Consider the following 55946-nt stretch of genomic DNA (forward strand, 5'->3'; position numbering starts at 1 on the left):
GCGATTTGGTACTTCATTCATGGCTACAATGCAGAGTTAGACAGGATTTGAGCTTCACCACTACTTCCATATCACTACCCGGTCGCCCCATGCCAACTGGCATCGGTTGATACTCAATCAGCTGCTCATTCTGCAAATTTTTCAGATGCCGTTGTGTTGCTTGCCGACTAATTGATAAAGCTTTCGCCAACTGCTGTGCTGTTGCTTGTCCTTGTTTCAGTAAATAAGCCAAAATCTCCTGTTTGGTAGAATAAGACTCAGTGGTTGTCATAGTTCTATCTCCTAACCTATTCAGTAATAGGTCAAGGGCAGTTGGAACTGTTTGCCAATCCTTCTCTCAATAATCTGCATTACTGAGCAAAGCAATTGTTCGGCTTGAGTAGCGCTTTTGTTGTTGAGCTAGCCTTATCAAAATTATGTAACAAAATTAGGCAACAAAGTAGTTGTTTAACTCCAGAGGGTAGCCAATTGCAAGCAATCCTAGCTATGGTGGGAAAAGTCAGATTTTATATGCAGACTATATAAAGAACGATCGAATTGATACTCTTCGCGAGAGATAGCATAATACAGCACGTCTAATCCTTCTTTATTAGCGCGCTGGACAAATCTCATACCAATTCTTTCCATTACTCGCACCGAAGCAATATTTTCAACATCAGTATTAGTAATAATCTGCTGAAATTTATGTTCTGTAAATCCATATTGAATCATGGCTGTTGCAGCTTCTGTTGCTAGTCCTTGACCCCAATATTGCGGTGATAAACCATAGATTAGTTGTAATTCTGGTGGCTTTTCGTAAAAGAATCGGAAACCACAGAAGCCAATTAATTCTGAATTTTCTTTAGAAAAAATACTCCACTGACCAAAACCGTGTTGTTCAAAACACTTGGTATTATTTTCAATTTCTGTGGCAACCCACTCTCGCGGCATAATTTTATCGTCGCATAAGTATCTTCTGACTTGAGGATCGATGAAAATGCGGTGCAGATCATCTAAATCTGCTACTGCATAGGGACGGAATTTGAGGCGAGATGTATGAATTTCTATAAAAGGAAACATACTTTCTATTAGTCCGCGTAGGCAGACTTGGTTTGTGTAGTCGCGAATTTTATTCACCCAATACTCAATTACTTACTACACTTATGTCGAACAAACTTCGATAATAGTTTAAGATATGTATCGCTAAACGAAAATTCAAACCTCAGTATCTTGCCTCAACCACTTTTCAACGGTTATTGGCTGATAGTTAGCTAACAAATCAAGTAAATCTTCAGATGACGACGATTCTAATACCAAAGAACGTAATTCCGATCTTAAAAAATCTTCTGTAACGGCGCGATCGAATAACTGTAATAGCGGATCGTAATAACCCTCAACATTTAATAAACCTTGGGGTTTTTGATGCAATCCTAACTGCGCCCAGGTAAGAATCTCGCAAAATTCTTCCAACGTGCCATATCCTCCAGGTAAGGCAATAAATGCGTCGGCTAATTCTGTCATCAATGCTTTGCGATCGTGCATGGAATCGACGACATGTAGTTGCGTCAGTCCGTTGTGGGCAATTTCCTTGTCAACTAAAAACTTGGGAATAACCCCAATTGCCTCACCACCTGCGGCTAAAGCGGCATCGGCTACCATACCCATCAAACCTACATTACCACCACCGTAAATTAAGCTTAATCCCCGACGCGCGATCGCCTCGCCCATTGCTTGGGCAGCTTCTTGGTAGATAGAACGATTACCCGTACTGGAACCGCAGAATATGCAAATAGATTCCATAAAAGTTCCTCAAATTCATCAAACGTAATCCAGAGGCGCAAACTTCTTCATTGCTTATTAAACCAGAGATGTTAAGATCCAGCGTTAGGGTTCTGGGGTAAATACCATGCCAGGAATTGGCAATAAAATCAAGTTTGGTACGGATGGTTGGCGCGGTATCATTGCTGATGAGTTTACATTTGAACGCTTAGCGTTAGTTGCACCGATCGCCGCTCAAGTTTTAGCACGAACGTACGGTAATACTACAGGTAGCAATACGATTATTGTGGGCTACGATCGCCGCTTCATGTCAGAGGATTTTGCCCGTGCAACAGCCCAAGCCGTTACAGCGGTAGGGTTTGACGTACTTTTATCAGAAACTTACGCTCCCACTCCTGCTTTTAGTCTAGCGGCAAAACAGCACAACGCTCTGGGTGCTTTAGTCATTACTGCTAGCCACAACCCAGGTAGCTATTCAGGATTGAAAGTTAAAGGCGCTTTTGGCGGTTCTGTCCCGCCAGAGGTGACAAAGAATATTGAATCTTTATTAGATCGTCCATCCTCTACCAGTGCCAATCCTGGGAAAATGACAACATTCAATCCTTGGTCTAGCTACTGCGACACTCTACGGGCAAAAGTCGATCTCGATCGCATTCGCTCGTATATTACTCAAGGTAAACTAACAGTCTTTGCTGATGTGATGCACGGTGCAGCCGCAGGGGGACTAGCACAGATATTAGAAGTACCAGTCAACGAACTTAACAGCGATCGCGATCCGTTATTTGGTGGCGGCGCGCCAGAACCATTACCAAAATACCTTTCTCGTTTATTTGAAACCATCCGTACCCATAGTGCTGAAAAAGGCAATTTGGCTGTAGGTTTAGTATTTGATGGCGATAGCGATCGGATTGCAGCTGTAGACGGACAAGGTAATTTTCTTAGTTCCCAAGTCCTGATTCCCATTTTGATCGAACACTTAGCCGTAAATCGCGGTATGAAAGGCGAACTCGTCAAAACTGTCAGCGGTTCTGACTTAATGCCCCGCGTTGCAGCTTTACATCAGATCCCAGTTTCCGAAACTCCGGTGGGATACAAATATATTGCCGATCGCATGTTGGAAACCCAAGTTTTGCTTGGGGGTGAAGAGTCAGGCGGGATCGGTTATGGAACGCATATTCCCGAACGAGATGCTTTACTTTCTGCCTTATATGTGCTAGAAGCCGTCGTGCAATCTGGACTAGATTTAAGCGCCCTCTACCAGCAACTCCAGTCAAAAACTAACTTTCACTCTGCCTACGATCGCATCGATCTACCCTTAGCAAGTATGGAAGTGCGATCGCGTCTCTTGGATCAGTTGCAAACTCAGCCCCTCAAAGAAATTGCTGGAAAAGCTGTAGTCAACTGTCAGACGATTGATGGCTACAAATTCCGCTTGGATGATGATAGCTGGCTGATGATTCGCTTTAGCGGCACTGAACCTGTCTTGCGCTTATACTGCGAAGCATCAACAATTGAACAGGTGCATCAAACCCTCAATTGGGCAAAGGATTGGGCGGAAAGCTAGGGCAGGGGGACAAGGGGGATTTTAGATTGAATTTGAAATCTAATATCCAAAATTGATTCACCAGATACTCTTGACGGTTCGCCCGTCAATTTAAAATTCCCTCGGTGGCTATTCTCTACTTTCCATGAAAGCGATCGCAGGATATTTACGCAGTTTGTTCGATCGAAAATTTGTCTTTACGGGGTTGAAGACCGCTCTATTTGTAGGCACGATCTTGTTTACGATTAATCATGGTGGAGCATTGCTGCGTGGAGACATGGATCGGGAACGCTGGATATCTGGAATGCTGACTTACCTCATGCCTTATTGCGTCAACGTCCACGGTCAGTACATAGCTCGCCGTAGACTATAGACGGATACAAGTAAATGAACTCAAAATCCGAAATCCAAAATCCAAAGTTTCTGGTTGTTGCGACTGGCAATCCAGGTAAGTTAAAGGAAATGCAAGCCTACCTGACCGATCTAAACTGGGAATTGACCCTCAAACCGTCAGATCTGGAAGTTGAGGAGACAGGCAATACTTTTGTTGCCAACGCTTGCTTGAAAGCTTCTCAGGTAGCAAAAGCAACTGGACAATGGGCGATCGCTGACGATTCTGGTTTACAAGTCGATGCTTTAGGTGGCGCTCCTGGGATCTACTCTGCCCGTTATGCTAAAACCGATGCAGAGCGGATCGAACGGGTTTTACAGGAACTAGGAGACGCGGCAAATAGACAGGCGCAATTTGTCTGCGCGATCGCGATCGCCCGTCCTGATGGGGCGATCGTCCTGCAAGCCGAAGGCATTTGTCGCGGTGAAATTTTGACTGCACCACGGGGCATAGGAGGCTTTGGCTACGATCCGATTTTCTACGTTCCCGATCGGCAAATGTCATTTGCCGAAATGCCACCCCAACTGAAACACGAAATTAGCCATCGCGGACGAGCCTTTCAAGCCCTGATTCCCCAGTTGCAAGTGATGCATGGATAGTGACTAGCGGCTAGACTCAATTCTTGTCACTAGCCACTAGTTACTAGTCACTGATAACTGATAACTGAGAACTAGCCTAAACTGCCTCCAGATTCTTTTCACCTGTCCGAATGCGGACGACTTCTTCCACAGGACTGATAAAGATCTTGCCATCGCCAATCTCTCCAGTACGGGCGGCGGCGATGATTTTGTCTACTACCATGTCTACCTGTGCGTCTTCGATGACGATCTCTACTTTGAGTTTTTGCAGAAACTCTACCGTATACTCGGAACCGCGATAGCGTTCTGTCTGTCCTTTTTGTCGTCCAAAGCCTCGGACTTCTGAAACTGTCATGCCCACAATGCCAGCGTTGACGAGGGCAATTTTCACTTCATCGAGTTTAAAGGGTCGGATAATTGCTTCTACCTTTTTCAATTTTCTCACTCCCGTTTGTTTATCGTTTTATATTGGTGTGTTTTACTGCTGTGATTCACCAAAGGAAAATTATCTCTTAGTTTGAGTGCGATCGCACTGTTTGAATTACTGCGTAGATTGCCTCCATCCTGTTTTTCTACACTCGATCGATCCCAAATGCAATAGCTGGAACTTATTTGTAGTATCATCCTCTAGTGTGAAGTATCGTATTAATTAATACATTTTTTAGAAGAAGGCAGTCAGTGCGATCGCTTAACGATTGGATGTTAGAGGGCGAACCAGGAGAAATCCAGTACTAAATGCTGTCACGACTACGATTGAAACTGCGATCGCCAATCCCCAGCCATTCATTCGAGTAGCGTCCGATGGGGAACGGTGATGGTGATTATCTGCTTCCACTTCTTCAACTGCTACAAATTCTGAAGCATGTCCGCCGCCAGTTTTCATTGTCACACCGCCTTGGTGTCCGGCACGACCAGCCGGCGGGCGCTTTGGTTTAACTCGATCCTCTCGTTCGGGGCGATCGTTTTCTATTTGGTTCGCCACAGTCGTATCAACCACTTGTTGTAGATAGGAAACATGCTGTACGACTTTTTCAATTTCTTGGCGGAGGTGTTGATTTTGTCTGGCTAGCTGCTGATTTTGCGACTTGAGAGCGTCAATTATCTCCTGGGTAGCTTGCAACTCCAATGCCAATTCCCGATAGACCGAAAGTGGCACAGAGGGCATATAGTGATGAGATGTTGGATGATGATGAGCAGAGCTGGAGCTAGATCGCATGGTTAGCGCCGTCAAAAGAAATATTCGCCACCAGTTTAGCCAGATTTTGCTACTTTCACAGCTAAGTTGTAATATTTATCAGTTATTAGGAGTCAGGAGCCAGAAGTCAGGAGGGGAAAGAAATGCCCGACAGGTCCTTGTCCTTTGCCAATGTTGAGGGCGTGTTTCAAGGCTGTGGTAACGTATTCTTTCGCTTGCCGTACAGCAGTTAATGGCTCTTTCCCCAAAGCGAGATTGGCTGCGATCGCGGCGGCTAGGGTACAACCCGTACCGTGGGTATTTTTTGTATCGACTTGGGTTGTCGTTATTATCTCCAGGCGATCGCCATCAAACCAAACATCAACGCCGCGCACCTCTCCTAACATTCCTCCACCCTTGACTAACACAGCCTTTGCTCCCGTCCGGCGAAAAATGTCCTCAGCCGCAGCTTTCATGTCATCTAAGCTATGAATTTCTTTCCCACTTAAGATCTGCGCTTCGTAGCGGTTAGGGGTGACTATGGTTGCTAGAGGGATGAGTTGCGATCGCAAGCTTGTTACTGCTGCATCATCAATTAACTGCGCTCCCGTGCGCGACACCATCACGGGATCGACAACCAATTTATCTATACTTAAGCTCTCAACTTGCTGGGATACGGCTGTAATAATTTCCCGGTTGAGCAACATCCCAGTTTTTACACCTTGAACCCCGATATCCTCAACCACCGCTTGAATTTGAGCAACAACAGCAGCAGCAGGTAAAGCATCAACTCGCGTAACACCCAAAGTATTTTGAGCCGTGATACAAGTAATCGCACTCGTACCGTGTACGCAATGGAAGGCGAAAGTTTTCAGATCTGCTTGAATTCCAGCCCCGCCGCCGCTATCCGATCCCGCAATTGTCATTGCGACTGGTACTGTCGCTGGTAGCGAGTTATGAGTATTGTGTAATTGGTCACTGGTCACTGGTCACTGGTCACTGATAACTGATTCTTCTCTTTTCATCCTATAGACTTCTGGTAATTTCCACCAAGGAACTTGGGGATATTCGTGATGTTCTTCGTGATATCCAAAGTGGTAGCAAGCAAGAAACGACCAGAAAGACACTATGTGAGTTGATTGGGCGCGATGAATATTTTCGTAGCCTGCTCTTGGTTCTCTGTGAGTTAAGAACGTACCAAAGTAAAACAACTGTACCGAACTGAGAATTGCTGGTAACGCCCAAAATAAAATGAGGTGGGCTCTAGATATATTTAATAATACATTTGCGCTATGAAAAAGGAGTGTTAAGCCAATGATTTGTCGCCAACTCCAATAGTTTCCAATAAAATATAAGTACCAGGCAAAAAAGTTTTTCTGCTTGCCGTTGTGAAAATCGGGATCGAGTTGACTGGCTGGATGTCGGTGATGCGCCCAGTGCTTTTGCAGCAATCGATTGTAAGGAAATAAAGCATATAAACTTACAGCGACTCTACCAAACCAGCGATTTATTTGGAGATGATTTGGAGCGACTAGTCCATGCATGGCATCATGGGCTGTAATAAATAAGCCTGTATACAAAAATGTTTGCCAAACTATTGCTAATAGAATTCCCCAGATTCCCAGTTTTTCTAGTTGACTTGAGAGGAGAAAGCATAAACTAGCTATCCAAGTCACAATAATCGTTAAGGCAATTATAATCCCCTTATATGTATATGAATAACCAATATTCAATCGCGTTTCACTTTGGTTTAAAGCACTTTGTTGTAAAGGGTTCGGAATCGATGCAACCATGTCAGAGTAGAATCCTTAGCAAACGTAGAAGTAGACAAGCCAAACTTGAAGGCATTTGATGCAAGCCTTCCTTATCATATACGAATTTGTTAATTTTTGTTAATCTACCAAAGATAGATATGTTTTTAGTAGATATAAAATAGTTCTAGAGTTAGATTTGAAATAGTTATTCATGCAGCAAGGTTTGTCTGAGATTAGCTTTAATTCAGATGACAAAAGGTTTTTACTATTGCAATTTAAATAAGAAGGGGAAAAATTCTCATCTAACTCGCGACAGATTGCTTGTTGGTAAAAAGCTTTACGATCAAAGACTTAGGGAGTAGAGAGCAGAGCCAAACAAATCTACGAAAAACTTTATTTGTTGTCGGAGTGAAACTTTAAAGATATTTGTTGCGATCGCGCCGAGGAAAATAAAATTAGTTGATTAATTATTAACTTTATTTTTAGTTATAAATATTTTCTATAGTAGGGAGCGTTACTAACGCCCCCTACGTTGTTCTAACTTGCTATCAATCCCACCGGACAGGCTACATTCGTACCCCCTAAACCACAATACCCGCCAGGATTCTTTGCCAGATATTGCTGATGATATTCCTCTGCCCAATAAAATTCGGGAGCATCAATAATTTCAGTGGTTATCTTGCCATATCCTGCCTGAGTCAAGGCTTGCTGATAGGTATCTCGCGTTGCTATTGCTAATTGTTTCTGTTCTTCAGAGTAGACGTAGATTCCCGAACGGTATTGGGTTCCGACATCGTTTCCTTGCCGCATACCCTGAGTTGGGTCGTGGTTTTCCCAGAAAACTTTCAGCAATTGTTCGTAACTAATGACTTTGGGATCGTAGACGACAAACACAACTTCATTATGACCCGTCATCCCCGAACAAACTTCTTTATAAGTGGGGTTGGGCGTAAAACCAGCCGCGTAGCCAACAGCAGTGATAAAAACGCCATCTAACTGCCAAAACTTGCGTTCTGCACCCCAGAAACAGCCCATACCAAACATAGCTGGCTCCATACCGGTAGGATATGGCGGCTTGAGAGGATTTCCATTTGTGTAGTGAGTCTGAGGTACGGGCATTGCTTGCGATCGTCCGGGTAAAGCCTCCTGAGGAGAAGGCATAGCGATTTTTTTACCAAATCCGAATATCATTATTGTTTTCCTAACTCTCAATCTCTAAACAACAGCTTTACCTTACTTAACATTGTAGAGATTTTAGTGAGTAACAACACGATCGCCGAGAAAAGCAAACAGCAAAAAAGCAAGAAGAATGAAACAACAAAGTGGTTTAGGTAAATCGACTTTGTTGCAATAGTCTTGATAAGATCGTTCCAATCCGGTTGGTCGAAAACAATCACAGGTAATGCAGCAAGAACAAAGCGATCGCGTATTAACAGCCTTGCAAGAGTTTTTCACTACACCTCTAGCAACGAAACTAAGCAAGCATCAACAAGTTTCTCCTCAAGCTGCTGCCTTAGAGTTATTTCGCGATGTGGCTGCAACTGTACCAGCATACAAAACTTTTTTGACGGCACGGGGAATCGAGCCAACAGCAATTCAAACTTTGGCAGACTTTCAACAACTGCCGCTACTGACAAAAGACAACTACCTACGTTGTCATTCCCTGCCAAATTTTTGTCGGCACGGACAACTAGAAAGATGCGATATGGTAGCAGCATCATCGGGTTCTACGGGGAAACCAACGTATTGGTTGCGCTACCTGACCGACGAACTGCAAATTGCCACCCGCTTTGAACAAATATTTCACGATAGCTTTTTTGCTGACACCCGCCCCACTCTAGCAGTTGTCTGTTTTACGTTGGGAACTTGGGTAGGTGGGATGTTTACAACTGATTGCTGTCGCCACTTGGCAAGTAAGGGTTATCCCATCACTGTTGTAACTCCAGGGAATAACAAAACAGAAATCTGCCGTGTCGTGCAAGAACTGGGTAGTTTATTCGAGCAAGTAGTATTGCTGGGATATCCGCCCTTTCTCAAAGATGTCATTGACACTGGTAGAGCTAACGGCATAGAGTGGCAGCGCTACCAAATCAAATTAGTCCTAGCAGGAGAAGTCTTCAGCGAAGAGTGGCGGAGTTTAGTAGGGGAACGAGTGGGAGCAAACAATCCCTACTATGATTCTGCTTCACTCTACGGCACGGCTGATGCTGGCGTGTTAGGCAATGAAACACCTTTGAGTATCTGCATCCGACGTTTTTTAGCAGAGAATCCAGAAGTAGCCCGTAGCTTATTTGGGGAATCGCGCTTACCCACCTTAGTACAATACGATCCGCTCAGCCGCTTTTTTGAAGTGCAAGACGGCACGCTACTATTTTCGGGCGATAATGGCATTCCCCTCGTGCGATATCACATTGCCGATACAGGTGGAATCATTGCTTACGATGCCATGCTGGAATTTTTGCGATCGCACGGATTCGACCCAATCGTCACTTTACAGCAACAAGGAACGAGAGGCATCCATGCTCTACCTTTCGTCTACGTGTTTGGGCGTGCTAATTTTACTATTTCTTACTTTGGCGCAAATATCTATCCCGAAAATGTCATCGTTGGCTTAGAACAACCGCAGATTCGAGAATGGGTGACGGGTAAATTTGTAATGGAAGTGAAGGAAGATGCCGATCGAAACCGTTTCTTCTCTATAGTGGTAGAGTTAGCACCAGGGGTAGAGGGAAATGAAGCAAAAAGAAATGCGATCGCCACCTCAATTCACGCGCAATTGCTCCGACTCAATAGCGAATTTGCCAATTACGTCCCCCCCGAATATCAAATTCCTCACGTATCCCTCGCCCCCACCGGAGATCCAGAGTACTTCCCCGTAGGAGTCAAGCATCGATATACAAGATGAAGTCGCAAGTAGAGACGTTACATGTAACGTCTCTACATTGATAACTGACAACTGACAACTGACCTTACAATGAGTGTAGAGAGAAAACCCTCATATATGCCTAACAACCGTTCAGGAGTCTTTATCGGCGGTTTTTTATTAGGTGCTGCCGTCGGCACTTTAACTGGAATGTTAATCGCCCCACGTAGCGGACGAGAAGCGCGACAGTTGTTGAAAAAATCTGCTAATGCTATCCCAGAACTAGCAGAAGATTTATCGACTAGCGTGCAACTCCAGGCAGACCGTCTTTCAGGATCGGCATTACGTAGTTGGGATGATACATTAGAACGATTGCGAGAGGCGATCGCGGCTGGGGTTGAAGCCAGTCAGCAAGAGCGTCAAGCCATCAAACGGCAAAATAATGAGATTACTTCCGATTCCCGTACTGCTTATACAGATCGCCCGTAGTGCCACTGCGATCGATCCGCTGTTTTGGCTCGGACTGTCACTACTGCTAGTTGCTATTAGCCTCACAGCAGTTTTAGTGGCAGCCGTGCCAGCTTTTCACGAATTAGCACGGGCATCTCGCAGTGCCGAAAAACTCTTCGATACGCTCAAACGAGATTTGCCTCCAACTTTAGAAGCAATTCGCTTGACAGGGTTAGAAATTAGCGATTTGACCGATGATGTGAGCGATGGGGTAAAAAGTGCGGCACAAATTGCCAAGCAAGTCGATCGCAATTTAGATCGAGCCAAGGAACAAGCAAGAAGCGTCGAGGTGAATACTCGCAGCGTCTTCACAGGTGTAAAAGCAGCCTGGAAAACTTTCACCCGTAGCACCCCTAACCGCCATAGTCGCGATCGCCTTCCAGCAGAATCAAGGCAACCCTTACCCACATACTTCAATAAAAATTCAGATAGTGACTTCGACAAGGATACAGTCATCCCAGAAGAAAATCGTCTCAAATCGCCTCCTTTCTACTTTGATGACGAAGAGGAATGAATTGTAAATCGTAAGTCGAGAATTCACTGGTCACTGGTCACTGGTCACTGGTCACTGCTCATGCGCTCCCTGCTCTTGATAGAGTCATAATGATATCTGGAGAGTTTGTGAATTGAAGCAAAATAATTAACTATGGCGAAAGCAATTTGGAATGGAGCTGTCTTAGCTGAAAGCTCCAAAACAGAGATCGTTGAGGGCAACCACTACTTCCCTCCCGATGCGATCGACAAGCAGTATTTTCAAGAATCTTCCACTCATACGACTTGCCCTTGGAAAGGAACTGCCAGCTACTACAATGTTGTCGTTGATGGACAAGTCAACAAAGATGCTGCTTGGTACTATCCCACAGCCAAAGAGAAGGCAAAAAATATTGAGGGTTACATTGCCTTCTGGCGTGGAGTAAAAGTCGAATCATAGTCAGTCATTGGTCACTGGACATCAGAGGTGAAAGGTGAGAGGTGAGAGGTGAGAAAAATTAGTTATCAATTACTAAGTTCTTTTACTCTTACCTTCTGTCTCCTATCTGCGGACGATCGCCGATCCTATCAGGATTTCTCGATCGTCTAGTAGCACCAGTTCTCTATCAGTACAAATGACCAATGACGTAGGCGTAGACACCCGAAGGGTGTCTTCTCGAAGAATAGCCCTTCCCGAAGGGTATGACAAATGACTACCTAGCCCGAGCTTTTTTTGCCTGCTTAACCAGTACGGGTCTGGGTTTTTTCTTTTTGTATTTCGGGTCTTCCACCATACGAGACATGGGAGGACGGCAAGTTTCACAATACAGAGGTCTAGGACCATAACTCTCCCGTTCCGTGGGTTGACTGCATTGCTGGCAGATGAATTTATATAACCGAGTATGGATTGTACGTTCGTGGGCGCGGACTGTGTACTCTCGAACAAAAACCTTTTTGGATGGCATGACAAACAAAACCTAGCTATGGTGTATCCAATATGCTAACTAGAAAGGAGTTTAATACTGAAAAAAATGCCTCTTCATAGACAACTTCAACACTTAATCGAAAACTTAATTGCTCTGAAAGAGCTTTACCACACCCAGCTCGTAGAGTCTGAGAAACAGGTAGCTCGCTTCAAAGAGCAATTGTCGCATGTCAACGGGTTACTAGTAGCACAGTTGGTAGAAAATCAACAGTTTGTACAAAGCCTAGTCGATATGCGATCGCAATGTCATGCTCAACTAGAAGCGAACCAACGCCAAGCAGCCCATGCTAGAGAACAAATAACTCACGTTAATGCTCTCCTCGCAGACCAAGTGAGCTTACCTCCAATGCAACATGCATTTGAGCTGCCAACGACTGCTTTTGAAGAACAGCCACGGCAAACCCTATCTGGTATAACTGCACCCGAACCCGAATCATTCTCTCAGCCTCTATCCGACCTTACTCAACCACAGCCCCAAGCAGAAGCTGAACTTACCCAACCACAGTTCCAAGCAGAAGCTGAACTTACCCAACCACAGCCCCAAACAGAAGCTGAACTTACCCAACCACAGTTCCAAGCAGAAGCTGAACTTGCCCAACCACAGCCCCAAGCAGAAGCTGAACTTGCCCAACCACAACTCCAAACAGAAGTTGCCGAAACACCTCTGGAGGTAGGAGAGACGAGCGGGGACACTGCCAGATCTCCTTCGGCTATTAAAACTCCAATGAAGGCAGAATATCAGAATCTGACGAAAATTCAAGCAGTGGAAAAGCTATTGCAGGAAAACCAGGGCAAGATTTTAACTGTGGAGTATATCATCTGGTCATTGTATGGTGACATGGATGCAGAAGCGGTCAAAGCAGAAAAACCCAGGATCTATGATACCCTCGGACAAGGTACGGATAAAGGGATTTGGGAAAAAGTCCCAGATCAACCAGCTTGCTATACTTACAAGTTGAGCCTAGTGGAACCTACAGCAGATTCGGAATCTGCCACGGCTAACACCTCCCGCTTACCCGTAAGTTCTCGTCGGCGACCGTCGCGGCGTGGTAAAAGCGATGATATGCTGCCTCGCTACAATCATCTCAGTCTGACTGCGGCTGTGGAAGTGGTGGTGAACGAGCATCCTGGTGAAGTGATTACCACTGAGAAAGTTGCCAAAGTGCTATACGGCGATGACATTGACGGACGTGCCTTAGTCAAAGCTAAAGACCGGATTGGTAAAACCCTCTGGGGAGGAGCTACCCAAGGACGATGGCAGCGGATTCCAGGTAGACTGGGCTGTTATACGCTGAATTTGAAAACTTTGAAAAAGAGTTAGTTGTTAGTTGACGGTTAATAGTTGATGGCTATTGGTTGCTATTCTCCCTTGTCCCCCTTCCTGGCTCTTGTAGGGGCGCACTGCTGTGCGCCCCTACCGACTCTCGAAAAATTCTGGGTTAAGATGTATTGTCCATCTGCGATCGCCTAGCAATTGACTCTATCCTCACCTATGAAAACTCAACTCATCGTCATCACTACTGTTTTGACTGCTTTGCACTTCGCACCTCCAGCTCGTGCGGGAGATCTGGAACATACTAGACAACTTCTGGCAACAAAACAGTGCGAAGGATGCGATCTTAGTGGTGAGGGTCTGGTCTTAGCTAATTTAAGTCAGGCGAATCTGCGGGGGGCGAATTTAAGTGGTGCTAATTTGAGTCGGGCGAATTTGAGCGAGGCTGACCTAAGCGGTGCAAACCTTAGTGGTGCTTCTCTGTATGGCGCAAATCTGAGTGGTGCTAAGTTGGAGCAAACAGATTTGAGTGGAGCCGATCTGCGCGATGCCTATTTAGCTAATGTAGACTTGAAGACAACTAATCTTAGCGGTACTAGTTTGCAGGGGGCGATCGCTATTCCTACCCAAGCAGCAAAGCCTGAAGAATTTTATCGTTGGGGCATTGCTCAAGGACAAAAAGGCGACCCTAAAGGCGCAATTGGCTATTTCAATCAAGCTCTTAGCTTAAACGACAAATACGCCCCAGCTTACATGGCGCGAGGTATTGCCCGCTACCAACTGCTAGACCGACCGGGAGCGATGCAGGATGCTCAACGCGCCAAATGGTTATTTTTACGGCAGAGAAATAATGAAGGCTATGACACTGCCCAAGCCTTTGTAAACCAACTGCAAGCACCGCAAACAGAAACACCTAAGAGCAAACCCAATTTCTTTAACTTCCTTGGTGGCGTAACTTCAGTTTTATTAAGGTTTTTGTTGTAACCTAACTAGTGATCAGTGACCAGTGACCAGTGACCAGTGACCATCACCGCTGACTTACGACTTACTTATATGTCTCTATCCAGCGAATTGTGGCAAACTAACCAAGATTTAGCTCAAGCTTGTCTGAATCATCCATTTGTTCGGGGTATAGCCGATGGAACCTTGGAGCGAGAAAAGTTTGCTTACTATGTCGGGCAAGATGCATTTTTCCTTGAAGCCTTTGCCCGTGCCTACAGTATTGCCGCTGCTAAAGCACCTGATTGGGAAGGATTTAATTTGTTTCATGGCTTAGCTGGGGGCGTACTGCAAGAACTTCAGCTTCATGCCGGGTATGCAGCCACATGGGGAGTCAATATTAGTTCTGTCGAACCAGGTACAGCCACTCGTCGCTATATCGATTTTTTGTCGGCTACTGCTTGGAGTCAAGATGTGGGTTTAACCGCTGTGGCAATGTCACCTTGTATGAGACTTTATGCTTATTTGGGACAGAAGTTGGCAACTAAGGGTATTCTCACACATCAGTACAGCGATTGGATTCGTACCTACAACAGCCCAGAATTCGAGCAGCTAGCGCAACAACTCGAAAAATTGAGCGATCGCTACACTAGCAACTCCGATACCGTACAAAAAACTTATCGCTATGCTATGTTGTGCGAACGAGATTTCTTTCAAGCGGCTTGGGAATCGGGCGATCGACCATAACAATCGTTCGCTAGGTTTTCTTGCCACTGCTAGAGTGATATGCTGTGCGATGAAGTTCTTACTTTGACTGAATGAGTAAGTTCAACCTGCGTCCGTGGCATAGTATTCGAGCTGTTATCCAATGGCAACGCAGATGTAGGAAAGCAGGAAAACAGAGCGCGGCAAAGATTTTTATTTTGTCAGCACTAGCTTTAATAGTAGTGTTGGGTACTGTATTCAGCTTCATACTAGGTGAACCAAACGCTCAAGGCAACCCCACACGAGCAGAGCAATCGCCCAGTTTTGCAATTGCCGATGCAACTAGCACAAAATTAGTGAGAGAACCAGCACAATCGCAAGTGTTGTATCGAGATATTTATCTACGCCAGCAACCCAACCGAATTATTTTCGGTAATGACAAGCTCAAACTAGAATTCGATCGCGCCACTGGACAATGGCTGATCTTGGCTGCCGATGGAATTGCTGGTAATCTGATTGCGGCAGCAGACATTGCTCAGAACATTGATTTTCAGATTGATGGCAATTGGGCGATCGCGCAACATGGTGCTAAATTACTGCATTATGAGACGGCGATCGATCGCTTCAGAAAGGGCGTGACGCTGAATTTATCTTTTGGCGTTGTACCGCGTCCGCATCAAACAGATTCTCCTTATGAATTTGAATTAACTGTTGCTTACACGCTTTTTCCTGACCGAGGAAGTTTAGCGCGATCGGCAACACTACGCCGAAATTTTAGCAGCGCTCGCGCTTCGGCAAAGCAGGTCAGAAAGCTAGAAGGTTTTCGCTTTGGACTCCCTGGAGTAGGAATTGAAAATCCCGATCTCTGTGTCGTGGATGTTCCCGGTCCCTTTTTGCCTCAAACTTATGTCGCACCCCAAACTCCATACAAAAATCTAGTTAACCAATCCATTCAGTTGCATCGCGCCCCTGATGCTGGACTGGGAATTCTGACGATGACCAACAAACAGCGACAGATGACCTTAGCAAGTTGGATGGAGACATCGGGCGAAGTGGCGTATAACTCAACTATTCGTGGTGACGGACGCAAATTGAGTTTCTGGCATGAAAACTTACGTGCCTATCGCTTGCCAGAACAGTATACTGTCACATCTGACATTCACCATGTCGAATTAACGACTCAAGCATTACCTGCGGCACTTGCTCAATATCGACAAATGCTTGCCCGCACGCTACCGTTAGCTACCAATACTCCACAATGGGCGCGGGAAATGGTGCTGTTAGAAGTTTATCCTCCCTACTTTCCAGAGGGTTTCAAAGGCATTACTAAAAAATTATCCTTTTATCGTAATATCGGCTTTAACACCATCTACCTCATGCCGCACTGGGTTGGCGGCTACGCACCAATCGATCTTTACCAAGTCGAGCCGTCTTATGGCACGTCAGACGATCTGCGGGAGCTAGTACGCACAGCTCATTCTCTCGGCATGAAAGTATTATTTGACATGGTAATTCACGGCTTCGATCCGAAATCGTCAGTCCCGCAGGAGCGTCCAGATCTGTTCGTGCGTGACGAGCAAGGAAACCTGGCGCGCCATCGCGAGTGGGGAAGTATTTCAACGGATTGGGCAAGTCCTGCATACCAGCAATATATGGTCGATTTAGCGCTACACGATCTCAAAACTTATAACATTGATGGTTATCGGGTCGATGCCGCAGGCTATAAAGGAGCGAGCTGGGATGCAAAAATTCCTTATCCAGCTTATCGCAGTGGTTCGGCTTCGCCGGAGTTAATGCAGCGAATGTTGTCTGCTATGCAGGCAATTAAGCCCGAAACAGTCTTGTTGAGCGAAATATTTGGTCCCGTTTTTTATTCTGTCTCTAACTTAGTTCACGACAATCAAACTGAAGCCGGACAGTTTTTGCTCGATCGCATGGCAGCAGGCAAGGTTAATGCTCAACATTACAAGGCACATATTGCCAACGTATTGAGCGCTCTGCCAGCAGGAGCCAACCGCGTTTATTTCACGCGCAATCACGATACTTCCTGGTTCTATCACTTCAACGGCTACACGCCACGGTTGATGGCAATGGAGGCTGTTCATGCTTTATTTGGGATTCCCGAAGTATTTGCTGGCGATCCCAAATATAGTCCTAATCCAGACGATAATCCAGATGTTTACGAGTTTTATCGACGGTTGTTTTTAACCCGACAGCAGTTTCCCGAACTGGTGCGTGGTGAAGTATTATTGCGTGAGATAGAGTGCGATAATCCTTGGGTATTTACTGGTTTGCGGCGTAGCAACGGTCGGTTGACCCTAGTTGCAATCTCGTTTAGTAGCGATCGCGAAGCTGCAAACTTAACGCTTAGTATTAATACATCTACTACTCAGGCACGGCAAAAGATCCAACTCATCGATCCAATCCAGGGAGACAATATCGAATTTGCTAGAACCGGAGATGCCATGAATAGCGTTCGCATCAAACTAAAGCCATTTCAAATATTAATGGGACGACTATGAAATTAGACAACTATAAATAGGCGTTCATGACTTCCGAATTTTGTAGCTTGCTGCTCCAAAGGGATATGCCGAATTCCGAAACCTAATCCAAGTTTGCCATCCGATCGCCGAGAGTGACATCAATTGTCTGAGTTGTTGTAGTTGTATTTGCAGTGGTTCGCCACTCTGCCTCAAGCGATAAATACTGTCTTGTCCGCAATAAATTATTTCTGGTGCGTCGCGCAGTACGGTACGAGTGCAACGCTCGATCGCAATTAGTGTATCAGCCGTCCGTGCTAATTTGCGGCGAATTTGCCAAATTCGTCGCGCTACATAGCAAAGCAGCACAGATAAAATTAAATTTATGGCAACAACAATCGTAACCATGAGGCTCAAAGCTGTATGGGTTGATGACAAAATAAGTTTATGTTCTGCAAAATAATTTATTTTGATTTTTGATTATTTGCATGTTCTACGTAGTGGGAAAAAATATTAACAATTGCGATAACTTCGTTAAGCTTTGCTACCGCGATTGGCTACACTTTTAATTTGTTTTTATAGCTTTTTTTACATTCATTGAGCAAAGGCAATTTCTTAAAAGTGGAATTTGAGAGTTAACAGTCGATCTCAATAACTTTGTATTTGATAATACTAGCAGCGATCTCAGCCAAGGGAGAGAAGTTTTTTCGCCAAGGCATTGATATTTTGTTTTTACCAATGCTAATGCATAAATTACCTTTAAGTAAAGATTTTTTACAGTAAGTTATGCATGAGTAAAATTACTCATTAAGCTATCATTTTGTTTGCCATCATGAAAGAAACAAACGTTGAAGCCAAGTACAACCAGAAAGACCGCGATCGTGCAGCAAACTCAGCGATCGCCAATGGAGAAGATTTTAACTTTGACTTGTGGGCAAGAGCCGTCAGACAACAAATGCTAGCTGTGTTGCGCGAAAGAGAATAGCATATAGTCAGACGTATAATTTCAATAAAATTTGATGCAAGTTTCTTTCTCAGTCACCTCCGACGCGATCGCATCTGGTTTTCATGCCTTGTCTGAGCCGTTACGCATTCGGATACTAGAACTTTTACGCTCCTCAGAGCTTTGCGTGTGCGAATTGTCGGAGGAACTGGGAATTGCTCAATCTAAGCTATCTTTTCACCTCAAAACCTTAAAGGAAGCTAATTTAGTGCGATCGCGTCAGGAAGGACGCTGGATTTACTACAGCTTGAATTTATCGCAGTTCGTTGCATTAGAACAATATTTATCGGAATATCGCCGCTTCAGTCAATTGCTTCCTGCCCGTCCCTGCGAGGATACGCCCTCATCTTGAGCCAAACATCCCCTCTTGACAAATCAATTTTTTTTGAAATGATAGAAAGGTAGATTCCCCGATCGCAAATTGATTTCAAGTGTAGGGGTGAGGCATATGAAAACGATAGCCAGTATTTCTATTTTCCTGGCGGGATTTGGTGTTGCGATCGCAACTGCTATGGCAATGCCAAACGCAGTTAGTCCAACCAAGCAACCGTTAAGGTTCGCTCAAGCGAATAATTCAGAACCCGCAGCTACAGTTAAGACGGACGGTTCTAGCACAGTTTACCCCATCACCAAAGCAATAGCAGAAGAGTTTCAAACCACAGCGTCGGGCAAGAACGCACAGTTGCTCGTGAATTTTTCTGGTACGAGTGCTGGGTTTAAAAAGTTTTGTGCCGGAGAAACAGACATTAGCGATGCTTCCAGACCGATCCGCACTGACGAGATGGAAGCTTGCAACAACAACAAAATTAGATATATCGAACTACCCGTTGCCTACGACGCGCTGACAATCGCCGTTAATCCTCAAAATACCTGGGCTAAAGATATTACTGTAGCCGAACTGAAAAAGATGTGGGAGCCAGCGGCAGAGGGAAAAATTACGAATTGGCAGCAAATCAGGTCTGCGTGGAGCGATCGCCCCTTAAAATTATACGGTGCTGGTAAAGATTCGGGTACGTTTGATTATTTTACTGAAGCAGTAGTCGGTAAAGCCAGAGCTAGCCGCCAGGACTACACGGCAAGCGAAGATGATGATGAATTGGTAGAGGGAGTGAGCAAAGACCTGAATGCGTTGGGGTATTTTGGCTTTGCTTATTACGAGGCAAATCAAAACAAGCTGAAGGCTCTGGCAGTAGATAGCGGTAGAGGTGCAGTTTTACCATCGCGACAGACAGTAGAAAAAGCACAGTACGAGCCAGGGCAAACGCATCTAAATTCGCGCCTAGAATATTCGTCGTGTTTTCAACTTCACCAGACCTTATGCCTACACTGGTTCTTCTCAATAAAATAGAGATTGTTGCAAATGATTTCAACCCATTTTCTTCTCAATAAGCTTTAGTTTATTGCAATTAATGTCAATAAGCTTAGAATTTTCTACCTTATTGACATGATGCGTTTGCCCTACAGTACGAGCCTCTGTCTCGACCATTATTTATCTACGTTAATGCCAGATCGGTTCAGCTCAAACCTGCCGTGCGAAGATTTGTCGATTTCTATATTCAGCGTGCGCCAACTTTAGTTAGCTCCGTGGGTTACATCCCTTTACCTGCGGAAGGCTATCGCCTGAGTTATATCTACTTCAATCGAGGCAAAGTGGGAACCGTCTTTGAAGGCAAATCCCAAATTGGTCTGACAATTGGGCAGTTATTACGCAGACAAGCAAAATTTTAACTACAACCAGGTAAAGTAATGAGAATTCGAGTTGGTATCAACGGTTTTGGTAGGATCGGACGATTAGCATTAAGGGCTGCCTGGGGATGGTCGGAACTAGACTTCGTACATATTAATGAAATTAAAGGTGGTGCAGTCGCCGCCGCCCATTTACTCAAATTTGATTCCGTCCACGGTCGCTGGACACCAGAAGTAGCAGCGGAGGGCGATCGCATTTCTATTGACGGCAAGTATTTGAGTTTCAGCGAGCATCCTACACCAGGAGAAGTTCCGTGGGATGAGTTGGGAGTCGATCTCGTATTGGAGTGTTCTGGTAAATTCCACACCCCAACTTTACTCGAACCCTATTTTAAGCGGGGAGTGCAAAAAGTCATTGTGGCTGCACCCGTTAAGGAAGAGGCGTTAAATATCGTTATGGGAGTCAACGATCGCCTCTACGAACATGACAAGCACCACTTACTCACAGCGGCTTCCTGTACCACAAACTGTCTGGCTCCAGTTGTAAAAGTTATCCATGAAGGATTGGGAATTCGACATGGAGTCATTACCACAGTCCACGACCACACCAACACGCAGACAATCGTAGACGCGCCGCATAAAGACTTGCGACGGGCGCGAGCGACGGGTTTATCTTTAATTCCAACGACAACGGGTTCCGCTACAGCAATCGGGTTAATTTATCCCGAACTGCAAGGTAAGCTCAACGGTTTGGCAGTGCGAGTGCCGTTATTAAATGCCTCCCTCACCGATTGCGTGTTTGAAGTCGTGCGTCCTACCACAGTAGAGGAAATTAACGGTTTGCTCAAAACTGCGGCAGAAGGAGAACTCAAAGGCATTCTCGGTTACGAAGAACGTCCCTTAGTTTCTGTAGACTACAAAGACGATCCGCGATCGGCTGTTGTAGATGCACTATCAACAATGGTCATCGATGAAACACAAGTCAAAGTTTTAGCCTGGTATGACAACGAATGGGGCTATGCAAATCGCATGGTTGAACTTGCCCGCAAGATTGCCCGTTGTTACTAATCTCCTTCTTGCAAACTTGAGATCCCCCAACCCCCTTAAAAAGGGGGCTACGTACTCCCCCCTTGTCAAGGGGGGCAGGGGGGATCGAGATCTCTGACATAAGTGCTTAATTTCTGTCTCGCCCCACCCAACAACCATGACTTCCACTGCTGGAAATAAAGCCAATTTGCGTAACTATGCCCTCGTTACTGCTGCCTACTGGGGCTTCACAATTACCGATGGAGCGTTGCGGATGTTGGTGCTACTGCACTTTCATCTGCTGGGCTACACTCCTTTGCAAATCGCCATGTTGTTTCTGTTTTACGAAATTTTTGGCGTTGTCACCAATTTTCTTGGAGGTTGGATCGGCTCTCAATTTGGTCTAAAGCTGACTCTTTATGGTGGCATCGGACTACAAGTTTTTGCTTTAGCTATGCTGGCGTTGCTCAATCCAGAATGGGCTGTGTGGTTGCAAGTCACCTACGTGATGGTCGCGCAAGCCTTTTCTGGGATTGCCAAAGACTTGACCAAGATGAGTTCTAAGAGTGCGATTCGCTTGGTCGTACCCCAGTCAGCGCAGTCGTCACTGTTTAAATGGGTAGCTATATTAACTGGCTCCAAAAATGCTCTGAAGGGAGTTGGCTTTTTTGTGGGTAGCGTTTTGCTAGCTCAATTTGGCTTTGTGAATGCCCTGCTAATTATGGCAGCAGGACTGTGCTTAATCTTGGGTACGGGAGTACTGCTACCGTCAGGTATGGGCAAAATTAAGGCGAAAGTTAAATTTACCCAACTCTTTTCTAAAAGTAGGGAGATTAATATTCTCTCTGCGGCTCGTTTCTTTCTCTTCGGTGCGAGAGATGTTTGGTTTGTAGTTGCCCTCCCCGTGTTTCTCTACAGCACGCTTGGCTGGACGTTCGAGCAGGTCGGGGGATTCATGGCTTGCTGGGTGATTGGCTACGGGACAGTACAGTTTTTAGCGCCCAATCTGCTGCGCTGGTTGGGTTCGGGAGCGGCTCCCCAAGGGAGAACGATTCAAATTTGGACGTTTGTGCTGAGTGCAATTCCCGCCGCGATCGCTCTTTCGCTCCAACTTAGGGTGTCTCCAGCTTTAACAATTGTGGCAGGATTAGCAATTTTTGGGATTATTTTTGCCTTTAATTCAGCAATTCATTCCTATCTCGTCCTTGCCTACACCGATGATGACAAGGTGGCATTAAATGTTGGCTTCTACTATATGGCTAACTCTGGTGGACGCTTAGCGGGTACAGTGCTATCTGGTTTGATCTTTCAGCTATTTGGCTTAGTGGGTTGTTTGTGGGTATCGATGGTATTCGTACTTGCGGCGGCTGCAATTTCTTTGAAATTACCCGATCCGCAACCCCAAAAAGCGATCGCCTGGAAAGCTGGAGATGAATAATTATTGGTAGTTGGTAATGGGTAATGGGTAATGGGTACGATCGCACACCGGGGGCGGGTTCACCAACAAACTTTACTTCCATACCAAGATCTCAATAAACCCGCCCTTACAGGAATTTCGGTTTTTACCCAAGAAGCAGTGATTTTGTTAAAGCAACAATGAGTATTAACAGTTCTGCATCAAAGCCAATTGTCAACCGTCTGAGTTTTTTTGAGAAATACCTGACTGTCTGGGTTTTCTTGTGTATTGTTGCTGGAATTTTATTAGGTAGGTTGTTTCCGGGCATAGCAGTGGCTCTTGATGCCATGAGCATTTATCAGGTGTCAATTCCGATCGCTATTTGCCTCTTTTTCATGATGTATCCAATTATGGTGAAGATCGACTTCACTCAGGCAACAAACGCAATTCGATCGCCCAAACCTGTCATTCTCACCTTAGTTGTGAATTGGTTAATTAAGCCGTTCACGATGGTTGTATTCGCTCAATTTTTTCTGGGGTGGTTATTTCGTCCTTTGCTATCTGGTACGGAAATTATCCGAGGTAGCGAAATTGTGTTGGCGAATTCCTACATTGCTGGGGCAATCTTACTAGGCATAGCCCCTTGTACGGCAATGGTATTGATGTGGGGTTATCTCTCTTATGGCAATCAAGGACATACACTGGTGATGGTAGCAGTAAATTCTCTAGCCATGCTGTTTTTGTATGCGCCGTTGGGAAGATGGTTGTTAGCAGCAAACGATCTCAGCGTACCTTGGGAAACTATCGTCCTATCAGTGCTGATTTATGTTGGCTTGCCCTTAGCTGCGGGAATGTACAGTCGTTACTGGATACTGAAACATAAGGGTAGAGAGTGGTTTGAACGGCGATTTTTAAAATATCTCAGTCCCGTTGCGATCGCTGCACTTTTATTGACTCTCGTGCTTTTATTTGCTTTCAAAGGTGAGCTAATTGTCAACAATCCTATACATATCGTTTTAATTGCCGTACCGCTGTTTATTCAGACGAATTTTATTTTTCTAATTTCCTACGTAGCAGCATTAAAACTCAAACTTGCTTATGAAGATGCTGCACCTGCGGCATTGATTGGAGCCAGCAATCATTTTGAAGTGGCGATCGCTACAGCGGTGATGTTATTCGGTTTAAATTCTGGCGCTGCTTTGGCTACTGTGGTGGGAGTCTTAATCGAAGTCCCAGTCATGCTGATGCTAGTAGAAATTTGCAAGCGTACAGCAGCTTGGTTTCCTCGCGAACCAGAAAAAGCTTCTCTGCGCGATCCGCGTTGTGTCAGTGCTTTTAAGTGAAATAAATCCGAGCGAGTCTCTCCGAATTGACTTATTCTTTTTGACTTTTAACTTTTAACTTTTGACTTATGAAAAGAGTCATGTTTGTGTGTAAAAATAACTCTCGTCGTTCTCAAATGGCGGAGGGTTTTGCCCGACAATTAGGAAGAAAAAATATTTCAGTTACTAGTGCTGGTTTAGAAGCTAGCTACATCGATCCATTAACAGTAGAAGTGATGTCAGAAGTTGGCGTAGATATTAGCAGCCAGAAATCGAAACCTTTAAGCGATTTTCATCCAGAAGATTATGATGCAGTTATTTCTTTATGTGGCTGTGGTGTCAATTTACCTGAGTCTTGGATATTAAGAGAAGTCTTCCAGGATTGGCAATTGGAAGATCCTCAAGGGCAATCAATAGAAACTTTTCGACAGGTGCGATCGCAAATTAAAAAAAGAGTAGAGCAACTTATTCAATCTCTTAAAAATGAAAAAAACAATGTTTAAATCATAAAATCTACATTCAAAACTTCAACTTAATGTATCTTCGCGCTGAGGAATAAGCAAAGCATTTCTCAGTGCGTCGAGCTGTTGGGGAACCAGACTATAGTAAATCCAGTTGCCGCGCCTTTCTTTCTGCAACAAGCCAGTTTCATATAACACTTTGAGATGGTGGCTGACAGTGGGTTGCGATAACCCCAAGGGTTCAGTTAACTCGCAAACACAGACTTCACCGTTAGGATGAGAAGCAATTATACTCAGAATTTGCAATCGTGCAGGTTCCCCAAGAACGCGAAACATAGCCGCGAGTTGAGCCGCCGCTTCAGCTTTGATGAAACCTGAAAGTAGGGGTGGACAGCAATTAGTAAGTAGTTTAGATAATTTCATATTTCTATATTGACATCCATCAATGTCGTATGCCAGTATATTGATATAAATCAATATTGATGTAAATCAATGTTGCTTGGAAGATATCACTTTAAGTTTCTAGCAATGGATGAGATAAAAACTATGGATAGCAATGCAGTAAAACAAAACGTGAGAACGGCTTACGGTAAAATTGCTCAACAACAGACAGGTTGTGGCTGTGGTACTCCTACCACTGACACAACAGAATTTGCTGTTGCTTTAGGTTATGCAGAAGCGGAACTCAATACAATTCCAGCCGAGGCAAATTTAGGATTGAGTTGTGGTAATCCTACTGATTTAGCGCAACTCAAGCCAGGTGAGATTGTTCTCGATTTAGGTTCGGGTGCGGGTTTTGATTGTTTTATTGCTGCGACGAAAGTTGGTGCTACAGGCAAAGCGATCGGTGTAGATATGACACCAGAGATGATCGCCAAAGCAACAGAAAACGCTCAAAAATCGAATGTACAAAATGTAGAATTTAGATTGGGAGAAATTGAAAACTTACCCGTAGCAGACGAGACTATAGACGTAGTTATTAGTAATTGTGTCATCAACCTATCTCCCGATAAACCAAAAGTCTTCCAAGAAATTTATCGAGTTTTAAAACCAAATGGCAGAATTGCCATTTCCGATACAGCACTCAAACAGCAACTTTCTGAGTCAGTGCGACAAGATATTGGTGCTTATGTTGGTTGTGTAGCTGGTGCTTTATTAGTAGATGAATACCAAAAGATTGTTGAAACTGCTGGATTTCAAAATGTCAAGGTAACAGTCAGACAATCATCTTCTTGTTGTGGAGATGCAGAAACAAAAGATCCAATTGGGCAAGCAATTGTGGCTGCGTCAGGAGTTGATGCAGCTTGGCAAAATGATGCGGTCAGCGTCTACGTAGAAGGATTTAAGTAATTCAAAAGTCAAAAACTAAAAGTCAAAAGATGAGTATTTCAACAAAAAGGATTCAGCTAAATTAGCTTTCTATCTAAGTAGAAAAGTTTTCCCAAGCCAAAATCTCAAATCATAGATTATCTCAGATTTAACTGATTTTATGGTAGTAGCTAAAAGCGGTATCTGTGCTAAAACTTACTTTTTTGACTTTTGACTTTTGACTTTCAACTTTTACCTTTCTTCGCTGGTGACGCAATTTCTCTAAGCGAATGCGCAGAGCTGAGATTGCTTCCTGAATCGGCACGAGTTGCCAGCGCTGCCTCCAGAATCCCTCTGTTTGCTGACGCTGTTCTACCTTTTCCCAAAGTAAGCCGAAGGTCTGAGGTTGAGCTAACTCTGACATTAACCACAACCAGTTCACACCTAAAGCATTTGCTAATAAAGCGATCGCATTATGAGTTGGCTGATAGTCACAAAGATAACTCCACCACAAAACTCTTAACTGATGTCGCCACTCAAATCGAGCTTCGACTTCAGCAGCCGACTCTACCAGAAATTGTTGCTGCGATCGCCCCATTTCAACCCATTTACTCAGTTGGTTTGCCAATCCTACATCTGTGCGTCCTGTAGTTCGAGCTGACGTGAAGACACGCACGCGGGTACTATGACGAAAACGGGCATTGACTCGCAATAGTGCTTGGTAGAACGCTACATCTTCAGGAGTACGGACTGGTTGCATTCCTCCTGCTTGAGCGTACATCTCCACTGTGACGGCAAGGCTTGCCCCGTAGTGTTGAAAGTGGCGGGGTAAAATATCGATTGGATCGGGTTCTAAATAAGTTTCTAACTCGGCAATCAGAAAGCGATAACCGACTTCGCGCAAATGACAAGCTCTTGTATAAGGATCTAAAGCCGTGCGACCCTCACGATCTGTAATAATTCGTCCTCCTACAGCGTCAGCACCGCTGGCGATTTCGTCTAAAATAGCAGCGATCCAAGTCGGCGTAACCCGCGAATCTCCATCTGTAGAGGCGATAACTCGTCTTTCACCACCAATAGAACTCAGACGACGATAGGCTTCATCCATCAGGACTTGACGCACTCGACCGATATAAGCCTCAGCCGCAGGGAAGGTTTTTTCAACTACGTGTAGAACCAGATCTGGATGAGTAGTAGCAAAATTACGGGCGATCGCGGCTGATTCATCACTGCAATTATTTGCTAGCAGCACGATCTCATAACGATTGCGATCCAGCAACTTTCCAGTTAAATCGAGCTGATCGTACAAAGCCAAGAGCGTACTCTCTAAATTCTCGGCTTCGTTGCGCACGGGAACGATAACGCAAACTTGACACTGAGGTAGTGGCGGAGTTGTAACTAAAGGCTGATGAAATCGCTCGAACAACCAACTTTGATAGGATGATGCTTCGCGATCGCGCCAATTCTTTTTGCCATGCCAAAGAACACGCCGAGGCGTGTCAGTCCTATTCATTACGATTTGTAAAACTTTGTTACGTGTTAATTCTGCTACTTAAATTAGGAGAATGAAATCTGTCCAATGGTTGATTATCGCTATTAAAGTAACTCCTAAACTAGGTATGACCTTAAAGTCACGTAAGCTATTCAGTCAAAATCCGCTTGGAAAATGACGTAAAAGGAGATAGAAGACAGAAAATATTAAATGTAAGAACTTAAAGTTTATGTAACATTAAATACATAACTCAATCTGTCCAATTGAGGATAGATAGGGTGTTTTTCGCACTGATAAATTGCTAGATAAATATTTAAAGTAAATTAGGGCGTATCAATGGCATTATTGAGGAAAGAGTTACCACCCGACCGGAAAACCTCTGAAGAAGAACGTTTTCAAGATGACTATTATTCTTACTTTGAGGCTCCTGAAAATGCTACGCGGTATGCCCCTTCAGTTTGGTTTCTCAATGAAGCTTTTCAGCAACAGTCATTTTCCGTATTAGATTTGGGATGTGGCAACGCAGCTTTGAGTCAATATTTACCAGAGCGTTGTGAATATGTTGGAGTCGATCATAGTGAAGCAGCGATCGAACAATGTTTAAGCCTATATCCTAACAAGCAATTCATTGCCAAAGATTTATCAATATTACTACCGGAACTTGCTTCAGAAAATAAGAAGTTTGATGCAGTAGTACTAGCTGGGCTACTATTCCACAATGTTGATAAAGAAACTTTAGAGAAAAAAGACGATCGAGAACTGATTCAATTTTGTTTGAGTCAGTTGACAAGCGAAAAGGGATATTTGGTTATTATTGTGCCTTTTGCTTATGGCAACCATCCATCGCACAATCTGTTTGTTCGAGCTGAATGGTTGCAAAAGTTAGTAGAAGATATGCTGAATGCGGCAAAGGCAAAAATTGTCTACGAAAATATCTCTCTCCAAATCGGGTTGGATGAACGAGTTCGGCAGCAGAAGCAAATCCCTGACTGGTTTGTGGCAGATAGCAATGCAGATTATGCCAACAATTATGCTGGAACGTATATGGCGGCTTGGACGTTTATTGCTTCAGCTAATGGGTAATTGCTGATTTCACTACTCTTGTACGGGCGCATAGATGTGCGCCCCTACTACTCATTAAATAACCAACGGTAGATGTATCGTGCAGTAACGATGACTGAAGATTATTAGTAGTTATCTCAAGGATGAAGCAGATAAATGCACAGCGACATCGTAACCTCAAGCGCTGAGCCAAAGATTACGCCAACGCTAACAGCCACTCAATACTACGAACAGGCACAGCAGTTTATTCAACTGCTAGAAATGGAAGATCTAGATCGAAAGCTGACTGCACAGCCTCAAATCGCGACTGAGTTTGAAAAAGCGATCGCCACGGCAATTGAGGCGGCTTATTCGCAAGGATCTAGCGATGATGCAGCACATCTGTTTCTCCAGCGCGTACTTTATCGCATCAATCGGCTAAAACTATTTTGGTACGACGATTTGCGACGCTACACTAACGAGCGATCGCCTTACTTAAGCCAGATCCGCGATCGAATTGAGGAAGTTTGGCAGCAGTGGGAATTAAGCCAATTCGATCTCGTTGCGTTTCAAGGCATAGATATCAGACAAGCACTGCTCGATCGCGTCGCTGTCGATCTCGAACCACCATTGTCTGACGATGCTCGGTACTTTCGCGATCGCGTCGGTGAAGCAGGCTACCGTCGTCTGTTGGCGATCGCTTCTCTAGATGGATTAGTAGAAGCAAGCCAGCTATCCCGCACTCTGGGAGGCGTTGCGAATGAAGTGCATTCTGTATTGACAAGATTGCTTGTAGAAGAATACGGTGGTGGTCGGTTGGCACGCAAGCACTCTTCCCACTTCACGACAATGCTGGAAGCAGTGGAAATGCAAACTCAACCAGAGGCATATTTCGATCTCGTACCTTGGGAGGTGCTAGCAAACATCAATCATAGTTTCTTGCTTACCGAACGCAAGCGTTACTTCCTGCGTTACATTGGTGGATTGCTCTATGGAGAGCTTTCCGTGCCAGCTGGGTTTCGCAACTACCGAGCTGCTGGCGAACGGCTGGGACTATCAGCAAACGCCATGAGCTATTGGGATTTGCATATCAAGGTAGATGAATTGCACGGTCGCTGGATGTTAGATGACGTTGCCTTACCACTCATATCTCAATATCCTGATGATGCATGGGAAATGGTATTAGGCTACGACCAGCAGAAGTTTTTGAGCGATCGCGCAGGTGCGGCTGTAACGCGATCGGTGCGGGAAGCAGAGCAAATGGGATGATAAAAAAGCCCCCCTTTTTAAGGGGGGTTAGGGGGATCTCCGAAATATCTTGCAATTACAAACAAGTCATCAACTGAGAAAATTCTGTAGATAAATCGACTTTGCAACCACGTTTTTTGGTAAATAAAACACCTGCTAAAAGATAGATATTTTCCGAACAAAACGCTCTGTTATCCTTTTGTAGCTCTTGAATTCTGTTTTTAACTTTTTGCTCGGAGCTATAATAGCCAAACTTTAGAGGCGAAATCATGAAATTGCTAACAGAGTATCCTTGGGCGATCGCGTAGTTAATTAATCCGACTGGATTAGAATAACTAGAAACCATAACCAGGACATTTTCGTAATTTAACGTTAACAGCTTTTGAGTAATTGTAATTCCTTCTAACCCGCCATGTAATAAAGGCTGCAAAAGCTTATTGTCTATTGCTGGTAAATAAGGCGGGTTTGAAATCAGATATTTAGCCTGTGGTTTAGTAGCATCAAAAAAGCAGCGATTATCTACTTTATACTTGTCGCTAAGTTCGTATGCTTCAACCTTTAAATTCGCCTCTTGACAAGCTAAATTATTTAACTCAAATCCATGTACAACTCCGTTGAAATTTGTTCTTAGTAGTGACTGAATTATAGGACTACCATCGCCAGAGCCAAATTCTATTATAGATTCTGAGTTAGAACAATTATTTAAAACCAAAGTTTCTACACAATGTGAATAAAAATTAGATTCTTCTGGACAAAAGAAAATATTTTGTAAGGCTTGGGGTGAGGTAAGCATGTAACTCTATACGACGATGACTATAAAAACAGTAATGTACGAACATTTTTATCAGCATCCATCTCAAGAGTTATAGCCCAACTCGCTAGTTTATTTTTAGATTGATTTTTTTTAGTATTATTTATCACACTTTTCTAAATTTAGAGGAATAAAATAAAGGGTGAATATTCCTGGGATTGCTAAAAAACATATCAAAATAAAAAACATGGGATAGCCTAAAACCTGCTGAAGATAGCCGCTGATGAATCCAGGGATCATCATTCCCAAAGCCATAATGCCTGTAGAAATAGCAAAATGAGAGGTTTTGTATTCTTCCTTGGCAATATAAATTAAATAAACGCTATAAGCTGCCATCCCCAATCCATAACCGAATTGTTCTATAGCTACTAATACATAAACTAATGTAATCGCAGGCTGAGTGTAAGCCATATAAACATAAAATAAGTTAGGTAAATTCAGAGCGATCGCCATCCACCAAATTATTTTTCTAAGCTCAAATTCAGCAATTAATATGCCACCAATTACTCCACCTAACACCAAGGCAAAAGTTCCGATAGTTCCGTAAGCTAATCCGACATCTGAAGTAGAAAGCCCTAGTCCTCCAACTGCGGTTTCATCCAACAAAAAAGGAGCAGATATTTTTACTAACATTCCCTCTCCAAATCTGTAAAAGAGAATAAAAGCCAGAACTGCCAGAATTTTTGATTGATTAAAGTAAGACCGAACAGTTTGAGTGTAAAAGCTAAAAATTGTCTTAACTGAGACTTTTTGCTCTATATCATTAGTAGGGATAGGTAAAAGAAACCAGTGAAAAATAACGATCGCAGCAAAAATGATAGACGATAGCGCGATCGCGATCGTCCAACTTAAAGCAATATCTTCCAATTCTAGCTCTAATTGTCCTGCCAAAAAGACAACAATTCCAGAAGCAAAAATTGTGGCGAATCTGTAAAATGTCGAGCGAATACCAACAAAAAATGCTTGTGCATCTCGTTCAAGAGCTAACATATAAAAACCGTCAGCAGCAATATCATGTGTGGCTGAAATGAATGCTCCAATTCCTAAAATTAGTAGAGAAACTAAAAAGAAGTTGGAAACTTGAAACGAGTAAGCTAAACTTAATAAACAGATAGTCATACCCAATTGAGTGTAGATCGTCCACTTTCTTTTAGTGGCGTAACCATCTACAATTGGTCCCCAAAACATCTTTAATACCCAAGGCAAATATAAAAAACTCGTCCAAAAAGCAATCTGGGTATTATCTACACCTAATTGCTTGTAGAAAATTACAGAAACATTGTTGATGATGACGTAAGGAACACCCTCGGCAAAATATAGCGTTGGGACAAACAGCCAAGGGGAAGACACTCGGCTGAATAAATTATCTGCATTCATTTGTATTGAAATATTAAAATCGTCAAAAATTACGTAAATCAAGGGCGGGTTTATTCAGATATCGGTGTTGAAGTAAAATCTTCGGGTGAACCCGCCCCTACGATCGCAACAATTCCACCAAATCTAAATCGGGACGACGCAATTCATCTGGCGCAGGCATTCGATCCAAGCGCATTAATTCTACAATTGCAGCAGCCTCCGTATCCCTTTGACTTGCCGCAGCAGCTAAAACGCGATCGCCCTGGACGTAAAATGCCATAAACTCTCGCTGTTGTAAGTCACCCTGAAAGATAATTTCATCCCATTGTTCCGCGTGTCCGACATATCGTAAGGGAAACTGAAATTGCATCGTCCAAAAAATCGGTACGCCACGATACTTCACCTGCTGTCCCGCCATATTGTAAGCAGCAATGCGCCCGTGTTGTGCCGCAACCCGCCAATGTTCGATCCGCGTGGGTTCTCCCGTCCGCCAGTTTGGATATCTGGCAATGTCACCCGCAGCATAAACGCCATCAGCAGCTTGTAAATACTCATTGACTTGGACGCTTCCAGCCTTCGGGTGTAACTCCAACCCTTGCAAAAATTCAGTTGCAGGTTGAACCCCAATTCCGACTACGACTAAATCGGCATCCAAGCGATCGCCATTATCTAACACTACAGCTTCAACTTTACCGTCGCCCTCAATCTGAGTCGCTTTTCTCCCCAGATGGAACTTCACACCGTTTTCCTCATGAACTTGTTGAAATAGCTTGCCAATTTCCGCCCCTAGAATCTTTTCAAAAGGTAAGGTAGAGGGGGATACTACCGTCACCTCTAAACCCCGTTGAGTTAATCCAGAAGCGGCTTCCATGCCAATAAAACTAGACCCGATAACGACAGCCCGTTTTGCATTACCTGCTGCCGCTAAAATGCGATCGGTATCGGCAAAGCTACGAACGGTAAAGATATTTTGCAAGTCGCTACCAGGAACGTTAAGTTGGCGTGGCTTACCACCTGTGGCTAACAGTAAGGCATCATATTGCAGCGACTCGCCATCGGCAAATGAGATCGATTTACTACTAACATCAACTTGCACTACCTGTTTATTCAACCAGACTTCAATGTGGCAATCTTGGTAAAATTGAGCCGATCGCAGTGGCATATCATCTTGAGTCACTTTACCCGTCAAGTAATCCTTACTCAACCAAGTGCGATCGTATGGTAATCGGTCATCCTGCGTCACCATCACGATCCGTCCCTGATAACCCGCCACTCTTAACGTCTCGGCGGCGTGCGCCCCTGCTGCCCCTGCGCCTAAAATGACAAACGTGCGTTTATCTTCAGGGTTATACTCAGCCAGATTCGGCTGCCTGCGCCCAGCAGCATTTTCTGGAATACTAACAATAATGCGATCGCCTTCTATTTTGACTTCATATTTTTGTAGAGAATCTAAGCCTGGAGGTTCTTGCTGTTCGCCTGTCGTCAAATCGAAGTATGCATTGTGCCAGGGACAAACAACATGGTTGTCGCACAATACCCCTTCTGCTAGCGGTGCTTGGTAGTGGGTACAATATGCCCCCAGAGCGTAATACTTATCTGCTAGACGTACCAATAATACATCAGTCTCACCTACAGAGACTTGTCGCATTTCCCCATTTTGCAAATCGTTGATATTCGCAACGACGGCTTCCAACTGCGGCATAATTACACAGAAATTGAATTTATTCAGGAGGGGGTTGGGGGATCTTCAAGATCTTTGAATCGATAACCGAGGTGTATTGAATCGCATCCCTACCGTAGACTATCTGGCGATCGCTCCACATTTACACCCTCTAGGGAAAGAAATCATGTAGAAACGTTAAATGTGTAGAGAGGTTACGTGCAATGTCTCTACACATTTAATTCCTTTTCCGTGCTTTCCAAGTGCCACCATAGCGGTAAAAAGGATTATCCTGACTCACGATAGTCCAACAACTCTCACATACGAAAACCCAAGTTGCCGACTCGTCGTATTGTACCCGAAACAAAATCGGTGCGGGTTGCCCACACCGATCGCAGAATTTTGTCCGAAGCTTGCGCCCCATATTCCCTGTTTTACTTCCTGTAACCATTAAGCATAAGCTGATGCTTGTGGTTTGGCGAAGATCATTCTTCCCGCCGAGGTTTGTAAAGCACTCGTAACAACAACGCGCAGTTCGCCACCAATATAGCTACTACCGTCCTCGACGACTACCATCGTCCCGTCCTCTAGGTAGCCTATGCCTTGACTAGGTTCTTTGCCTTCCTTGAGGATCTTCAGATCGATGTTGTCTCCTGGCAAATAACTCGGACGCAGGGATTGTACCAGATCGTTGAGATTCAACACGGGTATTTTCTGTAAACTCGCTACCTGAGACAAGTTGTAGTCGTTGGTCAAAAGAGTACCGTTGATCTCCTGCACGAACCGTACTAACTTAGCATCTACTGTAGGCACATCTTCGTAGTCAGTCGAATGGATGGCAATGCGTTCTGGATAACTTGCTTGGATGCGGTTGAGAATCTCTAACCCCCTCCTACCCCGCAATCGTTTGAGGTCTTTTGCCCCATCTGCTAGTTGTTGCAATTCTTGAATGACGAACTGTGGAACGAGAATTTGTCCTTCTAGAAATCCGGTAGCTAGCAGCGTTTCGATTCGACCGTCGATAATACAACTCGTATCCAAAACCTTAGTTGCCGCAGGTTTTAGCGTTCCCTCTGCGACTAACATCGTCTCAACTGAATTGGGATTGATCAACCGTAAGAACGTCCGTCCGTGGATGTCAGCCAGATTGATCCCTGTAAAAGCGAAAAGGACGCTACCCAAAACCGCTACTAGGGGCTTGATAAAGCTAAAATCTTGGGGAATCGGTAGCAGAAAGAGGGGGGCTAGCATTAAGTTGGCGATTAATAGCCCCAGCACCATGCCAATTGCGCGTGTTAATAAAACGTCAACTGGCATCTCTCGAACTTTGGTTTCGAGACGGCGATAGGTTGTTTGAAAACTCAGTCCGACTCCACCACCAATCATCGCCGCAAAAACAGCGATGACTAATCGTAGCGCATCGAGATTGGTAACTTGCCGCTGCACGGTTTCTGGCAGCAGCTCTATGCTGTAGAAGCCGATTCCGGCTCCTGCTATGATGAATGTAATAATTATGATTGCGTCCAGCATTGGTTAAGTCCAATTGAATTGGGGTTATACTCCATTGCTTGGATTCCCCTGTCTGGGTTGGTATGAGAATCAGCAATTTATCGATACTGGCTCTATGATATAACCTTGAGGTTATGAGGTGCTGTCCGATCGCGACGGTTAATACTACTCTTAACAAGAAGATTGTTAAAAAATAGTTTGTTAAGCAGGAGACAGGAGACAAGGAAGACAGGAGACACAATGGAGCGAAAATGTAGTTCAAGTCTATTTTTTCTTTCCCAATATCTGTGGTTCTCTTCCTTTTGGCATAATTCTTTTTAGATTACCGAGCTTTAAATCTACAACTATAATTTTTAAATTCATTCTTCATGTCTCCCTTCTCTCCTATTTTCTATTCTCTTTTGTAAATATTTATTGACAAATCTCAAGTTATCGATTCCCACTTTCAGTCTCAAGCGTAAACTTACCGATATTTTGGGTCAATCTGAGTAACAGAAACAGGAATTCTTAGATATCTCTAAAGACAAGATTCTAGCTGCGATTCGAGTTCTTTTGCCCTAAAAACTATAGAGATTTAGTATATGGAGCTACCCATTTTTGGTATGATTCTTACTAGCGAAGTCAACTAGTAAAGCAAAAAGACACTATCAAAATCAAAAGAATTTATTCATTCCTGTTGTTTTGCGATCGCAACTTTTTACCGTGACTACCAGATTAAATCTGACTCCACGAAACTTAACTTTAGAATTAGCGCATTCAGGTATTCCCAGTGCAGCCTACATACATATCCCATTCTGTCGGCGGCGCTGCTACTATTGCGATTTTCCAATTTCCGTTGTGGGGGATCGTTTGCGGGGTGAGACATCTGGTACGATTTCTCATTACGTGCAGATTTTGTCTCAAGAGATTGCTGCTACACCAGCTTTAGGCAAACCTTTAGAAACAATTTTTTTTGGCGGTGGAACGCCTTCATTATTATCTAGCAGTCAGCTAGCTCAAATTTTAGCAAGGCTCGAACGTCAATTTGGGATCTCTGCTCAAGCAGAAATTTCGATGGAGATCGATCCAGGTACGTTTACCCTCGCCCAACTCCAAGCATACTTATCGGCTGGGGTAAATCGCTTCAGTCTGGGCGTACAAGCATTTCAGTCAGAATTGTTGCAAGCTTGCGGGCGATCGCACGATCTGAATGACATTTGGCAAGCTGTAGAATTATTTCGTCAGGCTAAAGTGCAAAATTTCAGCCTCGATCTGATTTCTGGATTACCGCGCCAAACTCTAGAACAGTGGCAAGAATCGCTCTTAAAAGCAGTTGCGATCGCACCCAATCATATTTCAATTTACGACTTAACCATTGAGCCGGGAACAGTTTTCGGACGCTACTATCAATCGGGGGCAAGTCCATTGCCTTCAGACGAACTGACAGTGCAAATGTATTGTCTTGCTCAGCAAACTCTGACAAAGGCTGGATACGATCACTACGAAATTTCCAACTACGCCCAGCCAAACTATCAATGTCGTCACAATCGAACTTATTGGGAAAACCGCCCCTACTACGGTTTTGGTATGGGTGCAGCCAGCTACACCAACAATCAAAGATTTACCCGTCCTCGCAAAACTAAAGAATACTCTGACTGGGTAGAAAATTTTATCGCTGCTGGAGGAGTGTTAGATTGTCCTCAAACTCCACCGGAGGAAGTTTTACTAGACATTTTGATGTTGGGCTTAAGGTTGAAAGAGGGAGTCAGTTTATCTGCATTATCTCAATTTGGAGATGACAAGATACAACAAATTTGGACTTGCTTGCAACCATATCAGCATCAGGGCTGGATAGCAATGACAGGGGCGATTGCCCAACCTTTTTATGCAAAAGGCTGGAACAAAGTCATTGGCAACATGTTTTACGGCGAGAACCTCGTAGGCGATTGGCGATTACGGTTAACCGATCCGCAAGGATTTCTATTTTCCAACGTTGTTTTAGCAGATTTATTTGAAAAGTTGGAATAGAGAAGTGAGCTTTGTAGAGACGTTACATGTAACGTCTCTACAAAGCGTTTTTACCAGTCACTCCTTTGCGGCGCGGGACGACGACTGGGTTTTTTTTCTGGTAAGACAACACTCACATCTCTAGCCGGACAGCCAACCGCTACAGCTAAGTTGATTTTTTGATTGGCAGCTTCGTTATCTACAAAAATATATGCCAAGTCAACATTCGCGCCGTTGACTCTCACCTCCCAGTAATCCTGACTGCCTGTCGTTGCAGCTGCTAAATCTTGGATCGCGATTTGGTTGGGAATGCGATCGCCACAAGGTTCGCATAACTGATATATAGTTTGACCGACTTGCAATCTAGAAACTGCTGCTAAAGCTTGTTCTTTACTAACGTAAGCGCATTGATCTGCCCATGCTTCGGTAGCAAATCCCAAACAAACGCACAAAGATACAAAAATTGGATGCGATCGCCACTTTTTTCTCACTGTCTTGCTCTAAATAGAGGTAGCTTATTTTAACTATTGCGGGGAATTTTTAGAGCGAATTAGGTGTGAAATTACGATTTCCTCTCTACCCACAATTGCTGTGAGGTAGACATACAGATGATCCCGTGGATAGATGGCTCTACACGTTAGTAAGACTTAAATTAGAATCCTAGACTTGTAGTGAACTTTACCAAAAAAACAAGCCCAGTTTGGTTGTTCGCATTCCGTTTTTCATGGTATGTAAAAATTAACCATGCTAAGTACTAATACTTGCGCTGGCTGGAAAATTCATCATTTCATACCACTTTTTTCTATCTTACTACTCAGCGATCGCAATTAACTATGAAAATTGCTCAAGTTGCGCCTTTGTGGGAGAGAGTACCACCGCTTACCTACGGGGGTACAGAATTAGTTGTGAGTCAGTTGACTGACGAATTAGTACGTCGCGGTCATGAGGTAACATTATTTGCTTCTGGCGACTCTCAAACTTTGGCTTGCTTAGAAGCAGTATGTCCTCGTGCTATCCGTTTAGATCCAGACATCAAAGACTATGCAGTCTATGAGATGTTGGAAATCAGTCAAGTTTATGAAAGAGCGGCAGAATTCGATCTGATCCACTCTCACATAGGCTTGGCAGTATTGGCAATTGCTTCCCGAGTCAAAACACCAACTATCCACACGCTACACGGTAACTTTACGCCAGAAAATAGCAAACTCTTTCAGCTATATCACAAACAACCATATATCAGTATTAGTAATGCCCAAAGGCAATTAGATCTCAATTATTTGCGAACTGTATATAACGGGATCGATGTCGAAAAGTATTCTTTCTTTGCCCAACCCCAAGAACCATCTTATCTTGCTTTTCTAGGGCGACTGTCACCAGAAAAAGGACCGCACCACGCGATCGCAGTTGCTAAGCAGACAGGTTTACCGCTGAAGATTGCAGGCAAAATTGATGCTAGCGATCGCTCCTTCTTTGAACGAGAAATTGCGCCACAAATTGATGGTAAGCATATTGAATATATTGGAGAAGTCAATCGCGCTCAAAAAATCGAATTACTTGGCAATGCATCTGTAACTCTATTTCCGATTACCTGGGACGAACCATTTGGCTTAGTCATGGTAGAGTCGATGGCAACAGGCACGCCAGTCATTGGTTTGAATAGAGGTTCCGTACCAGAGGTCATTTCTCCTGGGAAGTCTGGATTTATTTGTAACACTATTGAAGAAATGGTTGCTGCCATACCTCAAGCTTTAGAACTCAACCGCCAGACTTGCCGAGAATATGTAGAGCAGCACTTTGGGATCGCCCAAATGGTAGATGGTTACGAAGCAGCTTATCAAGAATTACTCACTAACCGCATTGCTCAAAATGGGCGCATTCTCTCTCAGAATCTTGCTCTTTCATAAATATTTTTCTTTTTGATCCGGAGATAACCAAGTATGAATAGGAAAACTCAAGCTTGTCCATGTTGCGATAATACTTTACTACGGCACATCCGATATGGAAAAGTTTACTGGTTTTGCACTCACTGTCGGCAAGAAATCCCCATTTTGGGGATCGAACGAACTCCCGTAGAAACTAATATTTCTGAGAAGGTAGAAGTGATGAGTTAGAGTCAGAAGACGAGGCGGACAAGGAAGCAGGGGAGTAGAGGGGCAACTACCAACTACCAATTACTAATTACCCACTCCCGACTCCCGTACGGGCGGGTTGCCAAACCCGCTCCTACCGATTCCCGACTCTTTGATACAATCAACCGCAGAAGTTAAACACTAGAAAAAATGCTAGCTGCGGTGCTATACGGTCGAGAAGACTTGCGTTTAGAACAAGTCGCCGAACCTAACCCAGGAACGGGAGAGGTCATATTAGAAGTCACAGCAGCAACAACCTGCGGGACAGACCTCAAGGTATGGCGACGGGGCGGACATGCCAAAATGCTCAAACCACCAACTTTGTTCGGACATGAGGCAGCTGGACGAATTGTCGAGGTGGGTGCAGAGGTCAAGAATTGGCAAGTGGGCGATCGCGTTGTTGCGAATAATTCCGCCCCATGCATGAAATGCTTTTTCTGTCAACGACAAGAATATTCCCTGTGTCTCAACTTAACTTGGAATAACGGTACATTTGCGCAATACCTGAAAATTCCCGCCCCAATTGTCCAACACAATCTTCTAGCAATTCCTCCTACCTTACCGGATGAATTAGCGGCGCTGACAGAACCTTTGGCTTGCGTGCTGCACGGAATTGCTAGGTCGAACGTAAAAACAGGCGATCGCGTCGTCGTGTTGGGTGATGGGGCGATTGGGTTAATGTTTGTTGCAGTCTTAGCCCAGCAATCGGTACAGGTAATGTTGTTTGGCGGACGCGATCGCCGATTGCAAATCGGGGAAAAATTCGGTGCAGCCCAAACTTACAACTACCGTCAACTAGCAGATGTTCCCGCCGTAGTCAAAGCACAAACAGATGGATGGGGCGCAGATGTCGTTATAGAAGCTACCGGAATCCCCAGCGTTTGGGAAACTGCGATCGCCTGCGCGAGACCTGGGGCGACAGTCAATCTTTTCGGGGGTTGTCCCAGAGATACCACAATTACCGTAGATACGGAACAACTGCACTACAGCGAACTTACACTTAAAGGCGTATTTCACAACACGCCAAAATATGTCCGCGCCGCCTTAGCCCTACTCGCCAGTCGAGAAATTCCCTTCGAGTTACTCATTAGCGATCGCCGTCCGCTACAAGATCTAGAACAAGTATTTCACGATATGCAGCAACGGCAAGTTATCAAAGTTGCTATTTATCCTAAGTGAGTCGTGAGCGGCTAGTGGCTGATGGAACCATTGGCTTGACTCCTTTCTAGCCACCAGCCACGAGTCACTAGTCACTGATAACTAACAACTGATTTTGGGCATCTTAAGAAATAGGAATCAAGTTCTTGCGATCGCCTAAAATGTCACTCCCACTGCTTTTCGCTCAAGCATCAGTTAAGCCAAAATCTATAAAAACTCAAGCTATATCACCTCCACCTGCTGAGTTTCCCGTTCTTTGGGCATCTGCTTCTGGCGGACTTTTCATCTTACTAGTTGGTCTTGCTGTTTTTGGCAAGCTGAAATTCCAGCAGCTAGAAAAAAAAGTGAGAATAGAACAATTCCGCACTCAAGAGACACAAAAACAATTAAAGCTAGCTCTAGAAACTATTCGGAGAATTGAGGAAAACCCAGATTTAATTAATTCTCGCGAACTCAATCTCGATTATTTACGAATGCGGATGGCGGAAGAGGTGTTCCATTTTGCCATCATCAGTCAAATTAAAGCCAAGATCAAAGAGAAAATCTCTCAAGCCCTGCGTCCTGCTAATAACAATGCAGGAGTTGTAGGAATTGCTGGTAGTAGTGGGGGAAAGCAAGTCGATGAGATTGTCGAAGTGGAATATGAAACTGGAGCCACAATTCAAAAAAATAAATGCGTTCTATTTCGCGTGCAAATTCGCTTAGCAAAATTACCAATTCAAACAACTTCTGCCACAGTTAAAGATATTATTGATTGTATTGAAACTTATCTCAGCCCTGCTGAAGACCACGACAACTGGCAACCGACCATTCAAGGAAGATTGGTATATATCCACTGGGATCAAAAAGCAAAACCTACGCCTTTACTATTAATGGAGCAATCTAACGAAGGAGTTAACGTAAGTTTTCGCACCCAGCGATCGACCAAGAGTAAAGATTTATTCACCCATCGAATCTAAAAACTGTAGGGCGGGCAACGCCCACCTTATTTGTATTGCCACGAATTCAATTCGCCCTAACACAAAAGGCAACAGATAGACTCTGTTGCCTTTTTTACTCACAAACTATAGCTAAATCCAACTAACGCATAGCAGGAACTTTATCTAATTCCGACTTCTTACCATCTGCTTGCAGTGCTTCACCTTCAATGAAGGAACGTAGCATCCAAGCCATTTCTTCGTGACCTTCCATCAAACCAGTCAAGAAGTCAGCCGTACCTTCGTCATGAAACTCTTCAGAACATTTGTCGATATGTTCGCGCAGGTTACGAATGATTAGCTCATGATCGTCTACCAACTGAGCTACCATTTCAGTTGCTAGGGGCACATTATCAGCTTGCTCTTGGATAGAAGCATACTCTACAAAGCCTTTTGCTGTACCTACAGGAAAACCACCTAAGGCACGAACTCGTTCAGCCACAGAATCAATGGTTTCTGTCAAGGTTTGATATTGTTCTTCCCATAACTCATGCAGAGAACGGAACTGGGGACCAACAACATCCCAATGGAATTTTTTAGTTTTGATCAGTAGCAGATAGGAATTCGCTAGATCTTTGTTCAACAATTCGATTACGCCTGTGCGTTGTTCTTCAGATAAACCGATGTTTAGCTTACGCATAATGTATTATTGTCTGCTCTCTTACTCCTCTTCTAGTGCAACAAATTAACCCCAGTCTGGGCATCAGCCATAGGGGAGATTATGTAATCGTCCTTCTGATAAGGCTTTGAGCTACTTAGGAACAGTTATCAGTTATCAGTTGTCAGTAAGAGCGTGAAGAAAGGGTGTAGAAGTGGCTAGTGACTAGTGGCTAGTGGCTATAGTTTCTCCCTTGTCTCCCTTGTCTCCCCCCTCTCCCTTGTCTCCCTTGTCTCCCCCCTCTCCCTTGTCTCCCTTGTCTCCCTTGTCCCCCTTGCCCCCCTTGCCCCTCACTCACTCCTTACATTGGGTTGACCTTGGCTCGATAGAGCAGCTTTTCACCTTGGCGATAGCCCGTGTAACGCACGATGACTGTTTCACCTGACTGGGCGCTACCTGATAGTAGTTGATGTAGTTGGGGATCGTATTTTACTTCAGCCCCAACAGGCGCGATCGCTTCTACATCCCATTGTTGCAATAATTGCTCGATTGGTTTTACCAATGGTAACAGTTTGACTGCTGCTAAATCTGGGTTTTCCTTAGCTTTTTGGGCGGCTGTGGGCCATTGCAACAACCAAGATTCGATCGCCTGTAAACTGGCTAATTGAAATTCTTTTCTAAGTTCCTGTTTTTGTTTGGCTAGTTCTGCTTGCAAGCGATCGTATTCTCTTTTTAATTCGGCAATTGGTGGTGAATTCTCATGGGGTGCTACTTTAACATTAGGCGCGATCGCCGAGAAAGTAGCAATTAGCTCCCACAATGATACCCCTAACGCTTGACTGAGCTTGAGTAAAACATCTACCCGCATTTGCTCGATCTCTCCCCGCCGCAGCTTGCGAATTTGTTTTTCAGATACCCTTGCTTGTTGGGAAAGTGTCTTATAACTGGAAACACCCACCCGCTGCATCATTTGCTGCAACGCATGGGTGTAATCTTGACTTGACGAGAGTTGATGTTGAATCAATTTTGAGCAATGGGTAGGCGATCGGCTATATGCGATTATGCCACTCATGGCTCCCGTACGGGCGGATTTAATTGCAGAATTATTGACTCTAGTACAGGGGTCTCCAAAAAAAACCGCCCCTACAAATTATTTAACGGCAACTGGTTGTTTCATAGCAGCTCCATCTTGTTCTGTCAACCGTCCAGTTGGTTGCAAATGTGCTTCTAGGAACCACAACCGCATATCGATAGTACGGGAGACTTCTACGTACATATCGTTGGTGTCTGCGTCGTTGACTTCCCCAGTTTTATCGATCGCTTCTCGTAGGTGCTTGCCATAGATTGCTAAGCGGTCTGCTAAAGCTGCAACGTGATCTTCTCCACTGTTGATCTCGTAAGGATACTCTGGCAATATCGAAAACTGGGCAGCAGCGCGAGTTGTTCCTACTGCATAGCCACCAAGAGCTGTAATCCTTTCGGCGAACAGGTCAATATATCCTTCAACCTCAGTAGCAATCTCATCAAATAATTCGTGCAGTTGAAAGAAATCTGTCCCCTTCACGTTCCAGTGTGCCTGCTTCAACTGAGTTTTCAAATCGGTGGTAGCAGCCAGGGTTTGATTAAGTAGCTCTACCACTTGCAAGCGAGTGTCGGTCGGAAGATCGATGCGAGTGGGGTATAAGCGACGTTGATGTTGTTGATAATTGGTACTCATATGCCTCTACTCAGTGGTTTACTCGATTTTCTTAGCTTAGAGCGATATTGCTCTAGGAAGGTACTTCACAATTCAATTTTTAATTTCTCGTTCAGCATTTAGCGATCGGGAGTATTTCACTAACTACTCTTCACTGATAACTGGTTACTAGTCACTGGTCACTGATTAAGCCATGTGCATCTTCAGAACTGCACGGGGAGCCTTGCGCACTCTGGCAAGGATTGTTTCTTTCCCCAAACGCTGACAAGCTTCGTAGCGATGGCAGCCAGAGAAACCGTAGTATTGTCCTTCCACTTCCAGTACGTCAATTGGCTCTTGCTGTCCGATCTCTTGAATTGACTCCATCAGTGCTTTAACCTTCTGCTGGTCGTTCTCCCGTGGCAAAGGTCGCCGAATCTGATTCAAGGGAATCTCTTGTACTTTTGTCATGTCTATCGCTTTGCATCACCTCTTCCTAAATCATACTCGTTATGACTTTATTATGCAACATATATTTGCACTTCTGCTGCAACTCAACTAAAGAGAGATAAATTTGATGGAGAAACTAGGTTAGACCTATCAGACATCGCACCTACACGTTTATACCAATGGAAAGAAATATTTTTAAGTCAAAAGTTAAAAGTCAAAGGTCAAAAGTCAAAGGTCAAAAGTTGAAAGTTAAAAGAATATATTCAAGTTCTCCCTCAGCTCCCTCAGCTCTCTTCTACGGCGTACTGACGATCGCCTGCTGGATGGGATTGGCTACTGCAACTTTGGCAGCGCGGGGTGAAGAGACACAACTCAAAGTTGGCGTGGTGCAGCGCTTTGGAGATGAACTGACAGATGAATTGACGCTGCAAGCAACACCAGGCGATCGCCTCCAGCTCAAATTTAGCAGCCGAACTCAAACTCAAAATAAAACAGTGCGACCGCAGGAAACTCAGCTCAGCGCTAACAATGTCAAATTAGTAGTGCAGATGCAAACTTTAGTGACACCCGTATTGCAAGAGCGGGTAGTTCTTAGCACTCATCGTAGCTTTGAGACTGCGGAAGACGCGGCAAAGCAATGGCGTGCCTTAGGGATTGAGACAGAAATTGCTCAGCCGGAACAATGGCAAGTGTGGGCAAAACGCCAAGTTTACAACACACCGTTTCTGCGTCGCATGTTGCTCAGTAGCGTTCAACTTCAAGGTAAGAAAACTGCACATTTAGACAGCCGCATTTTGCAGCAAGTGCCGATTGTAAGTTGGGAAGTCAACGGTAATCGTTATAGTAGCGATCGCCTGGAAGTGAGTACAAATAAAAATTTAATCCAAGTTCGCCAAGGCAAAGAAGACAAATATGGAATTCCCTTTGCCGGAAAATTGCAACTGCAACCGAATGCCTACGGGACTTATACCTTAGTCAACGACGTGCCTCTTGAAACCTATTTACGGGGAGTCGTACCCCACGAAATTGGCAGAAATGTACCTTACGCCGCGATCGAAGCGCAAACCATTATTGCTCGAACGTATGCCTTACGGAATTTGCGCCGTTTTGCGATCGACGGGTACGAACTGAGCGCCGATACTCATTGTCAAGTTTATGTGGGCTTAAAAGATACCGATCGTAATGCAGACAGAGCAATTTTAGCAACTAGAAATAAGGTGCTAACTTATAACAACGAGTTAGTTGACGCACTCTATTCTTCTACAACAGGTGGAGTAACGGCTGTTTTTAGCGATGTTTGGAATGGCTCAGATAAACCTTATCTAAAATCTTTGGTAGATTCCGCGTACAGCGTTTGGAATTTATCGCGTCAGAGCCTTGCCGATGAAAACAACTTTCAACGTTTTATCAACATGCAGCGAGGATTCAACGAAGCGGGAACGCGGCTGTTTCGCTGGCGTAGAGAAAGCAGTATCGAGCAACTTACCCAAGACTTGCAGAAATTTTTAACCAAGAATCGCAGTCCGCTGGCTAACTTCAGCAGCATTCAACAAATACAAGTGGCGCAGCGATCGCCTGGAGGTAGAATTATCAAACTCGCCGTCCAAACCGATCGCGGTAATATTTTTCTAGAAAAAGATGAAATTCGCAGTGCTTTTTCTGCACCGAGAAGCACTCTATTTTATTTAGAACCCTTACACGACCAAACCAAAGGAGAAAATGCCCTCCAAGGCTATGCTTTTGTCGGTGGTGGCTTAGGACATGGAGTTGGTCTTAGCCAAACAGGTGCAAGTGGTTTGGCTAAACAGGGGTGGAAGAGCGATCGCATCCTCAACTTTTACTATCCTGGGACGCAAATTAGGAAGTGGAGAATAGAGTAAGGGCAAGGCAATGCCTTGCCCTTACAAACTTAGTAAAGTTCTTCTTCTTTGTGTGTTTCAATCGTACAGTCAGAAGTAGGATATGCTACGCAGGTTAGTACGTAGCCGCCTTCGATCTGATCGTCATCCAAGAAAGATTGGTCGGACTGGTCTACAGTTCCAGAGACCATTTTGCCCGCACAGGTAGAGCAAGCACCAGCACGACAGGAATATGGTAAATCTAACCCAGCTTCTTCAGCTGCGTCCAGAATATAGGTATCGTCATCCACATCAATCGTGGTATTTAGCCCTTCTGCCTCGTTGATTAATGTGACTTTGTAAGTTGCCATTTAGTTGTCCTCTTTATAGACGGCAGGATAAAATAAGGTATCCCTGTCCTCTCAACGAGTCGCCCTCCAAATTGGCGATCGCGGGAGGAAGATCGCAGCTCTTTAGTCTGAGCGTGGGCGGACAGAAAGTCGAGACGAAACGCCTCTTTCTATCACTTTTCAGCAACCATGCGTTGGTCGCTCCCATACCCTAAGAGATCGCGTTCGCGACCTGAAATTTGGCACGACCGCACCTGCTCCTCACCAAGGCAAGGAACTCGTTGAATATCCCAAAATCTAGCTTTGGGATGCGTCAAACAGTACGGGTTGCTGCTAAACAGCTTTACCGCGTTTATTCGATCACATCTCTGATACTACGAGAAAAATTCTCGCTTGTAACGCCGATCCAAGCCTGATTAGTAAAGGAATTTAGTTGTTGCAAACTAATAAGTAATGCTTATAAATAAAGACGACTCATTCCTAAATATATAAAGCACTCTTATAGTTAATATTTTTTTAATAATCAATTCTGTATCAGTTAACAGGGAGCAGGGAGTAGGGAGTAGGGAGTAGGGGAAAGAGAGCAGAGGGGCTTTAGATGTATAGGGGCAGAGGAGAAATTACTAATAACTGGTCGCTGATAACTGACTCACCACTCACTACTGACTAATAAGTGTCAGAAAACGTGTATGTTGATGTTAGGTGAAGTAAAGAAATCGTAATGATAGTTCATGGGTAGCATTTGGGAGATAGATTTCTACTCCCGTCCAATCTTGGATGAGAACCAAAAGAAAGTTTGGGAGGTTGTGGTGTGCGAGAGTCCTTTGGATACGCGCACCGATCCCACTCGCCTGTTTCGGTATGCCCAGTATTGTCCCAGCACCCAAGTGAATTCTGCTTGGTTGCGGACGGCATTACAAGAGGCAATGGCAAAAGCTGGAACTGCACCTACGAAGTTTCGCTTTTTCCGTCGCCAGATGAATAATATGATTACCAAAGCTTGTAAAGATTTGGGCATTCCAGCCCAACCAAGTCGCCGCACTCTGGCGCTACTACAATTGCTAAAAGAACGGATGGATGAAGTTTATCCGCAAGAGCCGGGATATCAACCTACACCAAATCCATCTGTCAAGATGGAATCATCTCCACCACAGCGCTTACCAGATGCGCTAACCGGACAGCAGTGGGCGTTTGTGAATCTGGAAGCAACGGCTTTGGCTGATATGGATGAGTGGGAAATTGCTTTTGGAGAGGCATTTCCTTTACAGATGGTGGGTTTATCACCAGAAACAACAATTCCAGGGCTGTTGATTTTCTCAGAAAGAGCCTTACCGCTAGCGGGATGGATGTCTGGACTCGAATTAGCTTTTATCAGGGTGGAAACTAGTCCAGTAGCACGATTGCTGCTAGAAACTGGTGCTAGCGAGAGTTGGATCTTGGCTAATCTTAAGAATCCGCAAACTGTAGCAGAAGCTCAAGCTTTTGTCAGCGCTAAGCAACAAGCTAATGGCGTACATTTTATTGCCGTGCAGTCTAACCCACAAACCGAGTCGTTCGCCGGTTTTTGGCTGTTACAAGAAGTCTCTATACCGTAATTGAGGGGACAAGGGAGACAAGGGAGACAAGGGAGACAAGGGAGACAAGGGAGACAAGGGAGACAAGGGAGAGAATACCACCAACTCCACACCCTACACCCTACACCCCACACCCCTTCCAGAGCGCACCACTCACCACGTACCACTCTCTTTCCCGACTCCCGACTCCCGACTCCCGACTCCCTAGAATTATGAATTACGAATTACAAAAAGATAACTTAGCAGAACGACTGTTGGAGCTAGCTGCTAAATGTGGGGCAGAGGCAGCGGAAGTGTATCAGGCGCGATCTCAATCTCGACCTGTCTTTTTTGAAGCTAACCGCCTCAAGCAACTAGAAAGCGCCCAGACAGAGGGGACAGCTTTGCGCTTGTGGCGCGATGGTCGTCCAGGGCTAGCAGTTGCTTACGGTTCTGTATCACCTGAGGCGCTAGTCGGTTCAGCCCTTGCTCTGAGCGAACTCAACGAACCCGAACCGATCGAACTTGGTAGTCACTCCCAGACGATCTATCCCAATGTAGGGCAACCGATCGGAGTCGAACAGCTGATCGATTGGGGAAAAGAGGCGATCGCCCAAATCCGCGATGATTTTCCTGAAGTCATGGTGAGTGCTGAGTGGGATTGTGAAATGGAGACAACCCGCTTGGTCAATTCCCTGGGGCTAGATTGCCACTACACCGATACGACACTCAGTTGTTACTTATCAGCAGAGTGGGTACGAGGTGACGATTTTTTAAGCGTATCTGACGGACAAACTCAGCGTGATCGCCTCCAACCAGAGGAAGTAGTCCGACAAATCTTACAACGGCTGGCTTGGGCAAAGGCAAATGTTGCGCCCTCCACAGGGCGTATTCCAGTTTTATTTACCTCCAAGGCGGCTGATATGTTATGGGGAACGATACAAGCGGCTTTGAATGGTAAGCGAGTTTTAGAAACAGCTTCCCCTTGGGCAGAACGCCTTGGTCAGTCCGTGATGGCTAAAGCTTTGACGATATATCAAGACCCAGAAGCAGGACCATTTAGCTGTCCGTTTGACGATGAAGGGACTCCTACCCAACACCGCGTATTCGTTCAAAATGGAGTTCTACAAAATTTTTATTGCGATCGCACCACAGGTAGACAGTTAGGCACTACTACCACCGGAAACGGTTTTCGCCCAGGCTTAGGTAGCTATCCGACACCTGGGTTATTTAATTTATTAATAGAACCTGGAACGAAATCTTTGTCAGATTTGATTAACTTATTAGATAACGGACTGATTGTGGATCAAATGTTAGGTGGTGGCGGTAGTATTTCGGGTGATTTTTCGATCAATATCGATCTCGGCTATCGAGTCAAAAACGGTCAAATTATCGGTCGCGTCAAAGACACGATGGTTGCAGGTAACATCTACAGCGCCGTCAAACAGCTAGTTGCCCTCGGTAGCGATGCCGATTGGAACGGTTCGTGTTACACTCCATCCCTGATTTTAGAAGGGTTGTCAGTGACGGGAAGGGGTTGACAGTGACCAGTGACCAGTGACCAGTGACCAGTGACCAGATCGGCTAATATTCACAAATGACAAATGACCGCTTATGCGTATCTGTTTTATTGGTGACTCTTTTGTTAATGGCACAGGAGATCCTGAGTGTCTCGGTTGGACGGGAAGAATTTGTGTTGCTGCCCAAAAACAAGGATATGACGTTACTTATTACAATTTAGGAGTTAGAAGAGAAACTAGTGCTGATATTAAAGCGCGGTGGTTGCAGGAAGTTTCTTGCCGCTTAAGTCCAGCAGATGATGGTAGAGTTGTGTTTTCTTTTGGAACAAATGATACGACTATAGAAACTGATAAAACTCGTATAGATTTTGTTGAATCTACAGAAAATACTCGCCAAATTTTACAGGTAGCTAGACAAAAATTTCCGGTTTTGATGGTTGGAGCGCCTCCCATAATCGATGCAGAGCAAAATGCTAGAACTGCTCGTTTGTGGAACAATTCGAGCAAATTTGTTTAGCAACGAATATTCATTATTTAGATATTTTCGCACCTCTGCAAAAATCGCAGACTTGGTTACAAGAAGTAGCAGATTATGACGGCGCTCATCCCCGTGCTGCTGGTTATCAAGAGATTGCTAATTTAGTTCAAAATTGGTCGGGATGGCAGTCTTGGCTTACTTGATGGATTGCCGATCGCGCAACTATTTAGAAAACCTTTAAAGATTTTGTCTCAAATTATGACGAATTGTGGCATCCTGTAGCAAATGATGTGTGGCTAATAGATAGCGAGCAATACTTGCCCTACAGTTACATATTTCCTAGCCTTCTGCCTCTAGACTCTAGCCCCTGATGCCTGCCCTCCGCCAATACTTGCGCCACTGGATGCGTCCCCGCCGCACCAGCGCGATCGCCGAAGCTTGTTTAATTGGTTTAGTCGCCGCTTTATCTGCGGTATTGCTAAAAGCCGGTTCTGGCTGGTTTGGAGCAATGCGAGTCCATCAATCTAACCTGTTTCCAGCCTGGATTTTGCTGCCATCTTTTGGTCTGACTTTTGGGTATTTGTCTGGTTTGCTGGTGGAACGGTTAGCCCCAGAAGCAAGCGGTAGCGGTATTCCTCACGTTAAGGCAGTACTTGCCAACGCTGCGACAGACATATCATGGCGGACTGCTGGGGTCAAGTTACTCGCTTCAACATTAGCAATTGGTTCGGGGTTGACCATAGGCAGACAAGGACCAACCGTGCATATAGGTGCAGCCTTAGCCGCCCAATTTAGCCGTTGGGTTCCCACATCTCCCGACCATCGCCGCCAGATGATTGCCGCAGGTGCAGGTGCGGGATTAGCTGCTGCTTTTAATGCCCCCATCACGGGGGTTTTGTTTGTGGTTGAAGAATTACTCCGCGATTTGTCTAGTTTGACTTTAGGAACGGCGATCCTCGCCTCGTTTATCGGTGCGGTCGTGTCGCGGATTTTAGGTGGTCGCAGCCTGGATTTGAGTTTGGTATTGACTGCCCACTCAACTTCATTCTCGTTAATTGAACTGCCATTTTTCTTGTTACTGGGGATCTTGGCAGGGTTACTAGGTTCTCTGTTTCATCGTGGCATCATTGCGAGTTTAAAATTTTATCGCCAGTTGCACGTTAGCTTATCCCTACGGATTGCCTTAGCTGGGTTAATTTCCGGTATTGCGATCGCCCTTTTACCTCCTACCTTTCGCGATAATAGTGGTTTGAGGGAATTTCTGATTACTGGAGATGCCAGTTTAGAATTAGCCGCGATCGCCTTTGTCGCGCAGTTTATCCTCACTTTAGTTGCTTTTGGTTCGGGTGCGCCAGGAGGATTATTTGCCCCTAGTCTGATTATCGGTTCGGCTTTGGGTTATTTAGTCGGGTTGACAGAAACTCAATTATTAGGTATCGGTTCTCCCGCCACATATGCTTTAGCGGGGATGGGGGCATTTTTTAGCGTCGTCTCTAAAGTCCCGATTACGGCGATCGCGATCGTATTTGAGATGACGACCGATTTTAACTTAGTCTTACCGTTAATGATCGGCTCAGTAACGGCGTACCTCATTGCCGAACGATTAGCACCTGGATCGCTCTACGATAAGATTTTGCAACTCAACGGGATTAACTTAGAATCAGCAGCCACACCCAAGGGCTTTCTGGCTGAGTTAACAGCAGAAGACGTGATGCAGCGCCGGGTAGAAACTTTAGGAGCGCAGATGACGCTAGATGAGGCAGTACAGGCGTTTTCTCGCTCCCACCATCGCGGCTTTCCCGTCGTCGATAATAGTAAGTTAGTCGGAATTATCACCCAAACCGATTTAGCCAAAATTCGCGATCGCCCCTTACCTGGAGATACTCCAATTAGCGAGGTGATGACTCCCCAACCCGTCACTGTCAGTCCTCACGCAACTCTCGCCCATGTCTTGTATTTGCTCGATCGCTACCAACTCAGCCGCTTACCCGTAGTGGAAAATCGGCGAATGGTGGGCATTATTACCCGTGCCGATATTATCCGCGTTGAAGCCGACAAACTCAACGGCGAGACAGAACAGACAGGTCCCCGTCCTGAACCATCTTATATAGTCTATCAAACGCAATCGCCCAGTACTGGACGTGGCAGAATTTTAGTGCCGATCGCTAACCCCCAAACGGCAGAATTATTGTTACAAATGGCTGCGGCAATTGCCCGCGATCGCGATTACGAATTAGAGTGCATTCAAGTTATTCTCGTCTCTCGCCGCAGTTCCCCCGCTGAAACTTCCGTGCAGACGGGAAAAAGCCGCAAGTTACTCCGTCAAGCCGAGGTGATAGCGAAAAAGCAAAAAATCCCCGTTCATACTCAAATTCGGGTAGCTCACGACACTGCTCAAGCAATATTAGAGACAATTAAAGAACAACACATCGATATTTTGTTGATGGGATGGAAAGGTAACACCATCACTCCTGGGCGAATTTTTGGCAATGTTGTAGACACCCTGATCCGTCAAGCACCCTGCGATGTTGTATTGGTGAAATTTGGTGAAGAGTCAGGAGTCGGTAGGGGCGGGTTTCCAAACCCGCCCGTACGGGAGTCGGAATTCCGAATTCCAAATTACGATCGTTGGCTAGTCCCGATGGCGGGTGGTCCCAATGCGAAAGTAGCGATTAAACTTTTACCACCGCTAGTTTCTTTGGGAGAAGAACCAGAGATTCATCTGTGTCAGGTGTTTGAATCCAAAGAAGCAAAACCCGATTTGAGCGTTTTGCAACAAGCAATTCGTTACTTAGTTAAATATCGACAATTATCAGGCAAAGTCACCGCTGTACCAGTCGTATCGAGTTCTGTTGCAGATGGCTTAATTAATTTAGTTAAGTCTGAAGATTTTGATGTTGTGGTGTTGGGTGCAAGCCGAGAAGGAATGTTGCAAAATGCGATTAAAGGTAATATTCCTGCTCAAATTGCTAATCGGGTAGATAGTACGGTGATTTTGGTACGCGGGGAGATTGATAGTAAGTAGGTTGAATTTACCTAATATGTCAATTCATCATGACTAAGACGGAGAAGATCCCCCCAACCCCCCTTATTAAGGGGGGCTAGCAGAGATTGAATCTATGCAAAAATAAATAGAATTGGTATTTCTAAATATTCATACAAAAATTTGAATGATAGGTAATTTACAGCGCTTCAAAAAATTTACTCTTTCTCATACTTGGGATACCACATGGTATATCGAAACAATGGCTCTCAGTCCTGATGGCACAATTTTGGCTTATAGCGAATTTGATGACTGGACTTTTGATGATTCAGGTGTTAGCGTATATGACTTAAAAACAGGAAGATCAATTTGCTACTTCGATACTGGAGATGGCTTGTCATATGTTTGTCCGATCGCTATCAGTCCAAATAAAAGAAACATTTTTTGGAATACGGATTATGAAATTGTAGTAGGAGACATAATCACAAAAAAAGAGATACACGTATTCCAAGATAGCGCTGGTTCAATCACCGTTAGTCCTGATGGACAAACTCTTGTTTGTTTCTCACCCGAAATTGCCAAGATGTTTGATGTAGAAACGGGACAAACAATCTCTATTATTACATCTCCTTCAGAAGCAGAAAAATTTATTGCTACTAGCTCAGATGGAGAAATTATTATCAGTCAGTTAAATAACACGATCGCATTGTATAATTTACGTTCTAGACAGCAAATTTCTCGTCTTACGATAACGCTACGAGATTTAAAAACAGGCAAAGAACTACGTAGTTTTAAAGCGCTGACAAAACCATTTAAAGCTCTAACTCTTACTCCTGATAAGCAAACTCTTATTACTATTAATTCCAACGATACAATTACGCATTGGAACGCTAATACAGGAAAGGAAATTAATACATTTGAATGGCGCTGGCATTCAGTAAGAGCTATAAGCTCAGATAGCTCAGTAATGGTTACTTCTGGTAAAAATGGTATTATTATCTGGGATTTATCTAGCGGAAAGAAGCTGCACGTCCTTCCAAAAGATGAAGTACATTCTCTAGTTATCAGCGCTAACAATCAAACGATCGCTTATATTAAACCTCGCGGCGGATATGGCGGTTATTTTGTCAAAGTTTGGCAAGCGCTTTAGAGGTCTTGAGCTGACTTTACAAAGTCAAATTATGAAACTGTAGAATGTTCTGTAGTAGCTAGCTCAGATTCGCTTTGATTTATAGACCAACGAAACTCATAATCTACATGAGCTTGCTGACAACTGGCTTCTAGTTGCTTTTGTTGAGCCGCAGCTTTACGTAAAGAAATAATCAATTGTTGCACTTGCTCTGCTAAAAGAGGATCTTGCCTAACAATAGGTAATGTTTGCTGTTCTAATAACTGCAATACGGCTTCGTAGTGAATTGGAGAAGGAAGGGGAATCATAAGCTAATTCGTAATTCGTAATTCGTAATTCGTAACTTGGAAAGAGGAGAAAGATAAAAGGAATCCAATACTTCTTGGTTAAGAGTCGATCCCCCCAACCCCCCTTTTTAAAGGGGGAACTCTTGCCCCCTTTTTAAGGGGGTTGGGGGATCTTCAAGGGCTATGCATCCTAACCGAGAAGTATTGAAAAGGAATCCTCTTTTACTACCTTTATCTTTCCCATCTTTGACTCACGATTCACTAGTTAAAAGTTAAAAGTCAAAAGTCAAAAGTTAAAATTACCTTTTGCCTCTTGCCTCTCGCCTCTTGCCTCTTACCACCACTCATCCTAACAGGGAAGCGATCGCGGTTCCTGGTTCTGGTTGCTTGACTAAAGACTCGCCAACTAGCACTGCTGCTGCACCTGCTTGAGTGACTACAGCTACATCGGCTGGCGCGTGAATTCCCGACTCGCTGACAACTAAAATATCTCGTTGTTTTAATTGTGGCTGACGTGCGGTTAATAGTTGGCTAGTTGTTTGCAAATCGACAGAAAAGTTTTCCAGATTGCGATTATTGATACCTATCAAAGTTACGCCATCCAAAGCCAAAACGCGATCGAGTTCTTCTAGAGTATGGACTTCGATTAAAGCGGCTAACTTCAAAGCTTTAGCAATTTTGATGAAATATTGTAAATCGCGATCGCTCAAAATTGCAGCAATCAACAACACCGCATCAGCACCCCGTAACCGTGCTAGATACATCTGGTAAGGATAGATAATAAAATCCTTACACAACAAAGGTACATCTACCGCAGCGCGAATCTGTTCTAAATAATCGAAACTGCCTTGAAAGAATTTACTATCTGTCAGTACCGAAATACAGCTAGCATTACCTTGCTGATAAGAGAGCGCGATCGCGACTGGATCGAAATCTTCTCGCAATACGCCTTTACTAGGAGAAGCTTTTTTCACCTCAGCAATTACTGCTGGAGAAGTCTTACCTTGACGTAAAGCAGCTATAAAATCGCGAGTTGGGGGTGCAGTTAAGGCTTGCTTTTGTAACTCTACTAACGGTAGTTTTTCCCGCAAGCGATCGACTTCAATCTCTTTGTGCCACACAATTTCTTCTAAAATATGCTGCGGCTTTGCACCTGGAACTGATACCTGATAGCTCAAATAACTAATCTCAATAGACGGATTTGGCGGACGACGACGGATTTGCATCACTAGGGAGTAGGGAGTAGGGAGTAGGGAGTCGTAGGGGCGGGTTTTGACCAAAAATTTCTAGTTTTGGCTATGAATCTATCTGCTAAACCCGCTCTTACAAGAGTCGCGTTTGCGCGGAAGTCGGAAGTATTTCACGCACTACGCAATTAAGCATGAACTGCCCGTTTGTACGCTTCATCCAAGACTTCGGACAGGGTAGGATGGGCGTGAACGAGGAAGGCGAGGGAGTGGACGGATTGACGATTGGCGATCGCGGCTGAGGCTTCGTGGATTAAGTCGGAGGCGTGGGAACCGATGATGTGGACTCCCAAGACTTCCCCCGTATCTTGACGGTAGACGACTTTGGCAATTCCATCTGCATCGCCGTCTGCTAGCGCCTTGGAGTTGCCTTTAAAGTATGTTTTGGCGGTTTTGATGGTAAATCCTTCCGCTTCTCCTAATTCCTTTGCTGCGGTTTCTGTCATCCCAACATAGCTAATTTCGGGGTGGGTGAAGGCGGCGGCGGGAATGCTGCGATAATCAATTTGACGCTGGCGATCGCAAATATTTTCGACTGCGACAATTCCTTGAGCGGATGCTGCATGAGCTAACATCATTTTCCCTGTCGCGTCGCCAATTGCCCACAAATGAGGTACGGGTTCGCCGCCAGATAATACAGCCATACTGTCATTAACGGGAATATAACCACGGCGATCGAGTTCTGCGCCTACAGATTCTAGACCTAAATCCTTTGTGGCGGGAATGCGTCCGGTGGCAACTAAGCAGCCGTCTACTTCCAGCGTATCGACATATTCTTTCGTTTTAAAATTTGCCAGTTCGATGACAACTGGGGAACCTGGGATGACTTTCTTGGCGTAAATGCC

62 protein-coding genes and 1 pseudogene (1 of these 63 running past the window's edge) are annotated in these 55946 nt (G+C 44.6%); 35 read left to right on the top strand and 28 right to left on the bottom strand.

Going from position 1 to position 55946, the window contains the following annotated elements:
* Positions 1-13: 13 nt before the first annotated feature.
* The 3 genes from DSM107010_RS19940 to DSM107010_RS19950 form a co-directional block, all read right to left on the bottom strand.
* The gene (locus DSM107010_RS19940; RefSeq protein WP_241994277.1) at positions 14-271 is read right to left on the bottom strand and encodes a winged helix-turn-helix transcriptional regulator; all 258 of its coding nucleotides are present in this window, start codon (positions 269-271) and stop codon (positions 14-16) included.
* A 209-nt stretch (positions 272-480) separates the two neighbouring features.
* The gene (locus DSM107010_RS19945) at positions 481-1116 is read right to left on the bottom strand and encodes a GNAT family N-acetyltransferase (RefSeq protein WP_127023718.1); all 636 of its coding nucleotides are present in this window, start codon (positions 1114-1116) and stop codon (positions 481-483) included.
* Between the two features lie 78 nt (positions 1117-1194).
* Positions 1195-1779 carry an LOG family protein gene (locus tag DSM107010_RS19950; protein WP_106169062.1) on the bottom strand — a complete coding sequence of 195 codons (585 nt, stop codon included), beginning with the start codon at positions 1777-1779 and terminating at the stop codon, positions 1195-1197.
* A gap of 106 nt (positions 1780-1885) precedes the next feature.
* On the opposite strand from DSM107010_RS19950, the gene DSM107010_RS19955 reads away from it, so the two are divergent.
* The 3 genes from DSM107010_RS19955 (at position 1886) to rdgB (ending at position 4291) form a co-directional block, all read left to right on the top strand.
* Entirely contained in the window at positions 1886-3322 is a 1437-nt protein-coding gene (locus tag DSM107010_RS19955) for a phosphoglucomutase/phosphomannomutase family protein (protein ID WP_106169063.1), read from the top strand.
* A gap of 124 nt (positions 3323-3446) precedes the next feature.
* On the top strand, positions 3447-3674 hold the full coding sequence (gene nrtS / locus DSM107010_RS19960) for a nitrate/nitrite transporter NrtS (RefSeq protein WP_106169064.1): 228 nt from the start codon (positions 3447-3449) through the stop codon (positions 3672-3674).
* Positions 3675-3688: 14 nt separating this feature from the next.
* Positions 3689-4291, top strand: a complete 603-nt coding sequence (gene rdgB / locus DSM107010_RS19965) for an RdgB/HAM1 family non-canonical purine NTP pyrophosphatase (RefSeq protein WP_106169065.1) — start codon at positions 3689-3691, stop codon at positions 4289-4291.
* 76 nt (positions 4292-4367) lie between these two features.
* On the opposite strand, the gene DSM107010_RS19970 is transcribed toward rdgB, so the two are convergent.
* The 5 genes from DSM107010_RS19970 to msrA all read right to left on the bottom strand — a co-directional run bounded on the left by DSM107010_RS19970 (position 4368) and on the right by msrA (position 8392).
* The gene (locus tag DSM107010_RS19970) at positions 4368-4706 is read right to left on the bottom strand and encodes a P-II family nitrogen regulator (protein ID WP_039717719.1); all 339 of its coding nucleotides are present in this window, start codon (positions 4704-4706) and stop codon (positions 4368-4370) included.
* 252 nt (positions 4707-4958) lie between these two features.
* Positions 4959-5486: a hypothetical protein gene (locus DSM107010_RS19975; RefSeq protein ID WP_015154847.1), complete on the bottom strand. Its 528-nt coding sequence runs from the start codon at positions 5484-5486 to the stop codon at positions 4959-4961.
* 92 nt (positions 5487-5578) lie between these two features.
* Positions 5579-6370: a bifunctional hydroxymethylpyrimidine kinase/phosphomethylpyrimidine kinase gene (gene thiD / locus DSM107010_RS19980; RefSeq protein WP_106169066.1), complete on the bottom strand. Its 792-nt coding sequence runs from the start codon at positions 6368-6370 to the stop codon at positions 5579-5581.
* A 63-nt stretch (positions 6371-6433) separates the two neighbouring features.
* On the bottom strand, positions 6434-7237 hold the full coding sequence (gene crtW / locus DSM107010_RS19985) for a beta-carotene ketolase CrtW (RefSeq protein WP_015154849.1): 804 nt from the start codon (positions 7235-7237) through the stop codon (positions 6434-6436).
* Between the two features lie 498 nt (positions 7238-7735).
* Positions 7736-8392, bottom strand: coding sequence for a peptide-methionine (S)-S-oxide reductase MsrA (msrA, locus tag DSM107010_RS19990; protein WP_106168501.1), 657 nt, complete (start codon positions 8390-8392; stop codon positions 7736-7738).
* Positions 8393-8600: 208 nt separating this feature from the next.
* Between msrA and DSM107010_RS19995 the strand changes: the two genes are divergently transcribed.
* The 4 genes from DSM107010_RS19995 to DSM107010_RS20015 all read left to right on the top strand — a co-directional run bounded on the left by DSM107010_RS19995 (position 8601) and on the right by DSM107010_RS20015 (position 11502).
* On the top strand, positions 8601-10103 hold the full coding sequence (locus tag DSM107010_RS19995; RefSeq protein ID WP_015154851.1) for a phenylacetate--CoA ligase family protein: 1503 nt from the start codon (positions 8601-8603) through the stop codon (positions 10101-10103).
* Between the two features lie 96 nt (positions 10104-10199).
* Complete coding sequence (locus DSM107010_RS20000; protein WP_039716885.1) at positions 10200-10550, top strand: YtxH domain-containing protein; 351 nt, start codon at positions 10200-10202, stop codon at positions 10548-10550.
* Positions 10504-11085, top strand: coding sequence for a hypothetical protein (locus tag DSM107010_RS20005; RefSeq protein ID WP_015154853.1), 582 nt, complete (start codon positions 10504-10506; stop codon positions 11083-11085). Before DSM107010_RS20000 ends, DSM107010_RS20005 begins: the two co-directional genes overlap by 47 nt.
* Positions 11086-11217: 132 nt before the next feature.
* Positions 11218-11502, top strand: coding sequence for a DUF427 domain-containing protein (locus DSM107010_RS20015; protein WP_015154854.1), 285 nt, complete (start codon positions 11218-11220; stop codon positions 11500-11502).
* 253 nt (positions 11503-11755) lie between these two features.
* On the opposite strand, the gene DSM107010_RS20020 is transcribed toward DSM107010_RS20015, so the two are convergent.
* The gene (locus DSM107010_RS20020) at positions 11756-12007 is read right to left on the bottom strand and encodes a hypothetical protein (RefSeq protein ID WP_015154855.1); all 252 of its coding nucleotides are present in this window, start codon (positions 12005-12007) and stop codon (positions 11756-11758) included.
* Between the two features lie 66 nt (positions 12008-12073).
* Between DSM107010_RS20020 and DSM107010_RS38575 the strand changes: the two genes are divergently transcribed.
* The 4 genes from DSM107010_RS38575 (at position 12074) to DSM107010_RS20045 (ending at position 17466) form a co-directional block, all read left to right on the top strand.
* Positions 12074-13348, top strand: coding sequence for a hypothetical protein (locus DSM107010_RS38575; protein ID WP_158631820.1), 1275 nt, complete (start codon positions 12074-12076; stop codon positions 13346-13348).
* Positions 13349-13519: 171 nt separating this feature from the next.
* Entirely contained in the window at positions 13520-14284 is a 765-nt protein-coding gene (locus tag DSM107010_RS42320; RefSeq protein ID WP_015154857.1) for a pentapeptide repeat-containing protein, read from the top strand.
* A 69-nt stretch (positions 14285-14353) separates the two neighbouring features.
* Entirely contained in the window at positions 14354-14986 is a 633-nt protein-coding gene (locus tag DSM107010_RS20040; RefSeq protein WP_015154858.1) for a TenA family protein, read from the top strand.
* A 71-nt stretch (positions 14987-15057) separates the two neighbouring features.
* On the top strand, positions 15058-17466 hold the full coding sequence (locus DSM107010_RS20045) for an alpha-amylase family glycosyl hydrolase (RefSeq protein WP_127023721.1): 2409 nt from the start codon (positions 15058-15060) through the stop codon (positions 17464-17466).
* 24 nt (positions 17467-17490) lie between these two features.
* Here DSM107010_RS20045 and DSM107010_RS20050 read toward each other — a convergent pair whose 3' ends face one another.
* Positions 17491-17832, bottom strand: a complete 342-nt coding sequence (locus DSM107010_RS20050; protein WP_106168693.1) for a hypothetical protein — start codon at positions 17830-17832, stop codon at positions 17491-17493.
* 424 nt (positions 17833-18256) lie between these two features.
* On the opposite strand from DSM107010_RS20050, the gene DSM107010_RS38580 reads away from it, so the two are divergent.
* The 9 genes and pseudogenes from DSM107010_RS38580 (at position 18257) to arsC (ending at position 24360) form a co-directional block, all read left to right on the top strand.
* Positions 18257-18409 (top strand): hypothetical protein, encoded by a 153-nt coding sequence (locus tag DSM107010_RS38580; protein WP_015154860.1) that lies wholly within the window; start codon positions 18257-18259, stop codon positions 18407-18409.
* Between the two features lie 34 nt (positions 18410-18443).
* On the top strand, positions 18444-18779 hold the full coding sequence (locus DSM107010_RS20055) for an ArsR/SmtB family transcription factor (RefSeq protein ID WP_015154861.1): 336 nt from the start codon (positions 18444-18446) through the stop codon (positions 18777-18779).
* A gap of 96 nt (positions 18780-18875) precedes the next feature.
* A complete protein-coding gene (locus DSM107010_RS20060) occupies positions 18876-19775 on the top strand; it encodes a PstS family phosphate ABC transporter substrate-binding protein (protein WP_106168694.1) in 900 nt (299 codons plus the stop codon).
* A 113-nt stretch (positions 19776-19888) separates the two neighbouring features.
* Positions 19889-20155 (top strand): annotated as a pseudogene (locus DSM107010_RS20065) (ABC transporter substrate-binding protein); the annotation flags it as partial.
* Between the two features lie 18 nt (positions 20156-20173).
* Complete coding sequence (locus tag DSM107010_RS20070; RefSeq protein ID WP_106168695.1) at positions 20174-21181, top strand: ArsJ-associated glyceraldehyde-3-phosphate dehydrogenase; 1008 nt, start codon at positions 20174-20176, stop codon at positions 21179-21181.
* 136 nt (positions 21182-21317) lie between these two features.
* Entirely contained in the window at positions 21318-22577 is a 1260-nt protein-coding gene (gene arsJ / locus DSM107010_RS20075) for an organoarsenical effux MFS transporter ArsJ (protein ID WP_015154864.1), read from the top strand.
* A gap of 30 nt (positions 22578-22607) precedes the next feature.
* The gene (locus tag DSM107010_RS42325) at positions 22608-22739 is read left to right on the top strand and encodes a hypothetical protein (protein ID WP_015154865.1); all 132 of its coding nucleotides are present in this window, start codon (positions 22608-22610) and stop codon (positions 22737-22739) included.
* Positions 22736-23878 carry an ACR3 family arsenite efflux transporter gene (gene arsB / locus DSM107010_RS20080; RefSeq protein WP_015154866.1) on the top strand — a complete coding sequence of 381 codons (1143 nt, stop codon included), beginning with the start codon at positions 22736-22738 and terminating at the stop codon, positions 23876-23878. The genes DSM107010_RS42325 and arsB overlap by 4 nt, the downstream gene beginning before the upstream one ends.
* 68 nt (positions 23879-23946) lie before the next feature.
* Entirely contained in the window at positions 23947-24360 is a 414-nt protein-coding gene (arsC, locus tag DSM107010_RS20085; protein WP_106168696.1) for an arsenate reductase, glutathione/glutaredoxin type, read from the top strand.
* Between the two features lie 24 nt (positions 24361-24384).
* On the opposite strand, the gene DSM107010_RS20090 is transcribed toward arsC, so the two are convergent.
* Complete coding sequence (locus DSM107010_RS20090) at positions 24385-24741, bottom strand: ArsR/SmtB family transcription factor (RefSeq protein WP_015154868.1); 357 nt, start codon at positions 24739-24741, stop codon at positions 24385-24387.
* A gap of 123 nt (positions 24742-24864) precedes the next feature.
* On the opposite strand from DSM107010_RS20090, the gene arsM reads away from it, so the two are divergent.
* Complete coding sequence (arsM, locus tag DSM107010_RS20095; protein WP_241994280.1) at positions 24865-25668, top strand: arsenite methyltransferase; 804 nt, start codon at positions 24865-24867, stop codon at positions 25666-25668.
* A 127-nt stretch (positions 25669-25795) separates the two neighbouring features.
* On the opposite strand, the gene DSM107010_RS20100 is transcribed toward arsM, so the two are convergent.
* The gene (locus DSM107010_RS20100) at positions 25796-27139 is read right to left on the bottom strand and encodes a glycosyltransferase family 2 protein (protein ID WP_127023724.1); all 1344 of its coding nucleotides are present in this window, start codon (positions 27137-27139) and stop codon (positions 25796-25798) included.
* 315 nt (positions 27140-27454) lie between these two features.
* Between DSM107010_RS20100 and DSM107010_RS20105 the strand changes: the two genes are divergently transcribed.
* Together DSM107010_RS20105 and DSM107010_RS20110 are read left to right on the top strand one after the other, a co-directional pair.
* Positions 27455-28201, top strand: coding sequence for a class I SAM-dependent methyltransferase (locus DSM107010_RS20105; RefSeq protein WP_106167222.1), 747 nt, complete (start codon positions 27455-27457; stop codon positions 28199-28201).
* A gap of 135 nt (positions 28202-28336) precedes the next feature.
* Complete coding sequence (locus DSM107010_RS20110) at positions 28337-29428, top strand: iron-containing redox enzyme family protein (RefSeq protein ID WP_106167223.1); 1092 nt, start codon at positions 28337-28339, stop codon at positions 29426-29428.
* Between the two features lie 55 nt (positions 29429-29483).
* On the opposite strand, the gene DSM107010_RS20115 is transcribed toward DSM107010_RS20110, so the two are convergent.
* The 5 genes from DSM107010_RS20115 to DSM107010_RS20135 all read right to left on the bottom strand — a co-directional run bounded on the left by DSM107010_RS20115 (position 29484) and on the right by DSM107010_RS20135 (position 34764).
* Positions 29484-30200, bottom strand: coding sequence for a class I SAM-dependent methyltransferase (locus tag DSM107010_RS20115; protein ID WP_106167224.1), 717 nt, complete (start codon positions 30198-30200; stop codon positions 29484-29486).
* 117 nt (positions 30201-30317) lie between these two features.
* The gene (locus DSM107010_RS20120; protein WP_106167225.1) at positions 30318-31595 is read right to left on the bottom strand and encodes an MFS transporter; all 1278 of its coding nucleotides are present in this window, start codon (positions 31593-31595) and stop codon (positions 30318-30320) included.
* Between the two features lie 97 nt (positions 31596-31692).
* On the bottom strand, positions 31693-33276 hold the full coding sequence (locus DSM107010_RS20125; RefSeq protein WP_127023727.1) for an FAD-dependent oxidoreductase: 1584 nt from the start codon (positions 33274-33276) through the stop codon (positions 31693-31695).
* A 196-nt stretch (positions 33277-33472) separates the two neighbouring features.
* Positions 33473-33685: a hypothetical protein gene (locus DSM107010_RS20130; protein WP_199755642.1), complete on the bottom strand. Its 213-nt coding sequence runs from the start codon at positions 33683-33685 to the stop codon at positions 33473-33475.
* Positions 33685-34764 (bottom strand): PIN/TRAM domain-containing protein, encoded by a 1080-nt coding sequence (locus tag DSM107010_RS20135; protein WP_015154876.1) that lies wholly within the window; start codon positions 34762-34764, stop codon positions 33685-33687. The genes DSM107010_RS20130 and DSM107010_RS20135 overlap by 1 nt, the downstream gene beginning before the upstream one ends.
* A 681-nt stretch (positions 34765-35445) precedes the next feature.
* Here DSM107010_RS20135 and hemW point away from each other — a divergent pair.
* Positions 35446-36750, top strand: a complete 1305-nt coding sequence (gene hemW, locus DSM107010_RS20140) for a radical SAM family heme chaperone HemW (protein ID WP_015154878.1) — start codon at positions 35446-35448, stop codon at positions 36748-36750.
* 50 nt (positions 36751-36800) lie between these two features.
* Here the strand turns inward: hemW and DSM107010_RS20145 are convergent, their stop codons facing one another.
* Positions 36801-37220 (bottom strand): hypothetical protein, encoded by a 420-nt coding sequence (locus DSM107010_RS20145; RefSeq protein ID WP_015154879.1) that lies wholly within the window; start codon positions 37218-37220, stop codon positions 36801-36803.
* A 342-nt stretch (positions 37221-37562) separates the two neighbouring features.
* Between DSM107010_RS20145 and DSM107010_RS20150 the strand changes: the two genes are divergently transcribed.
* The 4 genes from DSM107010_RS20150 (at position 37563) to DSM107010_RS20160 (ending at position 40975) form a co-directional block, all read left to right on the top strand.
* Positions 37563-38633 carry a glycosyltransferase family 4 protein gene (locus DSM107010_RS20150; RefSeq protein ID WP_106167227.1) on the top strand — a complete coding sequence of 357 codons (1071 nt, stop codon included), beginning with the start codon at positions 37563-37565 and terminating at the stop codon, positions 38631-38633.
* Between the two features lie 33 nt (positions 38634-38666).
* Positions 38667-38840, top strand: a complete 174-nt coding sequence (locus DSM107010_RS39805; RefSeq protein ID WP_015154881.1) for a hypothetical protein — start codon at positions 38667-38669, stop codon at positions 38838-38840.
* Between the two features lie 168 nt (positions 38841-39008).
* The gene (locus DSM107010_RS20155) at positions 39009-40037 is read left to right on the top strand and encodes a zinc-dependent alcohol dehydrogenase (RefSeq protein WP_015154882.1); all 1029 of its coding nucleotides are present in this window, start codon (positions 39009-39011) and stop codon (positions 40035-40037) included.
* A 140-nt stretch (positions 40038-40177) separates the two neighbouring features.
* Complete coding sequence (locus tag DSM107010_RS20160) at positions 40178-40975, top strand: hypothetical protein (RefSeq protein ID WP_106167228.1); 798 nt, start codon at positions 40178-40180, stop codon at positions 40973-40975.
* Between the two features lie 121 nt (positions 40976-41096).
* Here DSM107010_RS20160 and DSM107010_RS20165 read toward each other — a convergent pair whose 3' ends face one another.
* From DSM107010_RS20165 to DSM107010_RS20180, 5 genes are all read right to left on the bottom strand, one after another.
* On the bottom strand, positions 41097-41633 hold the full coding sequence (locus DSM107010_RS20165) for a Dps family protein (RefSeq protein ID WP_015154884.1): 537 nt from the start codon (positions 41631-41633) through the stop codon (positions 41097-41099).
* 183 nt (positions 41634-41816) lie between these two features.
* Positions 41817-41945, bottom strand: a complete 129-nt coding sequence (locus DSM107010_RS42330; RefSeq protein WP_277871335.1) for a hypothetical protein — start codon at positions 41943-41945, stop codon at positions 41817-41819.
* 7 nt (positions 41946-41952) lie between these two features.
* Positions 41953-42663 carry a helix-turn-helix domain-containing protein gene (locus DSM107010_RS20170; protein WP_199755643.1) on the bottom strand — a complete coding sequence of 237 codons (711 nt, stop codon included), beginning with the start codon at positions 42661-42663 and terminating at the stop codon, positions 41953-41955.
* 78 nt (positions 42664-42741) lie between these two features.
* Positions 42742-43308: a DNA starvation/stationary phase protection protein Dps gene (gene dps / locus DSM107010_RS20175; RefSeq protein WP_015154886.1), complete on the bottom strand. Its 567-nt coding sequence runs from the start codon at positions 43306-43308 to the stop codon at positions 42742-42744.
* Positions 43309-43473: 165 nt separating this feature from the next.
* Positions 43474-43737 (bottom strand): ParB N-terminal domain-containing protein, encoded by a 264-nt coding sequence (locus tag DSM107010_RS20180; RefSeq protein ID WP_015154887.1) that lies wholly within the window; start codon positions 43735-43737, stop codon positions 43474-43476.
* Between the two features lie 158 nt (positions 43738-43895).
* Between DSM107010_RS20180 and DSM107010_RS20185 the strand changes: the two genes are divergently transcribed.
* A complete protein-coding gene (locus tag DSM107010_RS20185) occupies positions 43896-45596 on the top strand; it encodes a SpoIID/LytB domain-containing protein (RefSeq protein WP_127023730.1) in 1701 nt (566 codons plus the stop codon).
* Between the two features lie 29 nt (positions 45597-45625).
* Here DSM107010_RS20185 and DSM107010_RS20190 read toward each other — a convergent pair whose 3' ends face one another.
* On the bottom strand, positions 45626-45925 hold the full coding sequence (locus tag DSM107010_RS20190) for a ferredoxin (RefSeq protein WP_015154889.1): 300 nt from the start codon (positions 45923-45925) through the stop codon (positions 45626-45628).
* A 152-nt stretch (positions 45926-46077) separates the two neighbouring features.
* On the bottom strand, positions 46078-46221 hold the full coding sequence (locus tag DSM107010_RS38585) for a hypothetical protein (protein ID WP_158631821.1): 144 nt from the start codon (positions 46219-46221) through the stop codon (positions 46078-46080).
* A 414-nt stretch (positions 46222-46635) separates the two neighbouring features.
* Here DSM107010_RS38585 and DSM107010_RS20195 point away from each other — a divergent pair, with 414 nt between their 5' ends.
* The 6 genes from DSM107010_RS20195 to DSM107010_RS20215 all read left to right on the top strand — a co-directional run bounded on the left by DSM107010_RS20195 (position 46636) and on the right by DSM107010_RS20215 (position 53588).
* The gene (locus DSM107010_RS20195) at positions 46636-47499 is read left to right on the top strand and encodes a Tab2/Atab2 family RNA-binding protein (protein ID WP_015154890.1); all 864 of its coding nucleotides are present in this window, start codon (positions 46636-46638) and stop codon (positions 47497-47499) included.
* Between the two features lie 191 nt (positions 47500-47690).
* Positions 47691-48998, top strand: a complete 1308-nt coding sequence (locus DSM107010_RS20200) for a TldD/PmbA family protein (RefSeq protein WP_015154891.1) — start codon at positions 47691-47693, stop codon at positions 48996-48998.
* A gap of 73 nt (positions 48999-49071) precedes the next feature.
* Positions 49072-49494, top strand: a complete 423-nt coding sequence (locus DSM107010_RS20205) for a GDSL-type esterase/lipase family protein (protein WP_199755644.1) — start codon at positions 49072-49074, stop codon at positions 49492-49494.
* Positions 49467-49658, top strand: coding sequence for an SGNH/GDSL hydrolase family protein (locus DSM107010_RS39815; RefSeq protein WP_106169366.1), 192 nt, complete (start codon positions 49467-49469; stop codon positions 49656-49658). Before DSM107010_RS20205 ends, DSM107010_RS39815 begins: the two co-directional genes overlap by 28 nt.
* Before the next feature lie 167 nt (positions 49659-49825).
* A complete protein-coding gene (locus DSM107010_RS20210; RefSeq protein ID WP_106169365.1) occupies positions 49826-52480 on the top strand; it encodes a chloride channel protein in 2655 nt (884 codons plus the stop codon).
* Positions 52481-52625: 145 nt separating this feature from the next.
* Positions 52626-53588 carry a WD40 repeat domain-containing protein gene (locus tag DSM107010_RS20215; RefSeq protein ID WP_106169364.1) on the top strand — a complete coding sequence of 321 codons (963 nt, stop codon included), beginning with the start codon at positions 52626-52628 and terminating at the stop codon, positions 53586-53588.
* Positions 53589-53617: 29 nt separating this feature from the next.
* On the opposite strand, the gene DSM107010_RS20220 is transcribed toward DSM107010_RS20215, so the two are convergent.
* From DSM107010_RS20220 to lpdA, 3 genes are all read right to left on the bottom strand, one after another.
* Positions 53618-53875 carry a DUF5340 domain-containing protein gene (locus tag DSM107010_RS20220; protein ID WP_106169363.1) on the bottom strand — a complete coding sequence of 86 codons (258 nt, stop codon included), beginning with the start codon at positions 53873-53875 and terminating at the stop codon, positions 53618-53620.
* 323 nt (positions 53876-54198) lie between these two features.
* On the bottom strand, positions 54199-55080 hold the full coding sequence (trpC, locus tag DSM107010_RS20225) for an indole-3-glycerol phosphate synthase TrpC (protein ID WP_106169367.1): 882 nt from the start codon (positions 55078-55080) through the stop codon (positions 54199-54201).
* 149 nt (positions 55081-55229) lie between these two features.
* Positions 55230-55946, bottom strand: the 3' portion of a protein-coding gene (lpdA, locus tag DSM107010_RS20230) for a dihydrolipoyl dehydrogenase (RefSeq protein WP_015154896.1). The gene runs 714 nt beyond the window's last position; the window shows 717 of its 1431 coding nt (coding positions 715-1431); its start codon lies off the right edge, out of view; it ends in the stop codon at positions 55230-55232.

Origin of the sequence: Chroococcidiopsis cubana SAG 39.79 (genome assembly GCF_003991895.1) — a bacterium.
Lineage (GTDB): Bacteria > Cyanobacteriota > Cyanobacteriia > Cyanobacteriales > Chroococcidiopsidaceae > Chroococcidiopsis > Chroococcidiopsis thermalis.

Excerpts from the sequence above, each read along its gene's own strand:
- DSM107010_RS19940 (WP_241994277.1), bottom strand. The coding sequence starts at position 271 with ATGACAACCACTGAGTCTTATTCTACCAAACAGGAGATTTTGGCTTAT.
- DSM107010_RS19950 (WP_106169062.1), bottom strand. The coding sequence starts at position 1,779 with ATGGAATCTATTTGCATATTCTGCGGTTCCAGTACGGGTAATCGTTCT.
- DSM107010_RS19955 (WP_106169063.1), top strand. The coding sequence starts at position 1,886 with ATGCCAGGAATTGGCAATAAAATCAAGTTTGGTACGGATGGTTGGCGC.
- nrtS (WP_106169064.1), top strand. The coding sequence starts at position 3,447 with ATGAAAGCGATCGCAGGATATTTACGCAGTTTGTTCGATCGAAAATTT.
- rdgB (WP_106169065.1), top strand. The coding sequence starts at position 3,689 with ATGAACTCAAAATCCGAAATCCAAAATCCAAAGTTTCTGGTTGTTGCG.
- DSM107010_RS19975 (WP_015154847.1), bottom strand. The coding sequence starts at position 5,486 with ATGCGATCTAGCTCCAGCTCTGCTCATCATCATCCAACATCTCATCAC.
- thiD (WP_106169066.1), bottom strand. The coding sequence starts at position 6,370 with ATGACAATTGCGGGATCGGATAGCGGCGGCGGGGCTGGAATTCAAGCA.
- crtW (WP_015154849.1), bottom strand. The coding sequence starts at position 7,237 with ATGGTTGCATCGATTCCGAACCCTTTACAACAAAGTGCTTTAAACCAA.
- DSM107010_RS19995 (WP_015154851.1), top strand. The coding sequence starts at position 8,601 with ATGCAGCAAGAACAAAGCGATCGCGTATTAACAGCCTTGCAAGAGTTT.
- DSM107010_RS20000 (WP_039716885.1), top strand. The coding sequence starts at position 10,200 with ATGCCTAACAACCGTTCAGGAGTCTTTATCGGCGGTTTTTTATTAGGT.
- DSM107010_RS20005 (WP_015154853.1), top strand. The coding sequence starts at position 10,504 with ATGAGATTACTTCCGATTCCCGTACTGCTTATACAGATCGCCCGTAGT.
- DSM107010_RS20015 (WP_015154854.1), top strand. The coding sequence starts at position 11,218 with ATGGCGAAAGCAATTTGGAATGGAGCTGTCTTAGCTGAAAGCTCCAAA.
- DSM107010_RS20020 (WP_015154855.1), bottom strand. The coding sequence starts at position 12,007 with ATGCCATCCAAAAAGGTTTTTGTTCGAGAGTACACAGTCCGCGCCCAC.
- DSM107010_RS38575 (WP_158631820.1), top strand. The coding sequence starts at position 12,074 with ATGCCTCTTCATAGACAACTTCAACACTTAATCGAAAACTTAATTGCT.
- DSM107010_RS42320 (WP_015154857.1), top strand. The coding sequence starts at position 13,520 with ATGAAAACTCAACTCATCGTCATCACTACTGTTTTGACTGCTTTGCAC.
- DSM107010_RS20040 (WP_015154858.1), top strand. The coding sequence starts at position 14,354 with ATGTCTCTATCCAGCGAATTGTGGCAAACTAACCAAGATTTAGCTCAA.
- DSM107010_RS20045 (WP_127023721.1), top strand. The coding sequence starts at position 15,058 with ATGAGTAAGTTCAACCTGCGTCCGTGGCATAGTATTCGAGCTGTTATC.
- DSM107010_RS20050 (WP_106168693.1), bottom strand. The coding sequence starts at position 17,832 with ATGGTTACGATTGTTGTTGCCATAAATTTAATTTTATCTGTGCTGCTT.
- DSM107010_RS38580 (WP_015154860.1), top strand. The coding sequence starts at position 18,257 with ATGAAAGAAACAAACGTTGAAGCCAAGTACAACCAGAAAGACCGCGAT.
- DSM107010_RS20055 (WP_015154861.1), top strand. The coding sequence starts at position 18,444 with ATGCAAGTTTCTTTCTCAGTCACCTCCGACGCGATCGCATCTGGTTTT.
- DSM107010_RS20060 (WP_106168694.1), top strand. The coding sequence starts at position 18,876 with ATGAAAACGATAGCCAGTATTTCTATTTTCCTGGCGGGATTTGGTGTT.
- DSM107010_RS20070 (WP_106168695.1), top strand. The coding sequence starts at position 20,174 with ATGAGAATTCGAGTTGGTATCAACGGTTTTGGTAGGATCGGACGATTA.
- arsJ (WP_015154864.1), top strand. The coding sequence starts at position 21,318 with ATGACTTCCACTGCTGGAAATAAAGCCAATTTGCGTAACTATGCCCTC.
- DSM107010_RS42325 (WP_015154865.1), top strand. The coding sequence starts at position 22,608 with ATGGGTACGATCGCACACCGGGGGCGGGTTCACCAACAAACTTTACTT.
- arsB (WP_015154866.1), top strand. The coding sequence starts at position 22,736 with ATGAGTATTAACAGTTCTGCATCAAAGCCAATTGTCAACCGTCTGAGT.
- arsC (WP_106168696.1), top strand. The coding sequence starts at position 23,947 with ATGAAAAGAGTCATGTTTGTGTGTAAAAATAACTCTCGTCGTTCTCAA.
- DSM107010_RS20090 (WP_015154868.1), bottom strand. The coding sequence starts at position 24,741 with ATGAAATTATCTAAACTACTTACTAATTGCTGTCCACCCCTACTTTCA.
- arsM (WP_241994280.1), top strand. The coding sequence starts at position 24,865 with ATGGATAGCAATGCAGTAAAACAAAACGTGAGAACGGCTTACGGTAAA.
- DSM107010_RS20100 (WP_127023724.1), bottom strand. The coding sequence starts at position 27,139 with ATGAATAGGACTGACACGCCTCGGCGTGTTCTTTGGCATGGCAAAAAG.
- DSM107010_RS20105 (WP_106167222.1), top strand. The coding sequence starts at position 27,455 with ATGGCATTATTGAGGAAAGAGTTACCACCCGACCGGAAAACCTCTGAA.
- DSM107010_RS20110 (WP_106167223.1), top strand. The coding sequence starts at position 28,337 with ATGCACAGCGACATCGTAACCTCAAGCGCTGAGCCAAAGATTACGCCA.
- DSM107010_RS20115 (WP_106167224.1), bottom strand. The coding sequence starts at position 30,200 with ATGCTTACCTCACCCCAAGCCTTACAAAATATTTTCTTTTGTCCAGAA.
- DSM107010_RS20120 (WP_106167225.1), bottom strand. The coding sequence starts at position 31,595 with ATGAATGCAGATAATTTATTCAGCCGAGTGTCTTCCCCTTGGCTGTTT.
- DSM107010_RS20125 (WP_127023727.1), bottom strand. The coding sequence starts at position 33,276 with ATGCCGCAGTTGGAAGCCGTCGTTGCGAATATCAACGATTTGCAAAAT.
- DSM107010_RS20130 (WP_199755642.1), bottom strand. The coding sequence starts at position 33,685 with ATGGTTACAGGAAGTAAAACAGGGAATATGGGGCGCAAGCTTCGGACA.
- DSM107010_RS20135 (WP_015154876.1), bottom strand. The coding sequence starts at position 34,764 with ATGCTGGACGCAATCATAATTATTACATTCATCATAGCAGGAGCCGGA.
- DSM107010_RS20150 (WP_106167227.1), top strand. The coding sequence starts at position 37,563 with ATGAAAATTGCTCAAGTTGCGCCTTTGTGGGAGAGAGTACCACCGCTT.
- DSM107010_RS39805 (WP_015154881.1), top strand. The coding sequence starts at position 38,667 with ATGAATAGGAAAACTCAAGCTTGTCCATGTTGCGATAATACTTTACTA.
- DSM107010_RS20155 (WP_015154882.1), top strand. The coding sequence starts at position 39,009 with ATGCTAGCTGCGGTGCTATACGGTCGAGAAGACTTGCGTTTAGAACAA.
- DSM107010_RS20160 (WP_106167228.1), top strand. The coding sequence starts at position 40,178 with ATGTCACTCCCACTGCTTTTCGCTCAAGCATCAGTTAAGCCAAAATCT.
- DSM107010_RS20165 (WP_015154884.1), bottom strand. The coding sequence starts at position 41,633 with ATGCGTAAGCTAAACATCGGTTTATCTGAAGAACAACGCACAGGCGTA.
- DSM107010_RS20170 (WP_199755643.1), bottom strand. The coding sequence starts at position 42,663 with ATGAGTGGCATAATCGCATATAGCCGATCGCCTACCCATTGCTCAAAA.
- dps (WP_015154886.1), bottom strand. The coding sequence starts at position 43,308 with ATGAGTACCAATTATCAACAACATCAACGTCGCTTATACCCCACTCGC.
- DSM107010_RS20180 (WP_015154887.1), bottom strand. The coding sequence starts at position 43,737 with ATGACAAAAGTACAAGAGATTCCCTTGAATCAGATTCGGCGACCTTTG.
- DSM107010_RS20185 (WP_127023730.1), top strand. The coding sequence starts at position 43,896 with ATGGAAAGAAATATTTTTAAGTCAAAAGTTAAAAGTCAAAGGTCAAAA.
- DSM107010_RS20190 (WP_015154889.1), bottom strand. The coding sequence starts at position 45,925 with ATGGCAACTTACAAAGTCACATTAATCAACGAGGCAGAAGGGCTAAAT.
- DSM107010_RS20195 (WP_015154890.1), top strand. The coding sequence starts at position 46,636 with ATGGGTAGCATTTGGGAGATAGATTTCTACTCCCGTCCAATCTTGGAT.
- DSM107010_RS20200 (WP_015154891.1), top strand. The coding sequence starts at position 47,691 with ATGAATTACGAATTACAAAAAGATAACTTAGCAGAACGACTGTTGGAG.
- DSM107010_RS20205 (WP_199755644.1), top strand. The coding sequence starts at position 49,072 with ATGCGTATCTGTTTTATTGGTGACTCTTTTGTTAATGGCACAGGAGAT.
- DSM107010_RS20210 (WP_106169365.1), top strand. The coding sequence starts at position 49,826 with ATGCCTGCCCTCCGCCAATACTTGCGCCACTGGATGCGTCCCCGCCGC.
- DSM107010_RS20215 (WP_106169364.1), top strand. The coding sequence starts at position 52,626 with ATGATAGGTAATTTACAGCGCTTCAAAAAATTTACTCTTTCTCATACT.
- DSM107010_RS20220 (WP_106169363.1), bottom strand. The coding sequence starts at position 53,875 with ATGATTCCCCTTCCTTCTCCAATTCACTACGAAGCCGTATTGCAGTTA.
- trpC (WP_106169367.1), bottom strand. The coding sequence starts at position 55,080 with ATGCAAATCCGTCGTCGTCCGCCAAATCCGTCTATTGAGATTAGTTAT.